Below are 44759 nucleotides of genomic sequence, written 5' to 3'. Positions count from 1 at the left end.
CCGTCGCCGGCGCCGCCACCGCCACGCCCGCCGCACCGGCAGCCAAGCCGGCCCCGACAGCCAAGCCGGCAGCACCGGCCGCGCCCAAGCCCGCGGAGAAGGGCTTCGCCGATACCCTGATGGACAACATCAATATCGTCGCCGCCGGCGCCGCCATCCTGCTGCTCGGCGCGCTGGGCATCTCGCAGCGCCGCCGGAAAAAGCAGGACGGCGCCAAGGGCGTCGTCGCCGAGCCCTCGGTGCTGGGCGTGCCGACCCAGGGCGCGCACTCGCTGTTCGCGCAAACCGGTGGTCAGAGCGTCGACACCAGCAACAGCGTGTTCAATTCCAGCTTCGCCCCGTCGGCCTCCCAGCTCGACACCAATGAAGTCGACCCGGTCGCGGAAGCCGACGTCTACATCGCCTACGGCCGCGACGCCCAGGCCGAGGAGATCCTGAAGGAAGCCTTGCGCACCCATCCGGAACGCCATGCCGTGCGCCTGAAGCTGCTCGAGATCTATGCCGCCCGCAAGGACCTGCGCGCCTTCGAGACCCAGGCCAGCGAGCTGTACAGCCTGACGCGCGGCATGGGTGACGAGTGGGCCCAGGCGGCCGCGCTCGGCCTGAGCATCGACCCGTCCAATCCGCTGTATGCCGCTGCCGCCGGTGCGGCGCCGGTCGCACCGAACCCGAGCCCGCAGGAGCGCGACCAGCAGTCGCTGCTGTCGCAGCAGCTCGAAGCCTCGTTCCGCGGCGGCGCCCCGATGGCGGCCCTGGGCGCAGGCGCCGTGGCCGGTGCGGCCTACGCCGCGATGGACCACGACGAGCAGCAGGACGCGACTGCCGTGCCGGAAGCCGATGTGCTCGCCGCTCCGGTGGCCGAGCAGCGCCTCGAGGACAACTCGCTCGACTTCGACCTCGGCGGCCTGAGCTTCGAACCGGTCGCCAGCACCGAACCGATCGCCATGACCGGCCCCGGCCGCGACGCCGCGCTTGACGACACCGCCGTGCCGGACCTCGACTTCGCGCTCGATCCGATCACGCCGCCCGACCTCGGCGCCGCGCCTGCGCCGGCCAGCGAAGAGCCTTTCGATCTCGCCTTCGACATGAGCTTCGGCGAGCCGGAAACCGCCGCGCAGCCGGATGTGGCCGCCGCCGTCCCGGGCGCCACGGACCGCGACATGGCCGGCCTGGCCGCCGAATTCGACCTGCCGCCGCTGCCCGCGGTCGACGAAGACGAGGTGCCGGTGCTGGCCCCGGCCGCCGCCGAAGAGGACCCGCTGTTCGACCTGGACACCATGGACTTCGGCCTGCCGCCTGCCGCTGTGGCACCCGCCGCCGTGGCCGAGGCGACCCCGTTCCACGAAGAGGTGCCCGCCATCCTCGGCGCGACGGCGACCTCGAACGGTGCGGACGATCCGCTGTTCGACCTCGATACCATGGACTTCGGCAGCCCGGCCGTGCCAAGCCCCGCGCCGAGCCTGTCCCAGCCTGCGGTCGAGCCCTTCGAGTTCGACGCGCCGCCGGCAGCTGCAGCCAGCCCGGCCGCCGACGAAGACCCGTTCGCCCTGGACGAGTTCCCGGCGGTCGCGCCCGCCGCCGCACCAAGCGAGCCGTCCTTCGACCTGGCCGACATCGACCTCGAGCTGCCGTCCTTCGAGCAGCCCGCAGTGAGCGCGGCAGACCTGCCGGTGCCGGGCGAGGCTCTGGAGCCGGCCGCGCTGTCGCCGGAGCACATGGAAATGGAAACCAAGCTCGATCTCGCGATCGCCTACCAGGAAATCGGCGACAAGGAAGGTGCGCGCGAGCTGCTCGATGAAGTCATCAAGGGTGGCAGCAGCGAACAGGTGAGCAAGGCCAGCGCAATGCGCTCCCTGCTGGCGTGAGGCGCATCGCACTGGGTGTCCAGTATGTAGGCACCGCCTGGAACGGCTACCAGAAGCAGCCGGCGCGCAATACGGTCCAGGACCAGCTCGAGATCGCCCTCGAGAAGTTCGCCTGTACCTTCCTTGGCACGACCTGCGCCGGCCGCACCGACGCCGGCGTGCACGGCATCGAGCAGGTGGTCCACTTCGACACCGAGCTCGACCGCGCCATGCAGAGCTGGGTGCGCGGCGTGAACGCCTTCCTGCCCGATTCGATCGTGGTGCGCTGGGCGCACGAGGTCAAGCCGGATGCCGAGGGTAACGAGTTCCACGCGCGCTTCTCGGCGCGCTCGCGCACCTATCACTACGTGCTGTACAACAACCCGAATCCCTCGGCGCTGCTGGCGAACCGGGCCGGGTGGGTATTCCGTCCGCTCGACGTGGAACGGATGCGCGAAGCCGGCCAGTACCTGATCGGCGAGCACGATTTCTCGGCCTTCCGCGCCTCGGGCTGCCAGGCCAATTCGCCGGTCAAGCAGATGCACGAGGTGAGCATCCAGCGCTACGGCGACCTGCTCGTGTTCACGGTGCGCGCCAGCGCTTTTCTCCATCACATGGTGCGCAACATCGTCGGCTCGCTCATCTATGTGGGCACGGGCCGCAACGAACCCGGCTGGATGAAGGAAGTGCTGGAGAGCCGCTCGCGCGACGTGGCCGCGCCCACTTTCATGCCGGACGGCCTGTACCTGGCGAAAATCGATTACGATCCCAAGTGGGGACTGCCGCAGGAGCCTTCCCATCCGCTCCCGTGGCTCTGAGCCACTACCTGGACATCGACATGCAACGCACCCGTATCAAAATTTGCGGCATCACGCGCGCGGAAGACCTGCGCGCGGCCGTCAGTGCCGGCGCCGATGCGCTGGGTTTCGTTTTTTATCCGAAAAGTCCGCGCTACGTCACGCCGGAACAGGCGGCCGAGCTGTGCCGGACGCTGCCGCCCTATGTCAGCGCGGTGGCGCTGTTCGTCAACGCGACGGTGGACGAGGTGAGGGCGGTCGCCGAACGGGCGCCGCTGTCGCTGATCCAGTTCCACGGCGACGAGACGGTCGAGCAGTGCGCGGCGCTGGCTGCTGCCGTGCAGCGGCCCTTCGTGAAAGCCTTCCGCGTCCGGCCGGACACAAGCCCGGACGAACTGCTAGAATACGAAGGTATATACCGCGCCGCCAGTCCCTGGTTCTCCGGCCTGTTGCTGGATACCTGGGTGGACGCCTACGGCGGCGCAGGAAAGGTCTTCGATTGGTCTCTCGTCCCAAAAGAGCTCGCGCCTCGGGTCGTTTTGAGTGGTGGGTTGAACGCACACAACGCGACTGACGCGGTGCTACGTGTTCGTCCCTTCGCGGTCGACGTCAGCAGTGGCGTCGAAGCGCAGAAGGGCATCAAGGATGCCTGCAAGCTTGCCGATTTCATCGGCGCAGTGCGGGCCGCCGACGCCATCCCATCGAGTGAGAACCATCATGAAAGATCGTCCTAGCGGCAACACGCCGCTGTTCCAGACCCCGGATTACCAGCTGCCCGACCAGACCGGGCACTTCGGCCCCTACGGCGGCAGCTTCGTCGCCGAGACCCTGTCGCATGCGCTGGCCGAATTGAACGAGGCTTACGCGCGCTTCTCGAACGACCCCGAATTCCTCGAGGAATTCCGCTACGAACTGGCCCACTTCGTCGGCCGTCCGTCGCCCGTTTACCACGCCAAGCGCTGGTCCGAGCAGGTGGGCGGCGCCCAGATCTTCTTCAAGCGCGAAGACCTGAACCATACCGGTGCGCACAAGATCAACAACGTGATCGGCCAGGCCCTGCTGGCGCGCCGCATGGGCAAGAAGCGCATCATCGCCGAGACCGGCGCGGGCCAGCACGGCGTGGCTACCGCCACCATCTGCGCGCGCTTCGGCATGGAGTGCGTGGTCTACATGGGCAGCGAGGACGTCAAGCGCCAGGCGCAGAACGTCTACCGCATGAAACTGCTGGGCGCGACCGTCGTGCCGGTGGAGTCCGGCTCCAAGACGCTGAAGGACGCGCTCAACGAAGCGATGCGCGACTGGGTCACCAACATCGAAAGCACCTTCTACATCATCGGCACCGTGGCGGGGCCGCACCCGTATCCGATGATGGTACGCGACTTCCAGTCCGTGATCGGCGAGGAATGCCGCGTGCAGATGCCGGCCATGACCGGCCGCCAGCCGGACTACGTGCTGGCCTGCGTCGGCGGCGGTTCGAACGCGATGGGCATCTTCTATCCCTACATCGACGAGCCGGGCGTGAAGCTGGTCGGCGTCGAACCGGCGGGCGAGGGCCTGGAGACGGGCAAGCATGCGGCGTCCCTGAGCGCCGGCATCCCGGGCGTGTTGCACGGCAACCGCACCTACCTGCTGCAGGACGAGAACGGGCAGATCATCGAGACGCATTCGGTGTCGGCCGGCCTGGATTACCCGGGCGTGGGGCCGGAGCACGCCTGGCTGAAGGACATCAAGCGCGCAGAATACGTGAGCATCACGGACGAGGAAGCCTTGCAGGCCTTCCACGACTGCTGCCGCATCGAGGGGATCATCCCGGCGCTGGAGTCCTCGCATGCGATCGCCTACGCGACCAAGCTGGCGGCCACGCTGCCGAAGGACCAGCTCATCCTGGTCAACCTGTCGGGCCGCGGCGACAAGGACATGCACACGGTGGCGCAGAGGATGGGGCTGGATTTCAGCTGACCGTCTTCCCGCACCCTCGTGAACCTTTAATAGAAAGAACAGCATGTCCCGTATCGAATCGACCTTTGCCGCCCTCAAGGCGCAAAATAAAACCGGCCTCGTCACCTTCATCACGGCCGGCGACCCCGGTCCCGAACTGACCGTGCCGCTGATGCACGCCCTGGTGGAGGGCGGCGCCGACGTCCTGGAACTGGGCGTTCCGTTTTCCGACCCGATGGCCGAAGGCCCGGTGATTCAGCGCGCTTGCGAGCGCGCGCTCAAGTTCAACGTCGGCCTGCAGGACGTCTTCGGTTTCGTGCGCGAATTCCGCAAGACGAATGCGACGACGCCGGTGGTCCTGATGGGCTACGCCAACCCGATCGAGCGCATCGGCCCCGACAACTTCATTCGCTGCGCGAAGGAAGCGGGCGCGGACGGCGCGATCGTGGTCGACTATCCGCCGGAAGAGTGCGCTTCGTTCGCCGAAGCGATGCGCGCCAACGAGCTCGACCTGATCTTCCTGCTGGCCCCGACCTCGACCAAGGAGCGGGTGCAGCAGGTGGCGCAGTACGGCAGCGGCTTCAGCTACTACGTCTCGCTCAAGGGCGTGACCGGGGCCGGCAGCATCGACACGGCCGACGTGGCGCGCCGCGTGGCGTCGATCCGCGAGCATGTCAAGCTGCCGATCGGCGTCGGTTTCGGCATCCGCGACGGCGCCACCGCCCGCGCGGTGGCGGAAGTGGCGGACGCGGTGGTGATCGGCAGCCGCATCATCCAGGAGCTGGAGTCGGTGCCGAAGGAGCAGGCTGTGGACGCGGTGCGCAGCTTCACCTCGGGTATCCGCAGCGCGCTGGACGCCTGAACGAAGGTTGCCTTCACGCAAGGCGCGGTTTGTGCTGCCGCGTCTTGCCCTGTAAATCATCGCAGTACATTGGATCCGTTGTTCCCCTAAACAATTCTTGGATCCCGCGATGAAAATACAGATTGTCAACGTATCGGTAGCTCAGTCAGCTAAAGTACTGGCCGTGCTTTACGCAGTAATGTCGCTGCCCATCATGCTGTTCGTAACAGCAGCCGGCTTCGTCGGCGGCGGTCTTGGCGCAGGCATTGGTGTAGCCATTATGACGCTGTTGATTGCCCCACTTGTTTATGGTCTGATTACGTTCCTATGCACCGGTCTGGTGGCCTGGCTTTACAACCTCGTGGCGCGGCGTGTCGGCGGCTTGGAATACAGTGTCGCCGAGATGCCCGGCGTCGGAGCCAAGACCTGACGCGGCAACCGCGGCGGCATGGGGGCGCCACGATGGCGCCCTTTTTTATTTGATGTCGGAATGGCAATTGGCAGGCCGACATGATTCGACAAGCGGCACGCTTGCGGCTACACTACCGCCACTTCGAAGACTTGCCGCAAGGAGAAAAGATGAGTTGGCTAGAAAAACTGCTGCCCCCACGGATCCAGCGCTCCGATGCCGCCAAGAGTAAGACCATGCCGGAAGGGCTGTGGGTCAAGTGCCCGTCGTGCGAATCGGTCCTGTACCGCGCCGACCTGGAATCGAACCAGCACGTCTGCCCCAAGTGCGACCACCACATGCGCATCCGCGCCCGCGAGCGCCTCGATGCGCTGCTCGACGAGGGTGGGCGCTATGACATCGGCCAGGAAACCCTGCCGGTCGATACCCTGAAATTCAAGGACAGCAAGAAGTACCCGGACCGCCTCAAGCAGGCCATGGACGCCACCGGCGAGACCGATGCCCTGATCGTGCAGGGCGGCTCGATCATGAGCCTGCCGGTCGTCGTGGCCTGCTTCGAATTCGAATTCATGGGCGGCTCGATGGGTTCGGTCGTCGGCGAACGCTTCGTGCGCGGCGCCCAGGTGGCGCTGGAGCAGAAGGTGCCCTTCATCTGCATCACCGCCACCGGCGGCGCCCGCATGCAGGAAGGCCTGCTGTCGCTGATGCAGATGGCCAAGACCACCGCCATGCTGACCAAGCTGTCCGAGAAGAAGCTGCCGTTCATCTCCGTGCTGACCGACCCGACCATGGGCGGCGTCTCGGCTTCGTTCGCCTTCATGGGCGACGTCGTTATCGCCGAGCCGAAGGCCCTGATCGGCTTCGCCGGCCCGCGCGTGATCGAGAACACCGTGCGCGAAAAGCTGCCGGAAGGCTTCCAGCGCGCCGAGTTCCTGGTGCAGAAGGGCGCCGTCGACATGATCGTCGACCGCCGCAAGATGCGCGAAGAAATCGCCCGCCTGCTGGCGCTGCTGCAAAACCAGGCCGCCGACGCGCTGGCCTGATCCCGTCCCGGTGCGGGCGCCCAGGCGTCCGCACCAGCGCCCCCGCGCGCACTCACCGAAGTCCATCCAATGTCCACTCTTCCGACCACCTTGCCCGACTGGCTGGCGCTGCTCGAGTCGCGCCATGCCGAAACCCACATCGACATGGGCCTCGACCGTGTCCGCGCCGTCAAGGAGCGCATGGGGCTCGCCTTCAGCTGTCCCGTGATCATGGTAGCCGGCACCAACGGCAAGGGCTCGACCTGCGCCATGCTGGAAGCCGTGCTGCTGCAGTCCGGCTACCGCGTCGGCCTGTACATCAAGCCGCACTTCCTCGACTTCAACGAGCGCGCCCGCATCAACGGCGAGATGGCGTCCGATGAGGCGCTGATCCAGGCGTTCAATGCGGTCGAAGCCGTGCGCGGCGAGGTCTCGCTGACCTACTTCGAATTCACCACGCTGGCGATCATGCACCTGATTTCGCAGGCCGGCGTGGACGTCGCCATCCTCGAGGTCGGCCTGGGCGGGCGCCTCGATGCGGTCAACGTGGTCGACGCCGACGTGGCGATCGTCACCAGCGTCGACATCGACCATACCGACTACCTGGGCGACACCCGCGAGAAGATCGGCTTCGAAAAGGCCGGCATCTTCCGTCCGGGGAAGGCCGCGATCTGCAGCGACCCGGTGCCCCCGCAATCGCTCATCGATCACGCGGAAAGCATCGGCGCCGACCTGTGGCTGCTCGGCCGCGACTTCAACTACCAGGGCGACCAGCAGCAGTGGAGCTATGGCGGCCGCGGTCAGCGCCGCAATTCGCTGGCCTATCCGGCCCTGCGCGGCGCCAACCAGCTGCTCAACGCCTCGGCCGCGCTGGCCGCGCTCGAGGTGCTGCGCATGCAGCTGCCCTGCGGCGCGCAGGAAGTGCGCGCCGGCCTGGCCATGGTCGAGCTGCCTGGACGCTTCCAGGTGCTGCCGGGCCGTCCGACCCAGGTGCTGGACGTGGCCCACAACCCGCACGCAGCGGCGGCCCTCGCGCACAACCTCGGCAACATGGGCTTCCACCGCTACACCTACGCGGTGTTCGGCATCATGGAAGACAAGGACATCGAGGCCGTGATCGCGCCCTTGACGGGCATCGTCGACCACTGGTGCGTCACCGCGCTGCCGTCGCCGCGCTCGGCGCAGCCGGAACAGCTGGCCGAAAAGCTCGCGGCGATCGGGCCCGCGGGCGCGAAAGAGGGTGATTTTTCGGTCACCACTTTCGCCACGCCGCTTGACGCCTATGCGAATGCCGTGAGCCGGGCTGGGGAGAATGATAGAATTGTGGTCTTTGGCTCGTTCTACACGGTCGCCGGCGTCATGGCGGCCCGCAAAAACTCACTACACTGATTCTAGATAAGCATGGGCTTGTTCTCGTTCGGTAGCAAAAACAAGCAAGACACTGTCCGGGACAGCGGCCACTTCGTCAAGGATGACGACGCCGCCTATGGGCAGCAGGCCCGCGCCAAGCGCGCGTCCAACGCCGGCGAAGGCGCCACCCGCGGCCGTGGCCGTGCCGGCGCCGATCCGATCCTCCCCGAGAAGAAGCGCGCGCGCCGCCGCCTGGTAGGCGCGATCGCGCTGGCGCTCGCCGCGGCGGTCGGCCTGCCGATGCTGCTCGATTCCGAGCCCAAGCCGCTCGGCGCCGATATCGCCATCAACATCCCGTCGAAGGACAAGGCGGCGGCCTTGCCGGTGCCCGCCGCGGCCAGCGTCGACAGCGGCGAGGAAATCGTCGAGCCGATGGACGAGGCGCCGCTCGAGACGGCCCAGCCGCCGGCGCCCGCAGCCAGGGTGGCGACGGCGCCGGCCGATCCGCCGCCCGTTCGCACCCTCGACACCGCCCGCACCGAGCCGGCCGTGGCCAGGGCCGAGCCGAAGCCGGAACCGGTCAAGCCGGAGCCCAAGCGCGAGCCGAAGTTGGAAGCGCACCCGAAGGTTGCCGACCTGGAGCCGAAGAAGCTTGAAAAACCTGCCGAGAAGCCGCCGGTCAAGCCGGTCGAGGTGAAGCCGGTCCCGGTACAGAACGACGCCGCGCGCGCCATGGCCATCCTGGAGGGCAAGCCGGTCGTGAAGGCCACCGGCCCGTCGCAGAAGTACGTGGTGCAGGTGGCCGCGCTGGCGACCCAGCAAAAGGTCGATGAGCTGCAGGGCCGCCTGCGCGCCGCCGGCGTCTCTTCCTTCACCGAAAAATCCGGTGACCTGATCCGCGTGCGCGTGGGTCCGTACAGCAAGGAAGAGGGCGAGAAGATCCGCTCCAAGCTCATCGCCATGGGCCTGTCCGGCACCATGGTGCCGCTCTGATCCGCAGTAGCAGGCAAGGGCTGGCGGCGTGACGATTTTCGATTACCTGGTCTTGTTCGTTCTGGTATCGTCGGTCATCATTTCCACCCTGCGCGGGCTGGTCAAGGAGATCCTGTCGCTGCTGGGCTGGATCGTGGCCTTCGTGGTGGCGAACGCCTACGGGGCGACACTGGCGCCGATGTTGCCCGAGTTGCTTCCCGGCGAGACCGCGCGCCTGATCATGGCCTTCGTGCTGCTGTTCCTCGGCGTGCGCATCCTGATGGGCCTGCTGTCGCTGGCGATCGGGGCCCTGATCACGGCCACCGGCCTGAGCCTCGCGGACCGCGGCCTGGGTGGATTATTTGGATTGGCGCGCGGCATTGTAATCGTGCTGGCCGCCGTCATATTGTGTGGGATGACGTCCATCCCGCAACAGGATTTCTGGAGGAACGCGCTGCTCTCGCCGATGGCGGAAACCGGAGCGCGCACCGTCAAACCATTTCTCCCTGCTGCCCTGGCGCAGCACGTGAACTACTAATCTTTCGTAATCAGCAATCCAGTTTTAGGAGCGCACCATGTGTGGCATCGTCGGCGTCGTCTCGAACAATCCCGTCAACCAGCTTCTGTATGACGCCTTGCTGCTGCTGCAGCATCGCGGCCAGGACGCGGCGGGTATTGCAACCAATCACAGCAGCATGTTCTCGATGTACAAGGCCAATGGCCTGGTGCGCGACGTGTTCCGTACTCGTAACATGCGTACGCTGCAGGGTAATACCGGTATCGGCCACTGCCGCTATCCGACCGCCGGTTCCTCGAGCGAGGAAGAAGCGCAGCCCTTCTACGTCAACGCCCCGTTCGGCATCACCCTGGCCCACAACGGCAACCTGACCAACCAGGCCCAGCTCAAGGAAGAGCTGTTCAAGAACGACCGCCGCCACATCAACACCGACTCCGATTCGGAAGTGCTGCTGAACGTGCTGGCCCACGAGATCCAGGAAGCGGCCGACGGCTACAACCTGGACACCGACGCCATCTTCAAGGCGGTGGCCGCGGTGCACCGCCGCGTGCGCGGGGCGTACGCCGTGGTGGCGCAGATCGCCGGCCACGGCATGCTGTCCTTCCGCGACCCGTTCGGCATCCGTCCGCTGTGCCTGGGCGTGAACGAGGGCGAGCACGGCCTTGAGTACCTGGTGGCGAGCGAATCGGTGGCGCTGGAAGGCCTGGGCTTCCGCTTCGTGCGCGACATCGCGCCGGGCGAAGCGGTGTTCATCACCAACGACGGCCAGCTGCACGAGCGTCAATGCGCCGAGAATCCGTCGCTGAATCCCTGCGCTTTCGAATACGTGTACCTGGCCCGTCCGGACTCGGTGATCGACGGCGCCTCGGTCTACGCGACCCGCCTGCGCATGGGCGAATACCTGGCCGACAAGATCCGCAAGGAGATCCCGGTCGACGAGATCGACGTCGTGATGCCGATCCCGGATTCCTCGCGTCCGGCCGCGATCCAGCTGGCCCTGAAGCTCGGCGTCGAGTACCGCGAAGGCTTCATCAAGAACCGCTACATCGGCCGCACCTTCATCATGCCGGGCCAGAACATGCGCAAGAAGTCGGTGCGCCAGAAGCTCAACGCGATCGCCTCCGAATTCAAGGACAAGAACGTGCTGCTGGTCGACGATTCGATCGTGCGCGGCACCACCAGCCGCGAAATCGTGCAGATGGCGCGCGACGCCGGCGCCCGCAAGGTGTTCTTCGCCTCGGCCGCGCCGCCGGTGCTGTACCCGAACGTGTACGGCATCGACATGCCGACTCGCGACGAGCTGATCGCCCATGGCCGCACCAATGAGGAGATCTGCGCGGAGATCACCGCCGACCGCCTGGTCTACCAGGACGTCGATGCGCTCAAGAAGGCGATCTCGGACGTCAATCCGGCGCTGAAGAATTTCGAGGCCTCCTGCTTCGACGGCGTCTACGTGACCGGCGACGTGACGCCGGAATACCTGGATCGCCAGGAATCCGCGCGCCACAAGGGCGGCAGCAAGGGCGTCGAGGATGCGGCCACCAACCAGCTCAATCTCAACCGTCCGGCCACGGCGGAGTAAGACCATGAGCGAGCAGAAGTACGGTTTCACCACCACCATCCTGCACAACGACCGCAGGAAAAGCATCGAGCAGGGCTCGCTGCACAAGCCCGTGCATACCTCGGTGGCCTTCGGCTACAACGATGCGCGCCAGCTGGCCTCGGTCTTCCAGGGCAAGGAACCGGGCTTCCGCTACGGCCGCCAGGGCAACCCGACCGTTAGCGCGCTCGAAGACAAGATCAGCAAGATGGAAGACGGCGTCGGCACGATCTGTTTCGCGACCGGCATGGGCGCCATCGGCGCGCTGTTCCAGGGCCTGCTGAGGGCGGGCGACCATATCGTCTCCTCGTCCTTCCTGTTCGGGAACACCAACAGCCTGTGGCAGACGGTGGCAGCCCAGGGCGTGGCGGTGGACTTCGTCGATGCCACCGAGGTCGCCAACGTGGAAGCAGTGCTCCGGCCCGATACCCGCATGGTGTTCGTCGAGACCATCGCCAACCCGCGCACCCAGGTGGCGGACCTGGCGCGCATCGGCCAGCTGTGCCGCGAACGCGGCATCCTGTACGTGGTCGACAACACCATGACCACGCCCTGGCTGTTCCGCCCGAAGGCGGTGGGGGCGGGCCTGGTGGTCAATTCGCTGACCAAGTCGATCGGCGGCCACGGCATCGCGCTGGGCGGCGCCCTGACCGACACCGGCCTGTTCGACTGGAGCGCCTATCCGCATATCGCGGCCAACTTCCGCAAGCAGCCGCTAGCTGCCCAGGGCCTGGCCCAGCTGCGCGCCAAGGCCCTGCGCGACTTCGGTGCGGCCCTCGGGCCGGAAGCGGCGCACCACATCGCAGTGGGCGCCGAGACGCTGGCGCTGCGCATGGAACGCACCAGCGCGAATGCGCTGGCGCTGGCGCAGATGCTGGAGCTTGATGAGCGCGTGGCGGCTGTGCACTACCCGGGACTGGCCTCGCATCCGCAGAACGGCATTACGCAGGAGCTGTTCCGGGCCGGCGGTTCGCTGATGAGCTTCGAGCTGCTTGATAGTATCGACCCCTTCGACTACCTGAACCGCCTGAAGCTCGGCATCCCGGCCAGCAACCTGGGCGACACCCGCACCCTGGTGATCCCGGTGGCGCACACGATCTTCTTCGAGATGGGCGCGGAGCGGCGCGCCAGCATGGGCATCGCCGAGTCCCTGATCCGCGTCTCGGTGGGCATCGAGGATACCGAGGACCTGCTGGCGGACTTCCGCCAGGCGCTCGAGGCGTAAGCAGAATCGGCAGCCCTGGGCTGCCGATTTTGTTTCAGCGGTTGAGCAGGGCGGCACATTGCCGCTATCATGGGATTTCCTTTTACCTCAGCCATCTGCCCATGAAGACCAAGCTGTTCCTTGCATCCCTGCTGCTGTGCGGCGCCGCCTTTGCCGGCGAGCTGGAAGACGCCAATGCCCTGTTCGAGAAGAAGGACTACGCGGGCGCGATGAAGATCTACACCAAGCTGGCCAATGCCGGCAATCCGGCCGCGCAGCAGGCGCTGGGCCAAATGTATTTCTACGGCGAAGCAGGGGAGGTGGACGAAGCCAGGGCTGTCGATCTGTTCAAGAAATCCGCCGCCAAGGGCAACAAGGTCGCGATCGCCTCGCTCGAGCTGATCGAGCAGCGCGTCAAGCGCCGCAAGGACATCGATTACTGGATCAAGGGCTACGACGGCGAAGACCTGAAGTCGGGCGAGTTCCGCTGCACCGCGCCGCGCATTCCCGCGATGTCGAAGGTCAATGCCGACATCGACCGCATCAGCGCGGCCGTGCAGACGTGGCAGGAGTGCTACAACAAGTACGTCACCAACCTGAACGCGTCGCTGCCGCTGACCAAGCGCGTCCCGAGCGACATCCAGAAGCTGATGAACAAGGAGGAGATGGAGAAATCGAATGCCTACCTGGCCCAGCTGCAGGAAAACCTGACCGAGGAAGCGAAGGTGGGTTCGAAGCTGGTGCTGGCGGACTACGCCGCATGGCGCTCGGCGACCGATGCCTATGTGACCGAGCACAACCAGATGGTGAAATCCGCCAAGAAGGATTCCCACTGGGCGGACAAGAAGATTCAATAAGCCGCCGCGCAAGCCGGCGGCTTGGTGGGCGCAGGCTTAATGCCAGCTGCGCATCAGGCCGACGGCCAGGCCTTCCAGCGCGAACTCGTCTTCCGGGTTCACCTGGATGACCTTGAAGTCCGGATTCTCCGGCAACAGCTCGACCAGGTTGCCGGTCTTGCGGTAGCGCTTGACCGTGACTTCTTCGCCGAGGCGGGCCACCACGATCTGGCCGTTCTTGGCGCTGTCGATCTTCTTGACGGCCAGGAAGTCGCCGTCGCAGATGCCGGCATCGCGCATCGACCAGCCCTTGACCTTCAGCAGGAAGTCGGGGCGCGCCGAGAACATGGCGGCGTCCACGGAGTAGGTGGCTTCGACGTGTTCCTGGGCCAGGATCGGCGAACCGGCGGCCACGCGGCCGACCAGCGGCAGCGACATCATGAGGGCCGCAGGCACCATCGGGACCTGTTCGACGGAGGCGCCGACCAGGCGGATGCCGCGCGAGGTGCCCGGCGAAATCTCGATGGCGCCCTTGCGCGCCAGGGCCTGCAGGTGTTCTTCGGCCGCATTGGCCGATTTGAAACCCAGCTCGGCCGCGATTTCGGCGCGGGTCGGCGGGAAGCCGGTGTTTTCGATCGCTTCCTTGATCAGGTTAAGGATCTGTTCTTGCCTTGCAGTGAGCTTGAGCATGGGTGTTTTACGGCATTAGTTGTAAGAGCAGACTGTATTTTTGTACAGTATTCTGATATGCGCAAGGGCAAACACGGGAAAACTGTAAAAAATTTGTGCAGTGCGTCCGCATTCGTGGCGCCGATGCCTGCTTTTGGCCGCCATTTGCCGGGCTGCTCCATGCCATGGGTTCCCATCCGCCGGCTTTTCAGGCTATAATCGAAGGCTTTCCCTTCCCACACTCGTCTTGACGCCGAGGTGGGCATTTGTTTAAACGTCCTCAAGGAGTGTTGCATGCGTCATTATGAAATCGTTTTTATCGTCCACCCGGACCAGAGCGAACAAGTTCCGGCGATGATCGAGCGTTACAAGACCACGGTGACCAGCCGCGGCGGTAACATCCATCGCGTGGAAGACTGGGGCCGTCGCCAGATGGCTTACCAGATCCAGAAGCTGCCGAAGGCTCACTACATCTGCATGAACATCGAGTGCGACAACGAGACCCTGGTCGAGCTGGAAACCGCATTCAAGTTCAACGATGCCGTCCTGCGTCACCTGACCGTCAAGATGAAGAAGGCCGAAACCGCACCGTCGCCGATGATGAAGTCGGTCCAGCGCGAAGACGCAGCCAAGAGCCACCGCGCAGAAGCAGCAGCCGCTGCTCCGGCCGCCGCTGCCTAAGTTTTTTCTCGGGAATTCGTAGAACGCAGTGAACCGGTTCCAGCTCATCGCGACCATCGCGGAGCGAGACGTACTGCGTTTCACCCCGGCCGGCGTCCCCATCGTGGGCGCGATCCTGATGCACGATTCGCAGCAGGTCGAGGCCGGAGTGGCAAGGCAGGTCGCGTTTGAAATCCCTGCGCTCGGCGCGGGCGAGATTTCAGGCAGGCTGGAAAGCGCCGAGCTCGGCGCCGCCTACCGCTTCGAAGGATTCCTCGCACGGAAAAACCGCAACAGCAAAGCCTTGGTGTTTCACATCATTGATTTCAGTGCCGCGTAACAGTACTCGGCCTATTTAGATTACAGATACAGGAGCCTCAAAATGGCATTCGGTAAAAAGTTCGACAAAAACAAAGCTAAAGAAAAAATGAAGCGCAAGCAGCAGAACCCGCTGTTCAAGCGCAAGAAGTTCTGCCGCTTCACCGCCGCAGGCGTGGAACAGGTGGACTACAAGGACGTCGACACCCTGAAGGACTTCGTCCAGGAAAACGGCAAGATCATGCCGGCACGTCTGACCGGTACCAAGGCGCACTACCAGCGCCAGGTCGACACCGCCATCAAGCGCGCACGCTACCTCGCGCTGCTGCCGTACACCGACCTGCACAACGCTTAAATCGCGGCACGTCAGCTAGATATCCTGGAGAAAAAATATGCAAGTTATTCTGCTCGAAAAAGTCGTCAACGTCGGTAACCTGGGCGACGTCGTCAAAGTCAAGGACGGTTACGCACGTAACTTCCTGATCCCGCAAAAAATGGCACGCCGCGCTACCCAGGCCGCCGTGGCCGAGTTCGAAACCAAGCGCGCCGAACTGGAAAAAGCAGCAGCTGAGAAGCTGTCGGCTGCCCAGGCGCAAGGCGACAAGCTGAGCGGCATGACCGTCACCATCGCCCAGAAGGCGGGCGTGGACGGACGTCTGTTCGGTTCGGTCACCAACTTCGACATCGCCGAAGCCCTGAGCAAGCAAGGTTTCCCGGTCGAGAAGTCGCAGGTTCGCATGCCGACCGGTCCGCTGAAGACCACCGGCGAATTCCCGGTCTCCGTCGCGCTGCACACCGACGTCGTCTCGGAAATCACCATCGCCGTCGTCGGCGAAGCTGCCTAAGCATAACGACAGGCAACTGTTGTTTTAATGAAAAAGCCGGGTTCGCCCGGCTTTTTTTATACCCGGAAATCTCGCCAATTATGTCAGCCGTGTGACCGGAAACGGTATAATGCCCGCCATGAATTCCCCATCCGATCCGCAAGTCGATTCCCTGCGCATCCCGCCGCATTCCATCGAAGCAGAACAGTCCGTCATCGGCGGCCTGCTGCGCGATAACGCAGCCTGGGACCGCATTGCCGACTTCATGCACGCAGAGGATTTCTACCGCTACGACCACCGCATCATCTTCGAACAGATGATCCGCCTGATCAACGCCGGCAAGCCGGCGGACGTGATCACGGTCTACGAAGCCTGCAACATGCTGGGCAAGGCCGAGGAGGTGGGCGGCCTGCAGTACCTGAACGCGATGGCGCAGAACACGCCGTCGGCGGCGAATATCCGCCGCTACGCCGAGATCGTGCGCGACCGCGGCATCCTGCGTAACCTGATCACGGTCGCCGACGAAATCTCGGGCAACGCCTTCAACCCGCAGGGCAAGGAAGTCAAGCAGATGCTTGACGAGGCCGAATCGAAGATCTTCGCCATCGCCGAAACCGGCGCGCGAGGCCAGCAGGGCTGGAACCCGATCCAGCCGCTGCTCACGCAAGTGGTCGAGCGCATCGACGAGCTGTACTCGCGCGAGAACCAGGGCGAGATCACCGGCGTGCCGACCGGCTTCATCGACCTCGACCGTATGACCTCCGGCCTGCAGCCGGGCGACCTGGTCATCGTCGCCGGCCGTCCGTCGATGGGCAAGACCGCGTTCTCGGTCAACATCGGCGAGAACGTCGCGATCGAAGCCGGCCTGCCGGTGGCTGTTTTCTCCATGGAAATGGGCGGCGCCCAGCTGGCCATGCGTATGCTCGGCTCAGTGGGCCAGCTCGACCAGCACCGCCTGCGTACCGGCCGCCTGAACGACGAAGACTGGCCGCGCCTGACGCACGCCATTCAAAAGATGAACGACGCCCAGCTCTACATCGACGAGACGCCGGCGCTGAACCCGATCGAGATGCGCGCACGGGCACGACGCCTGGCGCGCCAGTGCGGCAAGCTGGGCCTGATCATCGTCGACTACCTGCAGCTGATGCAGGGCAGCCAGCCGGGCGACAACCGCGCGGCCGAGATCTCCGAGATCTCGCGAAGCCTGAAAGGCCTGGCGAAAGAGCTGCATTGCCCCGTCATCGCACTGTCCCAGCTGAACCGCTCGCTGGAACAGCGACCCAATAAACGACCCGTCATGTCCGACCTGCGCGAATCGGGCGCTATCGAACAGGACGCCGACGTTATCATCTTCCTGTATCGCGACGAGGTCTACAATCCCGACTCGCCCGATAAGGGAACCGCCGAGATCATCATCGGTAAGCAGCGTAATGGCCCGATCGGGGCGATTCGCCTTACCTGGATCGGCTCCTACACCAAGTTCGGCAACTACAGCGGCAACCTGAGCATCTATCAGGGCGATTAAGAAGCAATAAGCCGCGATTTACCACCTCGCCGCTGCCAGCCGTGGCAGCGGTCTCGAAGTCCCAAGAGATTCACAACGGAGAATAATATGTTCGGACGCCTGATGCCCCAGGAGGGCAAGTTTTTTGACCTGTTCAACCAGCACGCCGCCCTGTGCGTGAAGGGCGCGCAGGAAATGGTTGGCCTGATGACCAACTTCGACGACCTGGAAAACCGCACCCACGCCGTCGAAAGCATCGAAAAACAAGCAGACAAGATCACCTACGAATGCGTCGACCTGCTGCACAAGACCTTCATCACCCCGCTCGACCGCGATGACATCCACAAGCTGATCACCAGCATGGACGACATCCTCGACATGATGGAAGACGCGGCCCAGACGGTTTCGCTGTACGACCTGCACGCCGTGACCCCGGAAGCCGCGCGCCTGGCCGAACTGTGCCTGGCTGCCTGCAAGAAGGTGCAGGAAGCCGTCTCCCTGCTGCACGACATGGGCAACGCCCAGAAGATCGTCGCCATCTGCGAAGAGATCGACCGCTTCGAATCGGACGCCGACCACGTGATGCGCGCCGCCATGTCCAAGCTGTTCCGCGACGAACCGGACGTGCGCAACCTGATCAAGATGAAGGCGATCTACGAGATCCTCGAAACCGTCACCGACCGCTGCGAAGACGTGGCGAACATCGTCGAAGGCATCATCGTCGAGAACGCGTAACGTGCACAGCGCACACGCACAACAAGAATAAACATGGAAACTATTAACATCAGCATTTACGTGCTGGGCTTCCTGGTGCTGCTGGCACTGGTATTCGACTTCATGAACGGCTTCCACGACTCGGCGAACTCGATCGCCACCGTGGTGTCGACCGGCGTGCTGAAACCCCAGCACGCGGTGGCGATGGCCGCCTTTTTCAACTTCATCGCGATCTTCGTGGTCAACATGAAGGTGGCGCAGACCATCGGCAAGGGTACCATCGACCCGCACGTGGTCGACCACTACGTCATCTTCGGTGCGCTGGTCGGGGCGATCGCCTGGAACATCATCACCTGGTACTACGGCATCCCGTCCTCGTCCTCGCACGCGCTGATCGGCGGCCTGGTGGGCGCGGCGGTGGCCAAGGCAGGCACCGGCTCGCTGATCTCCGGCGGCCTGCTCAAGACCGTGGCCTTCATCGTGGTCGCGCCGATGCTGGGCTTCGCGCTCGGCTCGATTATCATGCTGATCGTGTCCTGGACCTTCGTGAAGTCGACGCCGCGCAAGGTCGACACCTGGTTCCGCCGCCTGCAGCTGGCCTCGGCCGCGGCCTACTCGCTGGGCCACGGCGGCAACGACGCGCAGAAGACCATGGGCATCATCTGGATGCTGCTGATCGCGGCCGGCTACGTCAGCGCCAGCGACACCCATCCGCCGGCCTGGGTCATCATCTCCTGCTATGCCGCGATCGCCTTCGGCACGCTGTTCGGCGGCTGGCGCATCGTCAAGACCATGGGCCAGAAGATCACCAAGCTCAAGCCGGTCGGCGGCTTCTGCGCGGAAAGCGGCGGCGCCATGACCCTCCTGATGTCTAGCTACTTCGGCATCCCGGTCTCGACCACCCACACCATCACCGGCGCGATCGTCGGCGTGGGCGCCTCGCAGAAGATGTCGGCGGTGCGCTGGGGCGTGGCGGGCAACATCGTCTGGGCCTGGATCTTCACCATCCCGGCCTCGGCCTTCATGGCCGCGATCGCCTGGTGGATCGGCACCCACATCATGTAAGAAGCGCCCCTTCGCTGCTGCATGGAAAGCCCGGCCCGTCCGGGCTTTTTTACGTCCCGCGGGCGCGCGGGGCGTATACTGGCTTGCCGCCCCCATGCCGCGCAGGAATCATGAACCCGCGTATCGATAAGGCGATCCCGGCCGCGAGCACGCTTGGTCTCGGTGTGAACAGCCCACTGCGTCCCTTCCTGGCCTTCCTGCGCCAGCGGATGTCGCTCCTGCTCGTGTGGCCGGCGATTGCCCTGGTCGTCATCGCCGTGCTGTGGAGCTATGTGCTGCGCGGGCTGGGACACGAAGAGCGCGAGCGCGGCGCCGAGCTGGAGCAGCAGGCCGGGGCCTATGCGCAGAGCCTCGTCATCCGCACGCGCCGCTCGATCGACGAGACCGACCGCCTGCTGCTGCTGTTGCGCCACAGCTGGGCCAGCTCGGGCAACCGCGGCGATCTTGCCGGCACCCTGGAAGCAGGGATCTTTTCTCAACAATATATGTCTGCGGTAGCATTTATCGACCGCAATGGCATCGCCGTCACCAGCACGCATCCGGCTGCCGTCGGCCGCTACTTCGGCAACCGGCCCTATTTCGTCGCGCAGCAGCATGCCGTCGAGGATCGCCTGTACCTGAGCGGACCGCTGGACGCCCAGCTGACCGGGCAGGAGGTGGTCGCCTTTTCGCGTCCGCTCCTGACCCCCGACGGGCGCTTCGACGGCATTGTGCTGATCAACGTCTTGCCTGCATTCTTTACACAGCACTACGCCGAGCCGATCCTGGGGAAATACGGATTCGCCGCCGTGGCGCGCACCGATGGCGCCCTGCTGGCCACCCGCACGGGCGACACCGTCCATTCCTACCGCAAGCCATTCCTGCGCGAGCCCATGCCGGGCCGAGATCCGCAGGGCGTGGCCTTGCTCGGCGGACGGCGCTGGTTCGCGGACGGAAGGCTGCGCGTGGTCGGCTGGCAGCCGTTCCCCGACCTCGGGTTGGTCGGCATCGTCGGTATCGACGAATATAGCGCCATGGCGGCCTTCTGGGCCCACCGCGAGGCCCGGCTTGCCGCGGCCTGGTGGAACAGCGCCTGGATCATGCTGGCCGGGCTGCTGGCCACCGGTGTCTTCGTGCACGCGCGCTGGCGCCAGCACCAGATGGACGCCCTGCGCGCCGCCTACCGCCTGGCCACCGAGGACGCCGGCGACGGCTTCTTCATCAACCGCCCGCTGCGCGACCGGCATGGCGTGATCCGCGATTTCAGCGTCGTCGACTGCAACCAGCACGGCGCCGCCATGTTCGGCAGGCAGGCGGAGGAGCTGATCGGCCACCGCCTGTCCGAGTTCTACCGGGGCGAATTGTTCGAGCGGGCCTGCGAGCGCCTGTGCCAGGCCCTCGAGACCGGCTTCTACGATCGCGAACTGCCGGTCGAGCCGGCGCCCGACCAGCCGCTGCGGGCCCGCTGGATCCGCTACAAGGCGGTGCGCGCCAACGGCGACCTGGCGGTCACGATCCGCGACATCAGCGAATCCAAGGCGCATTTGACCGAGCTCGAGCGAAGGAGCAATTCGGACGAGCTCACCGGCCTGCCGAACCGCTACTGGATCCAGCAATTCCTGCCGCGGGCGATCGCGCGGGCGCGCGCTGGCGGGCATGGGCTGGCCGTGCTGTTCATCGACCTCGACGGCTTCAAGGCCGTCAACGACGTGCTCGGGCATGCGGCCGGAGACGAGCTGCTGCGTACCGTCGGCAAGCGCCTGAAACTGGCGGTGCGCCCGCGCGACCACGTGGTGCGGCTGGGCGGCGACGAGTTCGTGGTGCTGCTGGAGCAGGTCGGCAGCCGGGAAGACGTCGAGCACGTCGCCGGCCGTGTCCTCGCGGCCTTCCACGACGGCTTCCACGTGCAGCACGCCACCCACGTGCTGGGCGCCTCGATCGGGATCGGCCTGTATCCCGAGCACGGCGAGGATGCCGAGACCCTGCTCAAGAATGCGGACATCGCGATGTACTCGGTCAAGACCGAAGGGAAGGGCGGCTTCTGCTTCTTCCAGTCGCGCTTCTTCGAGGCCATCCGCGCCCGGCTCGAAACGGAAGTGGAGCTGCGCCGGGCGCTCGACCTGCAGCAGTTCGTGGTGCATTACCAGCCGCGGGTGGATCTGGCGACCGGCAGCGCCGCCAGCATGGAGGCCCTGGTGCGCTGGGAACGCCCCGGCCAGGGCCTGGTCGGGCCCGACCGTTTCATCCCGCTGCTGGAAGAGACCGGTCTGATCGTGCGCCTGGGCGAGCAGGTGATCGACAGCGTCTGCCGCCAACTGGCGAGCTGGACGCGCCACGGCGCGGCCCTGGTGCCGGTCTCGGTGAACATCTCGCCGCGCCAGTTCAGCCAGTCCGATGTCATCGCGATGTTCCGCAACGCGGTCGCGCGCCACGGCATCGACCCGGGAATGCTGGAAATCGAGGTAACCGAATCGTCGATGATGCAGGAAGGGATCGGCGAGTCGGCCGTGTTCAGCCAGCTGCGCGAACTGGGCATCAAGCTGTGCATCGACGATTTCGGCACCGGCTACTCGTCCTTGTCCCAGCTGCAGAAGCTGCGCTTCGACGTGCTCAAGATCGACCGCGCCTTTGTGCTGCGCATCGAACACCCGGAAGGCGACACCCTGATCGCCTCGATGATTGCGATGGCCCACGCGCTGGGCATGCGGGTAGTGGCCGAGGGCATCGAAAGCCGCCGCCAGATGCAGCTGCTGCGGACCCTCGGCTGCGACGAAGGGCAGGGCTTCTACTTTTCGCGCCCGGTGGCGCCCGAAGCGCACCGGGCGCCGCTTGCCCGGGCCTGGGGGGGAGGAGCGCCCCTCGGTGGCCTTGTCGGCGCCTGTTTCAGCGGCCCGGAAGCTTGCGCCGCCGACCCGTGAAGGCAATCATCCCCGCGCCGGCCGCCAGCAAGGCCAGGGTTCCCGGTTCCGGCACCTCCGCAGGAAGCGAGCCGGAGAACTTCTGCAAGTGAATTTCGCCACCCTGATTCAGGTTCTTGGCGTATACGCCCCCCTCGACGTTGGCGCCGCCGGTGTTGCTGAACGTCCCGTTTGCTACCAGCACCTGTCCGCCGAAGGTGCGGCCGACGCTGACGCTGCTCGCGCCGGCGAAGTTCCAGATCAGCGAGCTGGCCAGGTTCTGGGGCTGGGCGAAGTTGGCGTTGAGGTTCAGGATGCTGTCGTTGGTATTGAAAATGACCGTGCTGGCGCCGTTCAGGTTAAAACTGAGATCGGAGGTGATGGACGAGAAGATCTTGCTGTCGAGCGTGGTCAGGTCGAACACCAGCATGCCGTCGACCGGCATGCCGTAAAAGCTGACCTGGCGGTCGTTATTGCTGAAAATGACCGAGGTGCCAGGGGTGGCCTGCAACGCCGATAATTGCGTGGACAGCCCTGTCATCAGCGACGAGAAATCGGTGGAGGTCGAGGCCTCCAGCGTGCTGTTCATCGTGCTGGTGGTCGCGTTCAGTACCTTGCCGTTCAGGTTGATGCCGCTATAGCTGGCGGCATGGATTTTCTGGCCGAAATTGACGTTGGAAGCGGCGCCGGCGACATAAACATTACCGTTGAAGCTGGAATTGGACGCCGAGCCGCCGACATGGCTTTCGCCGGAATTGACGGTGGCATTTTTGACGTTGCCGCCGACGACTGCCCCCAGGCCGTTCACGTGCACATTGCCGCTCACGTTGCCGCCCACCGTCAGGCCGGCATAGTTCGACGCGGGCGTCCTGCCGGCGTGCTGCACATATGCGCCACCCTCCACATCGCCTCCCACATAGGTGCGGCCGTCAACGTGCGAGGTCGAGTTCAGGTTGCCGCTGACGACAACGTTGAACTGCTGCAGCATTTCGGTGGAGGTGAGCGGTACGGCGGCGGCCTGGCCCGCACTGGACAGCATCATTACGGCAAACGCGGCGGAAGTGCGGGCAATCATGGGGTATCCAATCGTGATAACAGCGCAGATTCAATAATAACAACGTTAATTTCCTGGTGGATATTAGAGCTTTATGAGATTTTGCGCAACAAATTCGTCAAATTCGATGTGGCATATTGACAACTCCGGTAGTTTGCCGAGCTTAAGACGGGGGGCGAACGCAGCTTCCGAAATTCCCGGTGTTCCTTTACATTTTTGCTAATTCTGGTAGTAATATTACACAGTGGCGTCTGCCACTGCTGCCGCCTGCGGCTAAGCGGTCCGGGCAATCAGCGTTTAAAAACAACGATTAAGGGGACATTATGCGCAACAGAGGTAGTTTGACTTCACGCTTGCATGTCAGCCTGGCTGCTTGCGGGATGCTTGCTGCAGTGGCCGGGATCGCCCTGCCGGCTAGCAGCGCCTTCGCCCAGCAGCCGGCCGCCAGCGCTGCCGCGCCGGTCGCGCCCGGCACCATCCGCATCCATTTCCGCCGCGTCCAGAACGATACCGCCCAGTGGGGCGTGTATTCCTGGGATGGCCCGGCCAGGCCGAGCTCGGCCTGGATCACGGACCGCTTCATGTTCACCCAGAGCGACGATTTCGGCGGCTGGGTCGACATTCCGCTGGCGCCAGGCAAGACCGCCCTGTGGTTCCTTGTCACCGACGGCAGCGGCACCAAGAACTGCGGCGCGGACCAGGGCGCGCAGCTGCCCGCCGACGTGGGTAGCCGTGGCCACGAGATCTGGCTGCTGGAGGGCGACTGCAGCATCTATACCGCGCCGCCGGCGCCCAGCTACGGCAGCCTGGCCCAGGCCGGCGCCCACTGGCTGGCCGCCGGCACCCTGGCCTGGCCGGGCGCACCCGCCAGCGGCAGCTACAAGCTGTACTACGCGGCGAACGGCGGCCTCGGTTCGGGCGCCGCCGGCGTCACCGGCTTTGACGGCAGCATGGACCTGAGCCTGGCGCCGCTGCCGGAGGCGGTGCGCGCGAAATTTCCGCACCTGGCCGGCAGCACCGGCCTGGCGCTGTCGACGCCAGACGCGGCCAAGGTCGCCGCCCTGGCCAGCGCCCAGTTCGCGATCGCCCAGTTCGACGCTGGCGGCAAGCTGGTGCAGGTGACCTCGCTGCAGACCGCCGGCATGCTCGACGAGGTGTTCGCCGCGCGCGCGGCCGACACCAGGCTCGGCGTGAGCTTCAACGGCGCCGGCGTGCCCACCTTCCGCCTGTGGGCGCCGACCGCCAAGTCGGTGGCGCTCGACATCTATCCGGACGCGAACGCGCCCGCCGCCAGCCAGGTGGCGATGCGCTTCGATGCCGCCACCGGAGTCTGGAGCTACACGGCCCCAAGTGCCGACTGGACCAACCGCGCCTACTACACCTACACCGTCAAGGTGCTGTCGCGCTGGGCCGACAACACGCTGGTGACGAATACCGTCACCGACCCCTACTCGGTGAGCCTGAACGCCAACAGCGCCCGCAGCTATCTCGCCAACCTCGACAGCTCCGAGCTCAAGCCGCGCAACTGGGACAAGCACCGCATCCCGGCGCTCGCGCATCCGGCCGACATCTCCATCTACGAGCTGCACGTGCGCGACTTCTCGCTGAACGACGACTCGGTACCCGCCGCGCGCCGCGGCAAGTACCTGGCTTTTGCCGAGCGCAATTCGCGCGGCATGCGCCACCTGCAGTCGCTGCAGAAGGCGGGCCTGAGCCACGTGCACCTGCTGCCCGTGTTCGACATCGCCAGCGTCAACGAAGCCGGCTGCGTGTCGCCCGTGATCCCGGATGCCGGCCCGGCCTCGGAAGCACAGCAGGCCGCGATCGAGGCGGTGCGCGATGCCGACTGCTTCAACTGGGGCTACGATCCGGTGCACTACAACGCCCCGGAAGGCAGCTATGCATCGAACGCCAACGACGGCGCCGCGCGCGTGCGCGAGTTCCGCGAGATGGTGCAGAGCCTGCACGAGGCCGGCCTGCGGGTCACCATGGACGTGGTCTACAACCACACCAGCGCCTCGCAGCAGGGCCAGCTGTCGACCCTCGACAAGATCGTGCCGACCTACTACTACCGCCTGAACGACAAGGGCGCCAACCTGAACGACAGCTGCTGCGCCGACACCGCCGCCGAGCACACCATGATGGCCAAGCTGATGACAGACTCGGTAGCGCTGTGGGCCAGCGCGTACAAGGTGGACAGCTTCCGCTTCGACATCATGAGCTTCGCGCCACTTAGCGTGATGAAGCAGTTGCAGGCGCGCGTCAACCAGGCCGCCGGCCGCGAGATCTACCTGTATGGCGAGGGCTGGAATTTCGGCGCGGTCGCCAATGACCAGCGCTTCGTGACGGCGCGCCAGGCCAACCTGTTCGGCACCGGCATCGGCTCCTTCAACGACCGCCTGCGCGACACGGTGCGCGGCGGCGGCTGCTGCGACGGCGGCGAGAACCTCGTCAAGGAGCAGGGCTTCATCAACGGCGTGTGGTACGACCCGAACCACCTGGCAAGGCAGTCGCGCGACGATGCGCTGCGCCTGGCCGACCTGGTGCGCGTGGGCCTGTCGGGCACCCTGCGCGACTACCGCTTCGTCGATCGTTTCGGTTCGCTGCGCAGCAATGCCGACATCGACTACTTCGGCCAGCGCGCCGGCTACACCGCCAGCCCGGTCGAGACGATCAACTACGTCGAGAAGCACGACAACCAGACCCTGTTCGACATCAACGCCTTCCGCCTGCCGCAATCGACCTCGCTGTCGGACCGGGTGCGGGTGCAGAACCTGGGCGCGGCCATCGTGCTGCTGTCGCAGGGCATTCCCTTCATCCATGCGGGACAGGAGCTGCTGCGTTCCAAGTCGCTCGACCGCGACAGCTACAACGCGGGCGACTGGTTCAACCGCCTCGACTACAGCTACGCGTCGAACAACTTCGGCGTGGGCCTGCCCTCAAGCGACAAGAACCGCGACAACTGGGGCCTGATGACGCCGGTGCTGGAAAACCCGCTGATCAAGCCGGATACCAGGGCGATCCTGGCGGCGAAGGAGGCTTTCGAGGACCTGCTCCGGATCCGCACGGACAGCAGCCTGTTCCGCCTGCGCAGCGCGAAGGACGTCGAAGAGCGCCTGCGATTCTACAACACCGGGCCGGACCAGTTGCCCGGCCTGGTGGTGATGCACATCGACGGGGAAAAGCCGGGCCGCTACCCGGACGCGCGCTACCGCAGCGTGGCGGTGCTGTTCAACGTGGACAAGGAAGCGAAGACGATCGCGATTCCGGAGCTAAAGGGGCGCAAGTTCAAGCTGCACCAGGTGCAGGTCAGCTCGCCTGACCCTGTGGTGAAGACGTCCGGCTACGGCGACGCCGACGGCAGCTTCACGATCCCGGCGCGCACGGCGGCGGTGTTCGTCGAGAGGGGGGCGAACCGCGGCGAGGAGTAAGCAGCAACAAGGTCAGGTGATCCTGGCCTTGTTCGCTGGCGGCCTGCGCGGCCCGATATGGATTACTTGCCGCTCATCCGATCGTTCTCGATTTCGGCTGCGCTCACGGTGCTGACCGCGCTGACGCCGGCGGTCTTCTTGCGCGGGATATTGCTGCCGACCGAGACGTAGTCATCATCTTGGGCCCGGCTCTCGCGCGGGGTAGAGGATTGATGGGCGCAGCCGCCCAGCAGGGTGGACGCGAGGGCGGCCAGCATCAACTTCTTCATACGATACAACTCCTTGTTCAAGACGTTTCAACAGGAGCGATTGTAGTGCCGCCCATGCCGGAAAGGGCGGCTTTTCCAGCGGCCACCGCGCGATTACCCATGGCGGATGGCTGCCTCGTGCTGCGCGCCGACGGCGCGTGCTTCACAGCGTGACTTCCAGGCCTTCGAAGGCCAGCCGCACCTGCAGCTCGCCCAGGCGCGCGCGGTAGCGCGCCATCACGGCGGCGAATGCGGCCTCGAGCTCGTCGTCGCTGCGGGTCGGCTCGTGGTGGGTGCAGTACAGGGCGCGCGCGCCCACGCGCAGCGCCATCTCGATGGCGCCATCGAAAGTGCCGTGGCCCCAGCCGGCCTTGGACGGGTATTCCTCGCGGGTGTAGGAGCAGTCGACGATCAGTGCGTCCACGCCGGCCATGGCGGCGTCGGTCGCGCGCTGGCGCTCGCCCAGGTGCGCTTCGAACGCGTCGAAGGCCGGGTCGCCCGGCGGATGGGGGTTGTGCCAGGGTTCGTGGTCGCCGGTGAAGAACAGCGAGCGGCCATGGCAGGAGATGCGGTAGCCGAGGTTGGTGACCGGGTGGTTCATCAGGACATTGCCGACCACCGCATCGCCGACCGCGACCGGCGTGCCGATGTCGAGGCTGCGGTACTCGATGGTGGCGCTCATCTGGGTTTCGCTGACCGGGAAGTAGCTGTTCTGCAGTTGCACCGCCATCACGTGCTCGATGCCCTTGCCAGTCACCGGGTCGTGGGCGCCGTGCAGGCGCACGCGGCTGCCCTTGATGAAGAGCGGCGTGAAGAAGGGCAGGCCGTGGATGTGGTCCCAGTGGCTGTGGGTGATGAAGATGTTGGCCTGGATCGCCGGCGCCTGCGGCCGCGCCAGTAGGTGCTGGGCCAGCGGGAACAGGCCGGTGCCGCCGTCGAGGATGATCAGGGTGCCATCGTCGCTGCGCACTTCGATGCAGGTGGTGTTGCCGCCGTAGCGCGCCGTGCGTGGACCGGGGGACGGTATCGAACCACGCACCCCCCAGAAACGGAATTTCATCGGGACTCCCAGCCGTGCTTGTTATGTTTTTTGAATACTGAGCATGATAAGGGTTTTGTTCCGCATGACATCAGATATCCGCATTTTTTGAACCCCCTACCCTGGGACATACACGGGGCGTAAGGAAGCTACACTTCTAAGAAATTAACTATTGGAAAAAAATTTCCGCATGCATATGCATACGGCCGCTTCCGGTTCAAAGACCATGCAAGAGCTGAATCCGACCCAAATCGCGCATCGCCATTCAGGAGCGCAGGGAGCGCGCGCGTTCCAGCAGCAGTTCGCGCTCGCGGCCGTTGGCGGTCATGGCGGCGGCCCGTTCGAATTCGCGGCGCGCTTCCTCGACCCGGCCCAGCTTGGCGAGCAGGTTGGCGCGCACGCTCGGCAGCCAGTGGTAGCCGGCCAGCTTGCCGCCAAGCGCCAGCGCGTCGGCCAGCGCCAGGCCGGCGGCCGGACCGTCGGCCATGCCGACGGCCACCGCGCGGTTCAGTTCGACCACCGGAGAAGGCTGGACCTGCGCCAGCTCGCCGTACAGCGCCGCGATTGCGCGCCAGTCGGTCTCTGTAGCAGCGCGGGCGCGGGCGTGGCAGGCCGCGATCTCGGCCTGCAGCAGGTAGGGGCCGCGCGCCAGGCCGATCTGCGCGGCGCGCGCGAGCGCCGCCAGGCCGCGCCGCACCAGCACCCCGTCCCAGCGCGAACGGTCCTGCTCGAGCAGCAGCACCGGGCGCCCTTCGGCGTCGAGGCGCGCTCCCATGCGCGAGGCCTGCAGTTCCATCAGCGCGACCAGGCCGTGCGCCTCCGGCTCGCCAGGGGCCAGTTCGGCCAGCATGCGGCCCAGGCGCAGGGCTTCGTCCACGAGGGCGGGACGCATCCAGTCCTCGCCCGCGGTGGCGGTATAGCCTTCGTTGAAGATCAGGTAGACGGCTTCCAGCACCGCGCCGAGGCGTTCGCCCAGCTCGTTCGGCGGCGGCAGTTCGAAGGGGACGCGCGCCTCGCCCAAGCTGCGTTTGGCGCGCACGATGCGCTGCGCCATGGTAGCCTCCGGCACCAGGAAGGCGCGTGCGATCTCCTGGGTGGACAGGCCGCCCAGCAGCTTGAGCGTGAGCGCCAGGCGGGCGTCGAGCGAGAGCACCGGGTGGCAGGCCGTGAACATCAGGCGCAGCAGGTCGTCGCCTATCACGTCGTTGCGGGCGGCGTCGAGGCCGTCGACGAAATCGGGCACGATGGTGGCCTCCTGGGCTTCGAGGTCGAGGCCGATCTGCTCCAGCTTCTGCTGGAGCAGGCGGTCGCGGCGCAGGCGGTCGAGCGCGGCGTGCTTGGCCGTGGCCGTGAGCCAGGCGCCGGGATTGTCCGGGATGCCCTGGCGCGGCCAGTGCTCGAGGGCCGCCACCAGCGCATCCTGGGCCAGCTCCTCGGCCAGGCCGACGTCGCGCACCATGCGCGCAAGGACCGCCACGATCCTGGCCGACTCGATGCGCCAGACGGCGGCGATGCTGCGTTCGACCTGGGCGTCCATTAAATCTGCGCTGCCGCGTCTTCCGCCTGCGCCGGCATGCCTTCCATATACGCCAGCTCCCACATGTGGCCGTCGAGGTCCTCGAAGCCGTGCTGGTACATGAAACCGTGGTCCTTCGGCGGGTTCGGCCAGCTGCCGCCGGCGGCTTTCGCCCTGGCGGCCATGTCGTCGACGGCGGCGCGGCTGTCGCAGGACAGGCACAGCAGCACTTCGGTCGACTTGCGCGCATCGGCGACCGGCTTGTTGGTGAAGCCCTGGAAGAAGGGCTCGGTCAGCAGCATCACGTAGATGTCCTCGCTGACGATCATGCAGGCCGCGTTCTGGTCGGTGAACTGCGGATTGAATGAAAAACCGAGCGCGCCGAAGAAGGCCTTGCTGCGCTCCAGGTCCTTCACTGGAAGGTTGACGTAGATCTGCTTGTTCATGCTGCTCTCCTTGTCTGCTCAGGCGGCGGCCTGCTGCTCGGGCATGCTCTCGATGAAGGTCAGCGCCCACATGTGGCCGTCCAGGTCTTCGAAGCCGTGCTGGTACATGAAGCCGTGGTCTTCCACCGGCTCCGGCAGGGTGGCGCCGAGGGCCAGGGCCTTGCTTGCGACGGCGTCGACCTCGGCCCGGCTGTCGCAGAACAGACACAGGAGCGCGATCCTGCTGCTGCGCGGATCGGCCAGCGGCTTGGCGCACAGGGTCCGGGCGATGTCTTCGGAGGCGAGCATCACGGTGATGTCGTCTGACACGATCATGCCGGCGCCGTGCTGGCTGCTGAAGCGCTCGTCGAAGCCGAAGCCCAGTCCGGCGAAGAAGGCCTTGCTGCGTTCGAGGTCCCGGACCGGGAGGGTGATGGCGATCTGCTTTTTCATGCTCGTTTCCTTGTTGGGGGGGAGTGTCAGGAGGGCAGGTCGGCCGGCTCGTAGAGCTGGCGGACTTCGATCTCGGCATTGGCGAACTCGCCGTGCGGGTTGGGGAAGCGGCGCGACCACTCCATCGCCTCCTCGCGCGAGCGCACCCCTATCAAGGTGTAGCCGGCGATCAGCTCCCTGGTGTCGGCGAACGGACCGTCGGTGACGGTCCGGCGCCCTTCGTCGTAGCGGATGCGCCAGCCGTCGCGGCTGGGGCGCAGGCCGTTGGCGTCGAGCAGGACGCCGGCGCGGGCCAGCTCCTGGTTGTACGCGGTCATGGCGTCGAACAGGGATTGGGCGGGCATGATGCCGGCTTCCGTGTCGGGGGTGGCCTTGACGATGATCATGAAACGCATGGTGGTCTCCTTGTCGTGGGATGGAAGCGTTGGGGGCTTCCATCTGCTACGACGAATGGGACGCCGGAATTTCGACATCACGGCCGAAATATTTTTCGTCACTGCGATATGGAATTGGATCCCGGCCTGCGCCGGGATGACGGCTCATGAGCTGGTGGAAGAAGTAGCATGTCGTCCCGGCGAAGGCCGGGACCCAATTTTGCGTGCTGGCAGTTAGCGGTCGAAGCAGGGGGCCAGGCCGCGCACCTCCACCGTCGCCCACTCGGCCGCCGGACACTGCTGCGCCAGCGCGACCGCTTCTTCGCGGGTGTCGACATTGACCAGGAAGAAGCCGCCGACCATCTCCTTGGCCTCGGCGAACGGTCCATCGACGATGCGCGCCTTCCCGGCCGGGACGGTGACGCGCACCGCCTTGTCTTGCGAGGCCAGCGATTCCGCTCCCAGCAGCAGGCCGCGGCTGCGCAGGTCCTCGCCCCAGCGCAGCATCCGGTCGTAGACGGCGCGACCCTCGGCCTCGCTGCGGGTGGCGCGCTGGCCGACGGGTTCATGGATCAACAGCATGTGCGGCATCGGCATCTCTCCTCTGTGATGAACGCGGCTATTCTAAGCTGCCTTCTGGCCGCCGGCACGCGCTTTGGGCAAATCCTGCGCGCAAGAACGCTGCACCATCCATTTGACTCCCAATTGCACCACCAGTGCGGCGCCGGTCGCCAGCAGGAAGGCCAGGCCGACCGGCTGCGAACCCAGCAGCAGCGACAGCACCAGGCAGAACACGGCAAAGGCATAGTAGCCGTTGACCATGCCGCGCAGCAGCGCCACCGCGAAGCCCGGACCGTTGGCACGGTGCGAGAAGCCGACCAGCACCGTGCTCATCACCGGGAACATCGCGAACAGGCCGGACAGGCGCGGGCCCAGGCTCGCGGCGGCATAGGTGACGCTCAGCGACAGCAGGGCGCCGGCCAGCATGCGCCAGGGCAGGTCAGCGGCGGGTTTGACGGCGGCGGCCGGCACCGGTGCCGGACCGAACAGGCGCGGCGCCCCCAGGAGCGCGATCACGACGGCGGCGAAGCCGGCCCACAGCGGCAGCTGGACGGGCAGGGCCTGCAGCACCAGCACGGCCAGGCCGTAGGCGAGCAGGGCGGCGCTCAATGCGCGCGGCATGCCGAGGTGGGCGCAGCGTGCATAGGCGACGCTGAAGACCAGGATGGCCAGCACCGCCAGCAGCGTGTTGCCGGCCGCGCTGGCGGCGAAGGCCGGACCCTGTTCGAGCGCGATCACCAGCAGGATCGGGCCGGAGACGATGGGGAAGGCGGACAGCCAGCCGGCCACGCCCGGCCCCCAGCGGCGGCCGGCCAGGGTGACGAGGGCGATCAGGACTGGTACGAGCAGGAGTTTCAGCAGGAAGATCATGCGTGGTGAATAGTCGGTAGAAATGAAAAACGCCCGCCAGGTGGCGAGCGTTCCGGATGCCCGCCTGCCTTCAACCGGCAGGCGATGGATGACGACCGGCTTACAGCACGTCGCTGGCATGGTCCGCCAGGCGCGAGCGTTCGCCGCGCGCCAGGGTGACGTGGCCGCTATGGCTCCAGCCCTTGAAGCGGTCGACCACGTAGGTCAGGCCGCTCGAGCCCTCGGTGAGGTAAGGCGTGTCGATCTGGGCGATGTTACCGAGGCACAGGATCTTGGTGCCGGGACCGGCGCGCGTGACCAGGGTCTTCATCTGCTTCGGCGTCAGGTTCTGCGCCTCGTCGATGATGAGGAACTTGTTCACGAAAGTACGGCCGCGCATGAAGTTCAGGGACTTGATCTTGATGCGCGAACGGATCAGGTCCTGGGTCGCGGCGCGGCCCCAGTCGCCGCCGTCGCTGTCGGACTTCATCAGCACTTCGAGGTTGTCGTCGAAAGCGCCCATCCACGGCGACATCTTCTCTTCCTCGGTACCAGGCAGGAAGCCGATGTCCTCGCCCACCGGCACCGTGACGCGGGTGACGATGATCTCGTTGTACTGCTTGGTCTCGAGCACCTGGGCCAGGCCCGCGGCCAGCGCCAGCAGGGTCTTCCCGGTACCGGCCTGTCCCAGCAGGGTGACGAAGTCGCACTCCGGGTTCATCAGGAGGTTGAGCGCGAAGTTCTGCTCGCGGTTGCGCGCCGTGATGCCCCACACGTTGTTCTTGTTGTGGCTGTAGTCGCGCAGGGTCTGGAACACGGCGGTCTTGCCGTTGATCTGTTTTACCTGGCCATAGAAGGGCGCTTCGCCGTTGCGCGGCTCGATGAACACGAACTGGTTCACGAGCAAGGTCGGGATCACCGGACCGGTCACGCGGTAATAGGTGGCCGAATTGCCGTTCTTGTTTTCCTGCCAGGACTCCATGTCCTTGCCGTGCTTGTTCCAGAAATCGTCCGGCAGCTGGACGATGCCCGAGTACAGCAGGTCGGTGTCTTCCAGCACGTGGTCGTTGAAGTAATCCTCGGCCGGCAGGCCCAGCGCACGCGCCTTGATGCGCATGTTGATGTCTTTCGACACCAGCACGATGGCGCGGCCATCCATCCGGTCTTCGAGTGCGCGGACGACGCCCAGGATCTGGTTGTCGGCCTTGCCCTCGGGCAGACCTTCCGGCAGGGGCGCGGACTCCAGGTTGGTCTGGAAGTACAGGCGACCCCTGGCATCCTTGTTGCCCAGCTTGGCCAGCGGGATGCCGGCCTCGATGGCGTCGTCGTCGACGTTGGCGATCAGGGCGTCGAGGGTGCGCGCCACCTGGCGGGCGTTGCGCGCGACTTCCGACATGCCCTTCTTGTGGTTGTCGAGCTCCTCGAGCGTCATCATCGGCAGGTAGACGTCGTGTTCCTCGAAGCGGAACAGCGAGGTCGGGTCATGCATCAGGACGTTGGTGTCGAGCACGAAGACCTTGGTGGTGCCGCTCTTGTCGGCCTTGCGGCTGGTGGACGACTTGACGTTGACTTCGACCGGCTTGTGCTTGGCCGGATGCGGCTGGTCGGCATCGAGCTCGCGCAGGCGCGCGCCGACGCCGTCCTTCGACTTGCGCGCCGGGCCCTTGGCCAGCGGAGCTTCGCCGGTAGGCGCTTCGGCGGCGGGTGCGCCGACGACGTCGACGGGGGCGGTGCCGGTCGTGCCTGCAGCAGTGCCGGCAAGGGCGGCATCATTGGCGGCAGGGGCGGCGGCGGCCTTGGCCTTGCGTGCCCGGGTCGCCTTCGGCGTCGGCACGGCCTGGCCGCTGATCAATTCTTCGAGTTCGGCATCGGCCGTCGCGGACGCCGGGCGCACGGGCGACTTGCCCGGTTCGGCCTTGGGATAATCTTTTGCCAGCAGCATGGTCGCTGGCTTGGTTGGCATTTTTGGCAGTGGCATCAGGTTCTCGATTCGAAAAAGGACTTAATAGGACGTGCGGGCGCAGCACGGGGCGCGCCGCTGCACGAAAACGATGCTACTTGGGGATGGTGCTGTGGCTGGCGATGCCAGCTTGAGGGCTGCAGCCGGAGGATGCCGGTCCGGCAGCAGCGGGAAGAATAATGCTGATGAGATACGCGGTGACTCAAAATAGGTGGCAATGTCCAGCAAAGTTATCGGTAACCGGGTTGCTGGAGCCATCCGTTTTCAGGGCTGGCTCTTCAGAAATTCCAGCACTTCGGCCACGTGGTCGTTGACTTTCACGCCACGCCATTCTTTCACCAATCGGCCTTGAGCGTCAATGATAAACGTACTGCGCTCAATGCCGCGCACTTGTTTGCCGTACATGTTTTTCATCTTCATGACACCGAACTGCGTGCAGACCGCTTCTTCCGGATCCGAGATCAATTCGAAGGGCAGGCCCAGCTTGCCCTTGAAGTTTTCGTGCGAGCGCAGGGAATCGCGGCTGATGCCGTAGATCTCGGCATGCGCGGCCTGGAACTCCGGATAGGCCTCGCGGAAGGCGATGCTCTCGGTGGTGCAGCCCGGCGTGTTGTCCTTCGGATAGAAGTACAGCACGGTGTACTTTGCCGGACGACCAGCCAGCTCGAAGGTCTGGCCTCCCGTCATGGGGGCGGAAAAGTTGTCGATGGTAGCGGCGGTTTGGCTCTCGGCCACGGGATTCTCCTGGTGTCATGGCGCACTGGCGCCGGGTCCCTGCAGGGCAGCGGATACCGGAATGATAATCGGCGCGGCCGCGCCTTGCTAGTCCGTATTTACGTCGACAATGCAGGTTTCACCCCGCAATATAGCGGGCGTTTTCATTTCTTCAAGATGCAAAACGGAAATATTTAGCTGCGCGCCAGCAGCACCACGCCCAGCACGATCACCGCGAGCGCCAGCATGCGCTGCGGCGAGATGACTTCGCCCAGGAACATCCAGGCGCCCACCGCGCCGATCACGTAGCCGAGCGAGAGCATCGGATAGGCGACCGTGACGTCGGTGCGCGACAGGCCCAGGATCCAGACCACCAGCGATACGCCGTAGCACAGCATGCCGACCACGATCGGCCACTGGGTGGCCACCTTGAGGCCGGTCATGAACCAGTTGTCGCGGGTGAGGTGGATGGCGCCGCCGAGGGCGTTGGTGCCGGCCTTGAGCAGGAGCTGGGCGGCGGCGTTCAGGATGACGCCGGTGATGATGAAGGCGAAAGCCGATGCGTTCATGGGGATGGTGGCTTGATGGGAGCGACGAAAATGGCACGAGCGCAGGCACACCGCGGCAGGGCGCGGCGCGAGTCCGGCGCGGCAGGGCGGGGAATCAGGCGCCGCTGCCAATGATGAGGGCCAGCGTGACCTTGCGGCCTTCGCCCATCAGCACGTTATAGGTGCGGCAGGCGGCCTGGTTGTCCATGCAGTCCACGCCGACGTGCATGCTCGACAGGCTGGCCACCAGTTTCGGGTGGATGAAACGCTGGCGCTCGCCGGTGCCGAGCACCACGACGTCCGGGGCATCCTTGGCGATTTCCTCGAAATGGGCGGGCGTCAGGTCTTCGAAACGGGTCACGTTCCAGGGGCGCGGCGGCACTTCCGGCATGACGGTCAGGCTGAAGTTGAAACGCTGGGCGTTGATCTCGACACCGCTGGCGTCATAGCCGGTGACGGTCTGGTATTGCTGGGTATTGTCGGAATGGAGCTTCATCGTAGCGCGGATGGCAATGACATCGAAACATCCATTGTAACCGGAGAGCCGGGCCGCCCCGCACGCCGGAAGGGTGGACGGCAAGCTGCGATCTTTCAGACGCCATTCGGCAGGATTTTATTTGGCCGGGAAGGGGTGAGGTTGCTTAAATCGGGCGCTTTCGGCAGAATGGGTATTTTTCGCACTGCAACAAATGTGCAGGCGCGAGACCTAGCTCACAGGGGACACTTTGCGACCGATCCTGAAATCGAACAAGCTGGACGACGTCTGCTACGAAATCCGCGGCCCGGCCCTGGAAAAGGCCCGCGAGATGGAAGACGACGGCCAGAAGATCATCAAGCTGAACATCGGCAACCTGGCCGTGTTCGGTTTCGATCCGCCCGACGAGATCGTGCACGACATGATCCGCAACATGCACGGCGCGGCCGGCTATACCGACTCCAAGGGCATGTTCGCACCGCGCAAGGCGGTGATGCACTATACCCAAAGCAAGAACATCGAGGGTGTCGGCATCGATGACATCTACCTGGGTAATGGCGCGTCGGAACTAATCGTGATGGCCATGCAGGGCCTGCTGAACAACGGCGACGAAGTGCTGGTGCCGGCGCCCGATTATCCCTTGTGGACCGCGGCGGTGAGCCTGGCCGGCGGCAACCCGGTGCACTACGTGTGCGACGAGCAGGCCGGCTGGTTGCCGGACATCGAGGACATGCGCCGGAAGATCACGCCGAACACGCGCGCGATCGTGGTCATCAACCCGAACAACCCGACCGGCGCCCTGTACCACCGCGAGGTGCTGCTCGAGATCGTCGAACTGGCGCGCCAGCACGGCCTGATCATCTACGCCGACGAGATCTACGACAAGACCCTGTACGACGGCGCGGAGCACGTCTCGATCGCCTCGCTGGCCGACGACGTGCTGTTCCTGACCCTGAACGGCCTGTCGAAGAACTACCGCTCCTGCGGCTACCGCGCCGGCTGGATGGTGGTGTCGGGCGACAAGCGCCACGCCAGGGGCTATATCGAGGGCCTGAACATGCTGGCCTCGATGCGCCTGTGCGCCAACGCGCCGGGCCAGTTCGCGATCCAGACCGCCCTCGGCGGTTATCAAAGTATTGCCGACCTGGTCGGCCCCGGCGGGCGCCTCTTGAAACAGCGCGACCTCGCGCACAAGCTGCTCACCGATATTCCGGGCGTGTCCTGCGTCAAGCCAAAAGCGGCGCTGTACATGTTCCCACGCCTCGACCCGAAGATGTACCCGATCGCGGACGACCAGCAGTTCATCTGTGAACTGCTGTCCGAGGAAAAAGTGCTGCTGGTGCAAGGCACCGGCTTCAACTGGATCGCCCCGGACCATTTCCGGCTGGTGTTCCTGCCCAATTCCGACGACCTGACGGATGCCTGCGGACGCATTGCGCGCTTCCTTGACGGCTACCGACGGCGCCATTCGCGCTGAGTGTGTGAAAAATTCGTCCATGGCTGCGTTGCCTCGTCTCGCCGTACTATCGTACTGTCTTCGACTCGGCGCCTTGCCCTGGCCGTTTTTTCACACCCTCTGATCCTGCAGGTCGGAACTTAACGAGATACGAGATCATGAAACCCATCAAAGTAGGCCTCCTGGGCATCGGCACCGTCGGCGCCGGCACCTTCAACGTTCTTCAACGCAACCAGGAGGATATCCGCCGCCGCGCCGGCCGCGGTATTGAGATTACGATGGTGGCGGCGCGTAACCTGGAGAAGGCGCGCGGGATCGTCGGCGCCGGCGTGGAAGTCGTCGGCGACCCCTTCGCCGTGGTGAACCACCCGGACATCGACATCGTTGTCGAGCTGATCGGTGGCTACGACTTGCCGCGTGAACTGGTGCTCAAGGCGATTGCCAACGGCAAGCACGTGGTGACCGCGAACAAGGCGCTGCTGGCCCTGCACGGCAACGAAATCTTTGCCGCGGCCCAGGAAAAGGGCGTGATGGTGGCCTTCGAGGCGGCGGTCGCCGGCGGCGTGCCGATCATCAAGGCGCTGCGCGAGGGCCTCACCGCCAACCGCATCGAGTCGGTGGCCGGCATCATCAACGGCACCACCAATTTCATCCTCTCGGAAATGCGCGAGAAAGGGCTGGATTTCGCCACCGTGCTGAACCAGGCCCAGGAGCTGGGCTATGCCGAGGCCGACCCGACCTTCGACATCGAGGGCGTGGACGCGGCGCACAAGCTGACCATCATGTCGGCGATCGCCTTCGGCATTCCGGTGCAGTTCGACAAGGCCTACATCGAGGGCATCAGCCAGCTGCAGGCCCGCGACATCCGCTACGCCGAACAGCTCGGCTACCGCATCAAGCTGCTGGGCATCGCGCGCCGCACCCATATTGAAGGGGAAAACGGCGGCGAGGGCATCGAGCTGCGCGTGCACCCGACCCTGATCCCGGCGGCGCGCCTGATCGCCAACGTGGAAGGCGCGATGAACGCGGTGCTGGTGCAGGCCGACGCGGTCGGTCCATCGCTCTATTATGGCAAGGGTGCGGGAGCGGAGCCGACTGCCTCGAGCGTGATCGCCGACCTGGTCGACGTGACCCGCCTGGCCACCGTCGATCCGTACTGCCGCGTGCCGCACCTGGCCTTCCAGCCGAACGAGATGACCGACGTCGCCATCGTGCCGATGGCCGAGATCACCACCAGCTACTACCTGCGCGTGTATGTGAAGGACCAGCTCGGCGTGATGGCCGACCTGACCCGCATCCTGGCCGACGCCGGCATCTCGATCGACGCGGTGCTGCAGAAGGAGCCGGGCGACCAGGTCAACCTCGACATCATCCTGCTGACTCACCAGACCCGCGAGAAGAACATCATCGCGGCGATCGAGAAGATCGAGAAGCTGCCGGCGGTGATCGGCAAGGTCACGCGTATTCGCCTGGAAACCCTGGCCTGAGGAGGGATGCCGCCGCCGACTGGCGGCTGCAACATGATTCGATTTTGCGGCATTGCTTGCAGAATCGAATCATTTTTTTTGTCCAGTCCTCAGGTCTGGGGTAGGCCGAGCGGCTGCATCGCGTGCGGGGGCAGGGCATCCTGCCAGGCTGATGGCGCAGTGTCGTCATCGTCGATGAAGGCACAGGACAGGGCCAGCATGTCGTGTTCGATGTGGTCGAACAGCGCGGTTGTCACGCTGGCGTAGCGGAGGAGGAAGTCGGAAGAAGTCATCCGCGGATTCTACCTGCGCTGCGCTGCACAATCGTGTTGTATGTACGAGTGCTTGAGACGTTTCAATCAAGTTTATCAATGCCTCCGGTTGACATGGCGCGCCGCTTGAACCGTTCGGCGGTCTATGCTTTTTACCCATCCGGTATCGCCAGCCGACACTTTAGGAATTAATATCGGCAACGCAACAATAAAACAGGGTAATCCACCTGGTGAGCTGTTGTAGATTACGCCTTCCAATGTTCACGAGCCAACCCGCATGAGCCAACCGAGCCAGTTTTCCCTGCTGACCCAGCGCCGTTTCGGCCCCTTCTTCTGGACCCAGTTCTTTGGCGCCTTCAACGACAACCTGTTCAAGACCGCGCTGCTGGTTGCGCTGACCTTCGACACGGCGAACTGGACCACGGCCGACCCGGGCATGCTGAACAACCTGATCGCCGGCCTGTTCATCCTGCCCTTCGTGCTGTTCTCGGCGACCTCCGGCCAGATCGCCGACAAGTTCGACAAGGGGCGCATGGCCAGGTTCGTCAAGCTGCTGGAAATCGCCATCATGCTGGTGGCCGGCATCGGCTGGCTGACCCATACGCTATGGGTCCTGATCGCTGCCGTGGTCGGCATGGGCCTGCACTCGACCCTGTTCGGTCCGGTCAAGTACGCCTACCTGCCGCAGCACCTGAAATCCGACGAGCTGGTGGGCGGCAATGGCGTGATCGAGATGGGGACCTTTGTCGGCATCCTGCTGGGCGAAGTCGCGGGCACCCTGCTGGTCGGCGTGAAACCCTGGGGCATCGAACTGGTCGCCGGCGGCACGCTGCTGTGCGCAGTGCTGGGCCTGGCCGCCAGCTGGCGCATTCCGCCCTCGCCGGCGCCGGTGCCTGAGCTGAAAATCAGCCGCAACCCCTTCGCCGAATCGATCCGCAACCTGAAGTTCTCGAGCCAGAACCGCACCGTGTTCCTGTCGATGCTGGGCAATTCCTGGTTCTGGTTCTACGGCGCGCTGGTGCTGTCGCAGTTCCCGCTGTACGCCAAGGATTACCTGCACGGCGACCACAGCGTGATCATGCTGCTGCTGACCGTGTTCTCGCTCGGGATCGGCGCCGGCTCGCTGCTGTGCGAGAAGCTGTCGGGCCGCAAGGTGGAGATCGGCCTGGTGCCGTTCGGCTCGATCGGCCTGTCGGTGTTCGGCATCGACCTGTATTTCGCGAGCGTGGCCTATGCCGAGCTCAACGGCGCCGCGACCGTCGGCGCCCTCACGTTGCTCGGCCTGCCGGGCGCATGGCGCATCATGCTCGACCTGGTGCTGATCGGCGTATTCGGCGGCCTGTTCATCGTGCCGCTGTTCGCCCTGATCCAGACCCGCTGCGACCGGAAGCACGTCTCGCGCACCATCGCCGGCATGAACATCCTGAATGCGCTGTTCATGGTGGCCGCCGCCGGCCTGGCCATCGTGCTGCTGGGGCAGGGCTTCACGATTCCCGAGATGTTCCTGGTGACGGCGCTGCTGAACGCCTGCGTGGCGGTGTACATCTTCTCGCTGGTGCCGGAATTCCTGATGCGCTTCCTGGCCTGGATCCTGATTCATACCGGCTACCGCGTGCGCACCATCGACGCCGACCGCATTCCCGAGCAGGGCCCGGCGGTGCTGGTCTGCAACCACGTGAGCTATGTCGACGCGCTCGTCATCGGCGCCGCCAGCCCGCGCCCGATCCGTTTCGTGATGGACCACCGCATCTTCAGGACGCCTTTCCTGCGCTGGATCTTCCGCGCAGCCAAGGCGATCCCGATTGCGCCGGCCAAGGAAGACCCGTTCATGATGGAGCGCGCCTTTGTGGACATCGCAGAAGCGCTGCACCAGGGCGAACTGGTGTGCATCTTCCCGGAAGGGAAGCTGACCCATACCGGCGAAATCAACGAGTTCCGCAGCGGGATCGCCAAGATCGTCGAGCGCAGCAAGGTGCCGGTGATCCCGATGGCGCTGCGCGGGCTGTGGGGCAGCGTGTTCACGCGCGATAAGTCGAACGTGTTCGAGCGCTCGTTCGCGCGCGGCATCCGTTCGAAGCTGGCGCTGGCGGTGGGGCAGCCGGTGGCGCCGGAGGCGGCGTCGCCGGAGTATCTCCAGCAGCAGGTGCTGGAACTGAGGGGCGAGTGGAAATAGGCAGGCTTACGGTGATCGTGAGTGGACCTTGGACGATTATTGAACCTTATCCTCATCCGCATGCGCAAGGAGGCCGATGATGCGACCGTTCATTTTTGCTGCTGTCCTGTCCTGCTCTGCATCGTCTGGCGTCATGGCCTGCGGGCCAGTTGCGCCTGAGTTTTGGGAAGACTCGCCAAAGCGCGTGAAGTCGAATTTCGACAATGCGGAATTTGTGGTCGTTGCGCTTGTCAGCGACGTCAGAAACGTATCGGTCTCAGATAAGACATTCCCTCGTTTTACATCCGTCGTAGAGCGCGCCAGGTTTCGCGTTGAGCGCTCATTCAAGGGGAAACTGAAACCCGGCGATACGTTCACGATCGAATCCGGCAAGACTGCTTGTGGGCGCGGGGTCTTGAGCGCGGAATGGGCCCCCCTGACATCCGGGGAAGAGTTGCCGCGAGCCGAATACCCAAAACGATGGCTCATCTATTACACGTCAACGCCGTTCATGCCGAATTCCCCCGTCCAGCCTCCGGCTTTTGAAATCAGCGTATCACGGCAGAGCATGCCAGTAGACTACGCGTCCTATGACCTGGAGCTACTAAAGAAGTTTGCTGGGTCATGGACACGGCAGAGGGGGCGCCAGGATCGTTGAGCGCAGCAAGGTGCCGGTGATCCCGATGGCGCTGCGCGGACTGTAGGGCAGCTGGTGGCGCCCGAGGCGGCGTCGTCGGAGTATCTGCAGCAGCAAGCAGACGCGACTGCCGGCACGCAAGCCCTTGATGACGAGGGCTCCGGATCCGCATGACAAACCGCCCTGGCGCTTCACGCTGCCGCGCCAGGCGCGGGCGCATCCATTACATCATCAGGATGCGTTCGGTAGCGACTTCTGTTGCTTGTTTTGCTTATGGAAGAACAAGCCCATGGTTGCCGTCGCAAGCACAAGGAGAACGCTTGCAGGGTCGACGGTGACGTTGACGCGCACATCTACTTTGACGTCTTTCATATCTTTCCTCGATGCGTGGTTGAGTCTTGCTGAACGCAGCAATGCCTTTGAACTCAAGCATAGCATGGGCTGTTGACCGAACGAGCTCGGGACGGCCTGACGATCACGGGATGGCGGGAATCGGCACCGCCATGCTTGGTGACGGCGCATGGGTGACGCGGAAAAGCAAAAGGCCAACCGATGGTTGGCCCTGCTTGATTGATTTGTTGGTCGGGGCGAGAGGATTCGAACCTCCGACCCCCTGCACCCCATGCAGGTACGCTACCAGGCTGCGCTACGCCCCGACGAACTCTGAAATTATATCAGAGCTCGTCCGAATACTTGAGTTTTTGTAATAGGTTTGTGCTCAGTTTTTTGCGCTTTCACAGACGGCCTGCGTCAATACGGCCTGATCTAGGCGAAGGCAAGCGTCGCGTCGTCCGTGCGTGCCGGCCTGTGCGGGGCGGCAGCCAGCAGCTCGACGGCGGCCTCCAGCACGGTGCGCGGCGCCACGGAGTCCAGGCAGGCATGGTGACCCTGCGGGCAGCTGCTGCGCAGGCAGTTGCGGCAGCTGACGTCGTGGAACAGCAGGCGGTGCGCCACGCGCCACGGGGTGTGCTGGGGATTGGTCAGCGCATACAGGTCGACCAGCGGCGTGCCGACGGCGGCCGCGATGTGCGCCGGGCCGGTGTTGCCGGTGATGAGCAGGCTTGCGCCGCGGATCAGCGCACCCAGTTCGCCCAGTCCGAGCTTGCCGATCAGGGAATGCGCCGGGCTGCGCCAGCCGTCGGTGAGCGGGCGCAGCGCCTCCACGTCGTTGCCGTCGCCGGTGAGGATGATCTTGTGCTTGAACTGCCTGTGCAGCATGCCGATCAAGACCAGCCAGTGGCGGATGGGATAGCGGCGCGAGGCGGCGCTCGCCCCCGCATGCAGCACCAGGTAGGGTGCTGACGGATCGACCGCCCCTTCCTCCAGCATGGCACTGACGCGCGCGGCGTGGGCCGCGGCGACGGCGAAGGAGAGCGAGGTGTCGGACGTGGTGCAGCCGACGTCGGCCACCAGGTCGAGCTGGCGCTGCACTTCGTGGCGGGTCGCCCGTTCGCGCTCGCGCTCCGGCACCCAGTGAGTGAGCAGCTGGTAAGGCTTCTCGCGGCAGGAGGCCAGGCGCAAGGGAATGCCCGCCAGCTGGCACAGCATCGCGGCGGGCAGGGGGCTTTGCGAGTACGACGTAAACATGACGGCGGCATCGAAGCGCTGGGCAGCGAGCTGCGCGGCGCATTCCTGCAGCGCTTGCGCGCCCATGGGGTGGTCGTGCTTCATCCACGGGGCACGAAAACCGATCGCAGCGTCGAGCTCGGGAACGTACGGCGCTACCGCCGCGCCCGACGGGGAGCTGAGCAGGGTCAGGTGGCAGCCCGGCAGGGATTGACGCAAGGCCCGGATCGCCGGCGTGCACATGAGTACGTCGCCCAGCGAATCGAGCCGGACGCACAGGATGCGCCGTGCGGCCTGCCAGGGTCGTGGCGACTGGGCGTTGACGGGCGCCTCCGCGTGAACCAATCTCACAGTCGCGCCTCCTCGTGCGAGGCGATCAGCACGGCCGCTGCATACAGGTCGGGCGCCATCCGGGTGGGCACGCGGCGCGGGCCGAGCCGCCATTCGGTCTCGTTGCCGTTGTCGATCAGGAGCGTGCGGCAGCCGGCGCGGTTGCCGGCTTCGACGTCGTGCAGGATGTCGCCGATCATCCAGGACTCGCGCAGCTTGATGTCGTGGTCCTGCGCTGCCTTGATGAGCATGCCGGGCGAAGGCTTGCGGCAGGCGCACACCATGGCGTAGCTGCCGACCGTGCCCAGCGGGTGGTGCGGGCAGTAATAGAAGCCGTCCAGCGACAGATTCTCGCGGAACAGCAGGTCGGCCAGGCGGTCGGCGACCGGTCCCATGGCGTCTTCGCCGAAGCAGCCGTGCGCGATGCCGGACTGGTTGGTCACGACGAAGAAGCGGTAGTCGAGCCGGGCCAGCAGCCGCAGGGCGGCGCCGGCGCCGCTCACCAGCTGGATCCGGCGCGGCTCGACGTTATAGGGCAGGTCGTCGACCAGGGTGCCGTCCTTGTCGAGGAAGATCGCTTTCATGGCCAGGAGGTTTCGCGCAGCGGCAGGACCGTGAGTTCGGCGACCACCGTGGCGGGCGGCAGCACCAGCACGGAATGGATGGCCTCGGCGACGTCGGCCGGGTCTTGCAGGCTGTCGGCGTCGAGGTCGGGGAAACGGTCGAGCAGGAAGGGAGTGCGCATGCCGCCGGCGATCACGGCGGTGACGCGGATGTTTTCCGGCCGCAGTTCGGCGTGCAGGGCGTGCGACAGGCCCAGCAGGCCCCATTTGCTTGCGTGGTAGGCGCTGGCGTTGGGTCAGGCGCGCTTGGCGGCGGTGGAGGCGATGTTGACGATGTGGCCGCCGCCGTGGCGGCGCATGGCCTCGGCCGCGTACTTGGAGAGCAGGAAGGGCGCCGTCAGGTTGGTGCCCACCACGCGCAGCCAGTCCTGGTCCGCGAGTTCGGCGATCGGCAGGGTGACGTCGGTGCCGGCATTGTTGACAAGGATGTCGAGGCGGCCCAGCACGTCGACGGCATGCTCCACCACGCGCGGCGCCACCGTGGGGTCGGCGATGTCGACGCCCAGGGCGTGCGCCTGCACGCCCAGTTCGCGCAGCTGCGCCATGTTGTCGGCCAGGCGCGCGGCCTGCCGGTCGACGCCGAAGATGCTGGCGCCGGAGGCGGCCAGCCGGCGTGCGAGGGCGGCGCCCAGGCCGCTGGCGGCGCCGGT

The 44759-nt window shown here is 65.2% G+C and carries 44 protein-coding genes, 1 tRNA gene and 1 pseudogene; 25 read left to right on the top strand and 21 right to left on the bottom strand.

Annotated elements, in window-relative coordinates; all coding sequences use genetic code 11:
- From B2R83_RS23570 to B2R83_RS23510, 13 genes are all read left to right on the top strand, one after another.
- On the top strand, positions 1-1865 hold a 1865-nt coding region (locus B2R83_RS23570; RefSeq protein WP_292045586.1), incomplete at its 5' end, for a FimV/HubP family polar landmark protein.
- Positions 1862-2662 (top strand): tRNA pseudouridine(38-40) synthase TruA, encoded by an 801-nt coding sequence (gene truA, locus B2R83_RS23565; protein ID WP_292045584.1) that lies wholly within the window; start codon positions 1862-1864, stop codon positions 2660-2662. The genes B2R83_RS23570 and truA, both read left to right, overlap by 4 nt.
- Positions 2663-2682: 20 nt before the next feature.
- On the top strand, positions 2683-3375 hold the full coding sequence (locus B2R83_RS23560) for a phosphoribosylanthranilate isomerase (RefSeq protein ID WP_292045582.1): 693 nt from the start codon (positions 2683-2685) through the stop codon (positions 3373-3375).
- Complete coding sequence (gene trpB / locus B2R83_RS23555; RefSeq protein WP_036214321.1) at positions 3359-4600, top strand: tryptophan synthase subunit beta; 1242 nt, start codon at positions 3359-3361, stop codon at positions 4598-4600. The genes B2R83_RS23560 and trpB overlap by 17 nt, the downstream gene beginning before the upstream one ends.
- A gap of 43 nt (positions 4601-4643) precedes the next feature.
- Positions 4644-5441: a tryptophan synthase subunit alpha gene (trpA, locus tag B2R83_RS23550; RefSeq protein ID WP_292045579.1), complete on the top strand. Its 798-nt coding sequence runs from the start codon at positions 4644-4646 to the stop codon at positions 5439-5441.
- A gap of 109 nt (positions 5442-5550) precedes the next feature.
- A complete protein-coding gene (locus tag B2R83_RS23545; RefSeq protein WP_292045577.1) occupies positions 5551-5850 on the top strand; it encodes a hypothetical protein in 300 nt (99 codons plus the stop codon).
- A gap of 149 nt (positions 5851-5999) precedes the next feature.
- A complete protein-coding gene (accD, locus tag B2R83_RS23540; protein ID WP_027866740.1) occupies positions 6000-6872 on the top strand; it encodes an acetyl-CoA carboxylase, carboxyltransferase subunit beta in 873 nt (290 codons plus the stop codon).
- A gap of 69 nt (positions 6873-6941) precedes the next feature.
- Positions 6942-8240: a bifunctional tetrahydrofolate synthase/dihydrofolate synthase gene (gene folC, locus B2R83_RS23535; RefSeq protein ID WP_292045575.1), complete on the top strand. Its 1299-nt coding sequence runs from the start codon at positions 6942-6944 to the stop codon at positions 8238-8240.
- Positions 8241-8252: 12 nt separating this feature from the next.
- Positions 8253-9194: an SPOR domain-containing protein gene (locus tag B2R83_RS23530; protein ID WP_292045572.1), complete on the top strand. Its 942-nt coding sequence runs from the start codon at positions 8253-8255 to the stop codon at positions 9192-9194.
- Between the two features lie 28 nt (positions 9195-9222).
- Complete coding sequence (locus tag B2R83_RS23525) at positions 9223-9711, top strand: CvpA family protein (protein WP_027866743.1); 489 nt, start codon at positions 9223-9225, stop codon at positions 9709-9711.
- A gap of 37 nt (positions 9712-9748) precedes the next feature.
- On the top strand, positions 9749-11272 hold the full coding sequence (purF, locus tag B2R83_RS23520; RefSeq protein WP_036214332.1) for an amidophosphoribosyltransferase: 1524 nt from the start codon (positions 9749-9751) through the stop codon (positions 11270-11272).
- A gap of 4 nt (positions 11273-11276) precedes the next feature.
- Positions 11277-12515 carry a cystathionine gamma-synthase family protein gene (locus B2R83_RS23515; RefSeq protein ID WP_292045568.1) on the top strand — a complete coding sequence of 413 codons (1239 nt, stop codon included), beginning with the start codon at positions 11277-11279 and terminating at the stop codon, positions 12513-12515.
- 101 nt (positions 12516-12616) lie between these two features.
- On the top strand, positions 12617-13351 hold the full coding sequence (locus B2R83_RS23510; protein WP_292045566.1) for a tetratricopeptide repeat protein: 735 nt from the start codon (positions 12617-12619) through the stop codon (positions 13349-13351).
- Positions 13352-13387: 36 nt separating this feature from the next.
- On the opposite strand, the gene lexA is transcribed toward B2R83_RS23510, so the two are convergent.
- Positions 13388-14020 carry a transcriptional repressor LexA gene (gene lexA / locus B2R83_RS23505; RefSeq protein WP_027866747.1) on the bottom strand — a complete coding sequence of 211 codons (633 nt, stop codon included), beginning with the start codon at positions 14018-14020 and terminating at the stop codon, positions 13388-13390.
- Between the two features lie 273 nt (positions 14021-14293).
- On the opposite strand from lexA, the gene rpsF reads away from it, so the two are divergent.
- From rpsF to B2R83_RS23465, 8 genes are all read left to right on the top strand, one after another.
- Positions 14294-14680, top strand: coding sequence for a 30S ribosomal protein S6 (rpsF, locus tag B2R83_RS23500; RefSeq protein WP_020656856.1), 387 nt, complete (start codon positions 14294-14296; stop codon positions 14678-14680).
- Positions 14681-14708: 28 nt separating this feature from the next.
- The gene (priB, locus tag B2R83_RS23495; protein ID WP_209589003.1) at positions 14709-14999 is read left to right on the top strand and encodes a primosomal replication protein N; all 291 of its coding nucleotides are present in this window, start codon (positions 14709-14711) and stop codon (positions 14997-14999) included.
- A gap of 42 nt (positions 15000-15041) precedes the next feature.
- Positions 15042-15332 (top strand): 30S ribosomal protein S18, encoded by a 291-nt coding sequence (gene rpsR / locus B2R83_RS23490; RefSeq protein ID WP_027866749.1) that lies wholly within the window; start codon positions 15042-15044, stop codon positions 15330-15332.
- Between the two features lie 37 nt (positions 15333-15369).
- Positions 15370-15822, top strand: coding sequence for a 50S ribosomal protein L9 (gene rplI, locus B2R83_RS23485; RefSeq protein ID WP_285382482.1), 453 nt, complete (start codon positions 15370-15372; stop codon positions 15820-15822).
- 118 nt (positions 15823-15940) lie between these two features.
- The gene (locus tag B2R83_RS23480) at positions 15941-17326 is read left to right on the top strand and encodes a replicative DNA helicase (RefSeq protein ID WP_209589004.1); all 1386 of its coding nucleotides are present in this window, start codon (positions 15941-15943) and stop codon (positions 17324-17326) included.
- Positions 17327-17413: 87 nt separating this feature from the next.
- Entirely contained in the window at positions 17414-18040 is a 627-nt protein-coding gene (locus tag B2R83_RS23475) for a DUF47 domain-containing protein (RefSeq protein ID WP_036206524.1), read from the top strand.
- A 33-nt stretch (positions 18041-18073) separates the two neighbouring features.
- On the top strand, positions 18074-19084 hold the full coding sequence (locus tag B2R83_RS23470) for an inorganic phosphate transporter (protein ID WP_209589005.1): 1011 nt from the start codon (positions 18074-18076) through the stop codon (positions 19082-19084).
- Between the two features lie 110 nt (positions 19085-19194).
- Positions 19195-21981 (top strand): bifunctional diguanylate cyclase/phosphodiesterase, encoded by a 2787-nt coding sequence (locus B2R83_RS23465; RefSeq protein ID WP_292045554.1) that lies wholly within the window; start codon positions 19195-19197, stop codon positions 21979-21981.
- On the opposite strand, the gene B2R83_RS23460 is transcribed toward B2R83_RS23465, so the two are convergent.
- Positions 21947-23035, bottom strand: a complete 1089-nt coding sequence (locus B2R83_RS23460) for a collagen-binding domain-containing protein (protein ID WP_292045552.1) — start codon at positions 23033-23035, stop codon at positions 21947-21949. The genes B2R83_RS23465 and B2R83_RS23460 overlap by 35 nt on opposite strands.
- A 359-nt stretch (positions 23036-23394) precedes the next feature.
- Here B2R83_RS23460 and pulA point away from each other — a divergent pair, with 359 nt between their 5' ends.
- Entirely contained in the window at positions 23395-26445 is a 3051-nt protein-coding gene (pulA, locus tag B2R83_RS23455; protein ID WP_292045548.1) for a pullulanase-type alpha-1,6-glucosidase, read from the top strand.
- A 62-nt stretch (positions 26446-26507) separates the two neighbouring features.
- Here the strand turns inward: pulA and B2R83_RS23450 are convergent, their stop codons facing one another.
- The 12 genes from B2R83_RS23450 to B2R83_RS23395 all read right to left on the bottom strand — a co-directional run bounded on the left by B2R83_RS23450 (position 26508) and on the right by B2R83_RS23395 (position 35628).
- A complete protein-coding gene (locus tag B2R83_RS23450) occupies positions 26508-26714 on the bottom strand; it encodes a hypothetical protein (RefSeq protein WP_292045545.1) in 207 nt (68 codons plus the stop codon).
- Positions 26715-26856: 142 nt separating this feature from the next.
- On the bottom strand, positions 26857-27753 hold the full coding sequence (locus tag B2R83_RS23445) for an MBL fold metallo-hydrolase (protein WP_292045543.1): 897 nt from the start codon (positions 27751-27753) through the stop codon (positions 26857-26859).
- A 244-nt stretch (positions 27754-27997) separates the two neighbouring features.
- On the bottom strand, positions 27998-29269 hold the full coding sequence (locus tag B2R83_RS23440) for an RNA polymerase sigma factor (protein WP_292045541.1): 1272 nt from the start codon (positions 29267-29269) through the stop codon (positions 27998-28000).
- Positions 29269-29694, bottom strand: coding sequence for a VOC family protein (locus B2R83_RS23435; protein ID WP_292045539.1), 426 nt, complete (start codon positions 29692-29694; stop codon positions 29269-29271). Before B2R83_RS23435 ends, B2R83_RS23440 begins: the two co-directional genes overlap by 1 nt.
- 18 nt (positions 29695-29712) lie before the next feature.
- A complete protein-coding gene (locus tag B2R83_RS23430) occupies positions 29713-30126 on the bottom strand; it encodes a VOC family protein (protein WP_292045538.1) in 414 nt (137 codons plus the stop codon).
- A 26-nt stretch (positions 30127-30152) separates the two neighbouring features.
- Positions 30153-30521, bottom strand: coding sequence for a YciI family protein (locus B2R83_RS23425; RefSeq protein ID WP_292045537.1), 369 nt, complete (start codon positions 30519-30521; stop codon positions 30153-30155).
- Positions 30522-30734: 213 nt separating this feature from the next.
- On the bottom strand, positions 30735-31091 hold the full coding sequence (locus B2R83_RS23420; RefSeq protein WP_292045535.1) for a YciI family protein: 357 nt from the start codon (positions 31089-31091) through the stop codon (positions 30735-30737).
- A gap of 33 nt (positions 31092-31124) precedes the next feature.
- Positions 31125-31931: a hypothetical protein gene (locus tag B2R83_RS23415; protein ID WP_292045533.1), complete on the bottom strand. Its 807-nt coding sequence runs from the start codon at positions 31929-31931 to the stop codon at positions 31125-31127.
- Positions 31932-32031: 100 nt separating this feature from the next.
- On the bottom strand, positions 32032-33888 hold the full coding sequence (locus B2R83_RS23410) for a PhoH family protein (RefSeq protein ID WP_292045532.1): 1857 nt from the start codon (positions 33886-33888) through the stop codon (positions 32032-32034).
- Between the two features lie 246 nt (positions 33889-34134).
- The gene (locus tag B2R83_RS23405) at positions 34135-34605 is read right to left on the bottom strand and encodes a peroxiredoxin (RefSeq protein ID WP_292045530.1); all 471 of its coding nucleotides are present in this window, start codon (positions 34603-34605) and stop codon (positions 34135-34137) included.
- A 173-nt stretch (positions 34606-34778) separates the two neighbouring features.
- Positions 34779-35153, bottom strand: a complete 375-nt coding sequence (locus tag B2R83_RS23400) for an SMR family transporter (protein WP_209589020.1) — start codon at positions 35151-35153, stop codon at positions 34779-34781.
- A gap of 94 nt (positions 35154-35247) precedes the next feature.
- Positions 35248-35628, bottom strand: a complete 381-nt coding sequence (locus tag B2R83_RS23395; RefSeq protein WP_292045528.1) for an Mth938-like domain-containing protein — start codon at positions 35626-35628, stop codon at positions 35248-35250.
- A 229-nt stretch (positions 35629-35857) separates the two neighbouring features.
- On the opposite strand from B2R83_RS23395, the gene B2R83_RS23390 reads away from it, so the two are divergent.
- On the top strand, positions 35858-37084 hold the full coding sequence (locus B2R83_RS23390) for a pyridoxal phosphate-dependent aminotransferase (RefSeq protein ID WP_292045526.1): 1227 nt from the start codon (positions 35858-35860) through the stop codon (positions 37082-37084).
- 137 nt (positions 37085-37221) lie between these two features.
- Positions 37222-38550 (top strand): homoserine dehydrogenase, encoded by a 1329-nt coding sequence (locus B2R83_RS23385; RefSeq protein ID WP_292045524.1) that lies wholly within the window; start codon positions 37222-37224, stop codon positions 38548-38550.
- 89 nt (positions 38551-38639) lie between these two features.
- On the opposite strand, the gene B2R83_RS23380 is transcribed toward B2R83_RS23385, so the two are convergent.
- Positions 38640-38822 (bottom strand): hypothetical protein, encoded by a 183-nt coding sequence (locus B2R83_RS23380; protein ID WP_292045522.1) that lies wholly within the window; start codon positions 38820-38822, stop codon positions 38640-38642.
- Between the two features lie 256 nt (positions 38823-39078).
- Between B2R83_RS23380 and B2R83_RS23375 the strand changes: the two genes are divergently transcribed.
- The gene (locus B2R83_RS23375; RefSeq protein ID WP_292045521.1) at positions 39079-40974 is read left to right on the top strand and encodes an MFS transporter; all 1896 of its coding nucleotides are present in this window, start codon (positions 39079-39081) and stop codon (positions 40972-40974) included.
- 36 nt (positions 40975-41010) lie between these two features.
- On the opposite strand, the gene B2R83_RS23370 is transcribed toward B2R83_RS23375, so the two are convergent.
- The 6 genes and pseudogenes from B2R83_RS23370 to B2R83_RS23345 all read right to left on the bottom strand — a co-directional run.
- Positions 41011-41442 carry a hypothetical protein gene (locus B2R83_RS23370; RefSeq protein ID WP_156923789.1) on the bottom strand — a complete coding sequence of 144 codons (432 nt, stop codon included), beginning with the start codon at positions 41440-41442 and terminating at the stop codon, positions 41011-41013.
- Between the two features lie 379 nt (positions 41443-41821).
- A complete protein-coding gene (locus B2R83_RS23365; protein ID WP_292045517.1) occupies positions 41822-41962 on the bottom strand; it encodes a hypothetical protein in 141 nt (46 codons plus the stop codon).
- A gap of 207 nt (positions 41963-42169) precedes the next feature.
- Positions 42170-42246: transfer RNA gene (locus B2R83_RS23360), tRNA-Pro, on the bottom strand.
- Between the two features lie 109 nt (positions 42247-42355).
- The gene (locus tag B2R83_RS23355; RefSeq protein WP_292045514.1) at positions 42356-43507 is read right to left on the bottom strand and encodes a glycosyltransferase family 9 protein; all 1152 of its coding nucleotides are present in this window, start codon (positions 43505-43507) and stop codon (positions 42356-42358) included.
- Positions 43504-44070, bottom strand: a complete 567-nt coding sequence (locus B2R83_RS23350) for a D-glycero-alpha-D-manno-heptose-1,7-bisphosphate 7-phosphatase (RefSeq protein ID WP_292045512.1) — start codon at positions 44068-44070, stop codon at positions 43504-43506. The genes B2R83_RS23355 and B2R83_RS23350 overlap by 4 nt, the downstream gene beginning before the upstream one ends.
- Positions 44067-44759 (bottom strand): annotated as a pseudogene (locus tag B2R83_RS23345) (SDR family oxidoreductase); the annotation flags it as partial. The pseudogene B2R83_RS23345 and the gene B2R83_RS23350, both read right to left, overlap by 4 nt.

It is taken from the genome of Massilia sp. UBA6681 (genome assembly GCF_002454935.1).
GTDB lineage: Bacteria > Pseudomonadota > Gammaproteobacteria > Burkholderiales > Burkholderiaceae_D > Telluria > Telluria varians.
The sequence above is the reverse complement of the archived record's forward strand: the minus strand, read 5'-3'. Positions and strand labels throughout refer to the sequence as shown.

What these genes read in the sequence shown, in the direction of transcription:
- B2R83_RS23560 (WP_292045582.1), top strand. Translation starts at nt 2,683, where the DNA reads ATGCAACGCACCCGTATCAAAATTTGCGGCATCACGCGCGCGGAAGAC.
- trpB (WP_036214321.1), top strand. Translation starts at nt 3,359, where the DNA reads ATGAAAGATCGTCCTAGCGGCAACACGCCGCTGTTCCAGACCCCGGAT.
- trpA (WP_292045579.1), top strand. Translation starts at nt 4,644, where the DNA reads ATGTCCCGTATCGAATCGACCTTTGCCGCCCTCAAGGCGCAAAATAAA.
- B2R83_RS23545 (WP_292045577.1), top strand. Translation starts at nt 5,551, where the DNA reads ATGAAAATACAGATTGTCAACGTATCGGTAGCTCAGTCAGCTAAAGTA.
- accD (WP_027866740.1), top strand. Translation starts at nt 6,000, where the DNA reads ATGAGTTGGCTAGAAAAACTGCTGCCCCCACGGATCCAGCGCTCCGAT.
- folC (WP_292045575.1), top strand. Translation starts at nt 6,942, where the DNA reads ATGTCCACTCTTCCGACCACCTTGCCCGACTGGCTGGCGCTGCTCGAG.
- B2R83_RS23530 (WP_292045572.1), top strand. Translation starts at nt 8,253, where the DNA reads ATGGGCTTGTTCTCGTTCGGTAGCAAAAACAAGCAAGACACTGTCCGG.
- purF (WP_036214332.1), top strand. Translation starts at nt 9,749, where the DNA reads ATGTGTGGCATCGTCGGCGTCGTCTCGAACAATCCCGTCAACCAGCTT.
- B2R83_RS23515 (WP_292045568.1), top strand. Translation starts at nt 11,277, where the DNA reads ATGAGCGAGCAGAAGTACGGTTTCACCACCACCATCCTGCACAACGAC.
- B2R83_RS23510 (WP_292045566.1), top strand. Translation starts at nt 12,617, where the DNA reads ATGAAGACCAAGCTGTTCCTTGCATCCCTGCTGCTGTGCGGCGCCGCC.
- lexA (WP_027866747.1), bottom strand. Translation starts at nt 14,020, where the DNA reads ATGCTCAAGCTCACTGCAAGGCAAGAACAGATCCTTAACCTGATCAAG.
- rpsF (WP_020656856.1), top strand. Translation starts at nt 14,294, where the DNA reads ATGCGTCATTATGAAATCGTTTTTATCGTCCACCCGGACCAGAGCGAA.
- rpsR (WP_027866749.1), top strand. Translation starts at nt 15,042, where the DNA reads ATGGCATTCGGTAAAAAGTTCGACAAAAACAAAGCTAAAGAAAAAATG.
- rplI (WP_285382482.1), top strand. Translation starts at nt 15,370, where the DNA reads ATGCAAGTTATTCTGCTCGAAAAAGTCGTCAACGTCGGTAACCTGGGC.
- B2R83_RS23480 (WP_209589004.1), top strand. Translation starts at nt 15,941, where the DNA reads ATGAATTCCCCATCCGATCCGCAAGTCGATTCCCTGCGCATCCCGCCG.
- B2R83_RS23475 (WP_036206524.1), top strand. Translation starts at nt 17,414, where the DNA reads ATGTTCGGACGCCTGATGCCCCAGGAGGGCAAGTTTTTTGACCTGTTC.
- B2R83_RS23470 (WP_209589005.1), top strand. Translation starts at nt 18,074, where the DNA reads ATGGAAACTATTAACATCAGCATTTACGTGCTGGGCTTCCTGGTGCTG.
- B2R83_RS23465 (WP_292045554.1), top strand. Translation starts at nt 19,195, where the DNA reads ATGAACCCGCGTATCGATAAGGCGATCCCGGCCGCGAGCACGCTTGGT.
- B2R83_RS23460 (WP_292045552.1), bottom strand. Translation starts at nt 23,035, where the DNA reads ATGATTGCCCGCACTTCCGCCGCGTTTGCCGTAATGATGCTGTCCAGT.
- pulA (WP_292045548.1), top strand. Translation starts at nt 23,395, where the DNA reads ATGCTTGCTGCAGTGGCCGGGATCGCCCTGCCGGCTAGCAGCGCCTTC.
- B2R83_RS23450 (WP_292045545.1), bottom strand. Translation starts at nt 26,714, where the DNA reads ATGAAGAAGTTGATGCTGGCCGCCCTCGCGTCCACCCTGCTGGGCGGC.
- B2R83_RS23445 (WP_292045543.1), bottom strand. Translation starts at nt 27,753, where the DNA reads ATGAAATTCCGTTTCTGGGGGGTGCGTGGTTCGATACCGTCCCCCGGT.
- B2R83_RS23440 (WP_292045541.1), bottom strand. Translation starts at nt 29,269, where the DNA reads ATGGACGCCCAGGTCGAACGCAGCATCGCCGCCGTCTGGCGCATCGAG.
- B2R83_RS23435 (WP_292045539.1), bottom strand. Translation starts at nt 29,694, where the DNA reads ATGAACAAGCAGATCTACGTCAACCTTCCAGTGAAGGACCTGGAGCGC.
- B2R83_RS23430 (WP_292045538.1), bottom strand. Translation starts at nt 30,126, where the DNA reads ATGAAAAAGCAGATCGCCATCACCCTCCCGGTCCGGGACCTCGAACGC.
- B2R83_RS23425 (WP_292045537.1), bottom strand. Translation starts at nt 30,521, where the DNA reads ATGCGTTTCATGATCATCGTCAAGGCCACCCCCGACACGGAAGCCGGC.
- B2R83_RS23420 (WP_292045535.1), bottom strand. Translation starts at nt 31,091, where the DNA reads ATGCCGCACATGCTGTTGATCCATGAACCCGTCGGCCAGCGCGCCACC.
- B2R83_RS23415 (WP_292045533.1), bottom strand. Translation starts at nt 31,931, where the DNA reads ATGATCTTCCTGCTGAAACTCCTGCTCGTACCAGTCCTGATCGCCCTC.
- B2R83_RS23410 (WP_292045532.1), bottom strand. Translation starts at nt 33,888, where the DNA reads ATGCCACTGCCAAAAATGCCAACCAAGCCAGCGACCATGCTGCTGGCA.
- B2R83_RS23400 (WP_209589020.1), bottom strand. Translation starts at nt 35,153, where the DNA reads ATGAACGCATCGGCTTTCGCCTTCATCATCACCGGCGTCATCCTGAAC.
- B2R83_RS23395 (WP_292045528.1), bottom strand. Translation starts at nt 35,628, where the DNA reads ATGAAGCTCCATTCCGACAATACCCAGCAATACCAGACCGTCACCGGC.
- B2R83_RS23385 (WP_292045524.1), top strand. Translation starts at nt 37,222, where the DNA reads ATGAAACCCATCAAAGTAGGCCTCCTGGGCATCGGCACCGTCGGCGCC.
- B2R83_RS23380 (WP_292045522.1), bottom strand. Translation starts at nt 38,822, where the DNA reads ATGACTTCTTCCGACTTCCTCCTCCGCTACGCCAGCGTGACAACCGCG.
- B2R83_RS23375 (WP_292045521.1), top strand. Translation starts at nt 39,079, where the DNA reads ATGAGCCAACCGAGCCAGTTTTCCCTGCTGACCCAGCGCCGTTTCGGC.
- B2R83_RS23370 (WP_156923789.1), bottom strand. Translation starts at nt 41,442, where the DNA reads ATGAGCCATCGTTTTGGGTATTCGGCTCGCGGCAACTCTTCCCCGGAT.
- B2R83_RS23365 (WP_292045517.1), bottom strand. Translation starts at nt 41,962, where the DNA reads ATGAAAGACGTCAAAGTAGATGTGCGCGTCAACGTCACCGTCGACCCT.
- B2R83_RS23350 (WP_292045512.1), bottom strand. Translation starts at nt 44,070, where the DNA reads ATGAAAGCGATCTTCCTCGACAAGGACGGCACCCTGGTCGACGACCTG.